49 protein-coding genes are annotated in these 53665 nt (G+C 65.8%); 33 read left to right on the top strand and 16 right to left on the bottom strand.

Features of this window, described 5'->3' with window-relative positions:
* The 3 genes from B1A78_RS23340 to B1A78_RS03325 all read right to left on the bottom strand — a co-directional run.
* Positions 1 to 158: hypothetical protein (locus B1A78_RS23340; protein WP_144037664.1), on the bottom strand; the 158-nt coding region annotated here is incomplete at its 3' end.
* A complete protein-coding gene (locus tag B1A78_RS23045; RefSeq protein WP_077145589.1) occupies positions 158 to 433 on the bottom strand; it encodes a hypothetical protein in 276 nt (91 codons plus the stop codon). The genes B1A78_RS23340 and B1A78_RS23045, both read right to left, overlap by 1 nt.
* Positions 430 to 840: a GFA family protein gene (locus B1A78_RS03325; protein ID WP_077145588.1), complete on the bottom strand. Its 411-nt coding sequence runs from the start codon at positions 838 to 840 to the stop codon at positions 430 to 432. Before B1A78_RS03325 ends, B1A78_RS23045 begins: the two co-directional genes overlap by 4 nt.
* 111 nt (positions 841 to 951) lie before the next feature.
* Between B1A78_RS03325 and B1A78_RS03320 the strand changes: the two genes are divergently transcribed.
* Positions 952 to 2364 carry an aldehyde dehydrogenase family protein gene (locus tag B1A78_RS03320; RefSeq protein WP_077145587.1) on the top strand — a complete coding sequence of 471 codons (1413 nt, stop codon included), beginning with the start codon at positions 952 to 954 and terminating at the stop codon, positions 2362 to 2364.
* 4 nt (positions 2365 to 2368) lie between these two features.
* Positions 2369 to 3574 (top strand): acyl-CoA dehydrogenase family protein, encoded by a 1206-nt coding sequence (locus tag B1A78_RS03315; protein WP_077145586.1) that lies wholly within the window; start codon positions 2369 to 2371, stop codon positions 3572 to 3574.
* Here B1A78_RS03315 and B1A78_RS03310 read toward each other — a convergent pair.
* Together B1A78_RS03310 and B1A78_RS03305 are read right to left on the bottom strand one after the other, a co-directional pair.
* A complete protein-coding gene (locus B1A78_RS03310; protein WP_077145585.1) occupies positions 3571 to 4575 on the bottom strand; it encodes an acyl-CoA dehydrogenase family protein in 1005 nt (334 codons plus the stop codon). The genes B1A78_RS03315 and B1A78_RS03310 overlap by 4 nt on opposite strands.
* A gap of 1 nt (position 4576) precedes the next feature.
* Positions 4577 to 6193, bottom strand: a complete 1617-nt coding sequence (locus tag B1A78_RS03305) for a GMC family oxidoreductase (protein WP_077145584.1) — start codon at positions 6191 to 6193, stop codon at positions 4577 to 4579.
* A gap of 120 nt (positions 6194 to 6313) precedes the next feature.
* On the opposite strand from B1A78_RS03305, the gene B1A78_RS03300 reads away from it, so the two are divergent.
* The 5 genes from B1A78_RS03300 to B1A78_RS03280 are packed head-to-tail and all read left to right on the top strand — an operon-like array spanning position 6314 to position 11827.
* Positions 6314 to 7492, top strand: a complete 1179-nt coding sequence (locus B1A78_RS03300; RefSeq protein ID WP_077145583.1) for an aromatic ring-hydroxylating dioxygenase subunit alpha — start codon at positions 6314 to 6316, stop codon at positions 7490 to 7492.
* A gap of 37 nt (positions 7493 to 7529) precedes the next feature.
* Complete coding sequence (locus B1A78_RS03295) at positions 7530 to 9029, top strand: class I adenylate-forming enzyme family protein (RefSeq protein ID WP_077145582.1); 1500 nt, start codon at positions 7530 to 7532, stop codon at positions 9027 to 9029.
* A gap of 10 nt (positions 9030 to 9039) precedes the next feature.
* Positions 9040 to 10260 carry a cytochrome P450 gene (locus tag B1A78_RS03290; RefSeq protein ID WP_077145581.1) on the top strand — a complete coding sequence of 407 codons (1221 nt, stop codon included), beginning with the start codon at positions 9040 to 9042 and terminating at the stop codon, positions 10258 to 10260.
* Positions 10261 to 10262: 2 nt separating this feature from the next.
* Positions 10263 to 10661 carry a Zn-ribbon domain-containing OB-fold protein gene (locus tag B1A78_RS03285; protein WP_179101966.1) on the top strand — a complete coding sequence of 133 codons (399 nt, stop codon included), beginning with the start codon at positions 10263 to 10265 and terminating at the stop codon, positions 10659 to 10661.
* On the top strand, positions 10661 to 11827 hold the full coding sequence (locus tag B1A78_RS03280; protein ID WP_077145579.1) for a transporter: 1167 nt from the start codon (positions 10661 to 10663) through the stop codon (positions 11825 to 11827). The genes B1A78_RS03285 and B1A78_RS03280 overlap by 1 nt, the downstream gene beginning before the upstream one ends.
* 6 nt (positions 11828 to 11833) lie before the next feature.
* On the opposite strand, the gene B1A78_RS03275 is transcribed toward B1A78_RS03280, so the two are convergent.
* A complete protein-coding gene (locus B1A78_RS03275; RefSeq protein ID WP_077145578.1) occupies positions 11834 to 12478 on the bottom strand; it encodes a TetR/AcrR family transcriptional regulator in 645 nt (214 codons plus the stop codon).
* A gap of 146 nt (positions 12479 to 12624) precedes the next feature.
* Between B1A78_RS03275 and B1A78_RS03270 the strand changes: the two genes are divergently transcribed.
* Both B1A78_RS03270 and B1A78_RS03265 read left to right on the top strand, forming a co-directional pair.
* On the top strand, positions 12625 to 13494 hold the full coding sequence (locus B1A78_RS03270) for an alpha/beta fold hydrolase (protein ID WP_077145577.1): 870 nt from the start codon (positions 12625 to 12627) through the stop codon (positions 13492 to 13494).
* A gap of 143 nt (positions 13495 to 13637) precedes the next feature.
* On the top strand, positions 13638 to 16115 hold the full coding sequence (locus tag B1A78_RS03265) for a TonB-dependent receptor (protein WP_077145576.1): 2478 nt from the start codon (positions 13638 to 13640) through the stop codon (positions 16113 to 16115).
* A gap of 105 nt (positions 16116 to 16220) precedes the next feature.
* On the opposite strand, the gene B1A78_RS03260 is transcribed toward B1A78_RS03265, so the two are convergent.
* Both B1A78_RS03260 and B1A78_RS03255 read right to left on the bottom strand, forming a co-directional pair.
* Positions 16221 to 17459: a serine hydrolase gene (locus B1A78_RS03260; protein ID WP_218667931.1), complete on the bottom strand. Its 1239-nt coding sequence runs from the start codon at positions 17457 to 17459 to the stop codon at positions 16221 to 16223.
* Between the two features lie 251 nt (positions 17460 to 17710).
* Entirely contained in the window at positions 17711 to 18832 is a 1122-nt protein-coding gene (locus tag B1A78_RS03255; protein WP_306171641.1) for a CaiB/BaiF CoA-transferase family protein, read from the bottom strand.
* A 91-nt stretch (positions 18833 to 18923) separates the two neighbouring features.
* Here B1A78_RS03255 and B1A78_RS03250 point away from each other — a divergent pair, with 91 nt between their 5' ends.
* From B1A78_RS03250 to B1A78_RS03235, 4 genes are read left to right on the top strand one after another with little or no spacing between them, the layout of a single operon-like run.
* Positions 18924 to 19883 (top strand): hydroxymethylglutaryl-CoA lyase, encoded by a 960-nt coding sequence (locus B1A78_RS03250; RefSeq protein ID WP_256837440.1) that lies wholly within the window; start codon positions 18924 to 18926, stop codon positions 19881 to 19883.
* On the top strand, positions 19883 to 20569 hold the full coding sequence (locus B1A78_RS03245) for an isochorismatase family protein (RefSeq protein WP_218667930.1): 687 nt from the start codon (positions 19883 to 19885) through the stop codon (positions 20567 to 20569). The genes B1A78_RS03250 and B1A78_RS03245 overlap by 1 nt, the downstream gene beginning before the upstream one ends.
* Positions 20569 to 21459: a polysaccharide deacetylase family protein gene (locus B1A78_RS03240; RefSeq protein ID WP_077145574.1), complete on the top strand. Its 891-nt coding sequence runs from the start codon at positions 20569 to 20571 to the stop codon at positions 21457 to 21459. The genes B1A78_RS03245 and B1A78_RS03240 overlap by 1 nt, the downstream gene beginning before the upstream one ends.
* Complete coding sequence (locus B1A78_RS03235; RefSeq protein WP_077145573.1) at positions 21456 to 22370, top strand: polysaccharide deacetylase family protein; 915 nt, start codon at positions 21456 to 21458, stop codon at positions 22368 to 22370. The genes B1A78_RS03240 and B1A78_RS03235 overlap by 4 nt, the downstream gene beginning before the upstream one ends.
* A gap of 3 nt (positions 22371 to 22373) precedes the next feature.
* On the opposite strand, the gene B1A78_RS03230 is transcribed toward B1A78_RS03235, so the two are convergent.
* Entirely contained in the window at positions 22374 to 23138 is a 765-nt protein-coding gene (locus B1A78_RS03230; protein WP_077145572.1) for a GntR family transcriptional regulator, read from the bottom strand.
* Positions 23139 to 23492: 354 nt separating this feature from the next.
* Between B1A78_RS03230 and B1A78_RS03225 the strand changes: the two genes are divergently transcribed.
* From B1A78_RS03225 to B1A78_RS03200, 6 genes are all read left to right on the top strand, one after another.
* Positions 23493 to 24902: a 3-isopropylmalate dehydratase large subunit gene (locus B1A78_RS03225; protein WP_077145571.1), complete on the top strand. Its 1410-nt coding sequence runs from the start codon at positions 23493 to 23495 to the stop codon at positions 24900 to 24902.
* Complete coding sequence (gene leuD, locus B1A78_RS03220) at positions 24902 to 25525, top strand: 3-isopropylmalate dehydratase small subunit (RefSeq protein WP_077145570.1); 624 nt, start codon at positions 24902 to 24904, stop codon at positions 25523 to 25525. The genes B1A78_RS03225 and leuD overlap by 1 nt, the downstream gene beginning before the upstream one ends.
* Before the next feature lie 91 nt (positions 25526 to 25616).
* On the top strand, positions 25617 to 27764 hold the full coding sequence (locus B1A78_RS03215) for a TonB-dependent receptor (RefSeq protein ID WP_083733786.1): 2148 nt from the start codon (positions 25617 to 25619) through the stop codon (positions 27762 to 27764).
* Entirely contained in the window at positions 27761 to 28624 is an 864-nt protein-coding gene (locus B1A78_RS03210) for a hypothetical protein (RefSeq protein WP_077145568.1), read from the top strand. Before B1A78_RS03215 ends, B1A78_RS03210 begins: the two co-directional genes overlap by 4 nt.
* A 13-nt stretch (positions 28625 to 28637) precedes the next feature.
* A complete protein-coding gene (locus B1A78_RS03205; protein ID WP_179101964.1) occupies positions 28638 to 29183 on the top strand; it encodes an ureidoglycolate lyase in 546 nt (181 codons plus the stop codon).
* Between the two features lie 90 nt (positions 29184 to 29273).
* Positions 29274 to 30596: an MFS transporter gene (locus tag B1A78_RS03200; RefSeq protein WP_077145566.1), complete on the top strand. Its 1323-nt coding sequence runs from the start codon at positions 29274 to 29276 to the stop codon at positions 30594 to 30596.
* Positions 30597 to 30641: 45 nt separating this feature from the next.
* Here the strand turns inward: B1A78_RS03200 and B1A78_RS03195 are convergent, their stop codons facing one another.
* Positions 30642 to 30941: a hypothetical protein gene (locus B1A78_RS03195; protein ID WP_077145565.1), complete on the bottom strand. Its 300-nt coding sequence runs from the start codon at positions 30939 to 30941 to the stop codon at positions 30642 to 30644.
* A complete protein-coding gene (locus B1A78_RS03190) occupies positions 30938 to 31969 on the bottom strand; it encodes a class I SAM-dependent methyltransferase (protein WP_218667929.1) in 1032 nt (343 codons plus the stop codon). Before B1A78_RS03190 ends, B1A78_RS03195 begins: the two co-directional genes overlap by 4 nt.
* A gap of 697 nt (positions 31970 to 32666) precedes the next feature.
* Here B1A78_RS03190 and B1A78_RS03185 point away from each other — a divergent pair.
* The 6 genes from B1A78_RS03185 to B1A78_RS03160 are packed head-to-tail and all read left to right on the top strand — an operon-like array spanning position 32667 to position 40319.
* A complete protein-coding gene (locus tag B1A78_RS03185) occupies positions 32667 to 34214 on the top strand; it encodes a hypothetical protein (RefSeq protein ID WP_077145563.1) in 1548 nt (515 codons plus the stop codon).
* Complete coding sequence (locus tag B1A78_RS03180; protein ID WP_077145562.1) at positions 34211 to 34711, top strand: biotin/lipoyl-containing protein; 501 nt, start codon at positions 34211 to 34213, stop codon at positions 34709 to 34711. Before B1A78_RS03185 ends, B1A78_RS03180 begins: the two co-directional genes overlap by 4 nt.
* Positions 34712 to 34713: 2 nt before the next feature.
* Positions 34714 to 36081, top strand: coding sequence for an acetyl/propionyl/methylcrotonyl-CoA carboxylase subunit alpha (locus B1A78_RS03175; RefSeq protein WP_077145561.1), 1368 nt, complete (start codon positions 34714 to 34716; stop codon positions 36079 to 36081).
* Positions 36082 to 36084: 3 nt separating this feature from the next.
* Complete coding sequence (locus B1A78_RS03170; RefSeq protein WP_077145560.1) at positions 36085 to 37539, top strand: pyruvate carboxylase; 1455 nt, start codon at positions 36085 to 36087, stop codon at positions 37537 to 37539.
* A 12-nt stretch (positions 37540 to 37551) separates the two neighbouring features.
* Positions 37552 to 39096 carry a class I adenylate-forming enzyme family protein gene (locus B1A78_RS03165; RefSeq protein WP_218667928.1) on the top strand — a complete coding sequence of 515 codons (1545 nt, stop codon included), beginning with the start codon at positions 37552 to 37554 and terminating at the stop codon, positions 39094 to 39096.
* The gene (locus B1A78_RS03160; protein ID WP_077145558.1) at positions 39096 to 40319 is read left to right on the top strand and encodes a thiolase family protein; all 1224 of its coding nucleotides are present in this window, start codon (positions 39096 to 39098) and stop codon (positions 40317 to 40319) included. The genes B1A78_RS03165 and B1A78_RS03160 overlap by 1 nt, the downstream gene beginning before the upstream one ends.
* A gap of 188 nt (positions 40320 to 40507) precedes the next feature.
* On the opposite strand, the gene surE is transcribed toward B1A78_RS03160, so the two are convergent.
* A complete protein-coding gene (surE, locus tag B1A78_RS03155) occupies positions 40508 to 41281 on the bottom strand; it encodes a 5'/3'-nucleotidase SurE (protein WP_077145557.1) in 774 nt (257 codons plus the stop codon).
* Positions 41282 to 41433: 152 nt separating this feature from the next.
* Here surE and B1A78_RS03150 point away from each other — a divergent pair, with 152 nt between their 5' ends.
* The 4 genes from B1A78_RS03150 to B1A78_RS03135 are packed head-to-tail and all read left to right on the top strand — an operon-like array spanning position 41434 to position 44880.
* Positions 41434 to 42180, top strand: coding sequence for a PEP-utilizing enzyme (locus tag B1A78_RS03150; protein WP_256837436.1), 747 nt, complete (start codon positions 41434 to 41436; stop codon positions 42178 to 42180).
* The gene (locus B1A78_RS03145; RefSeq protein WP_077145556.1) at positions 42177 to 42779 is read left to right on the top strand and encodes a hypothetical protein; all 603 of its coding nucleotides are present in this window, start codon (positions 42177 to 42179) and stop codon (positions 42777 to 42779) included. The genes B1A78_RS03150 and B1A78_RS03145 overlap by 4 nt, the downstream gene beginning before the upstream one ends.
* Complete coding sequence (locus B1A78_RS03140) at positions 42776 to 44494, top strand: pyruvate, phosphate dikinase (protein WP_077145555.1); 1719 nt, start codon at positions 42776 to 42778, stop codon at positions 44492 to 44494. Before B1A78_RS03145 ends, B1A78_RS03140 begins: the two co-directional genes overlap by 4 nt.
* On the top strand, positions 44491 to 44880 hold the full coding sequence (locus tag B1A78_RS03135) for an acetyl-CoA carboxylase biotin carboxyl carrier protein subunit (RefSeq protein ID WP_077145554.1): 390 nt from the start codon (positions 44491 to 44493) through the stop codon (positions 44878 to 44880). Before B1A78_RS03140 ends, B1A78_RS03135 begins: the two co-directional genes overlap by 4 nt.
* Before the next feature lie 100 nt (positions 44881 to 44980).
* On the opposite strand, the gene B1A78_RS03130 is transcribed toward B1A78_RS03135, so the two are convergent.
* From B1A78_RS03130 to B1A78_RS03115, 4 genes are all read right to left on the bottom strand, one after another.
* On the bottom strand, positions 44981 to 45964 hold the full coding sequence (locus tag B1A78_RS03130; protein WP_077145553.1) for a phosphotransferase family protein: 984 nt from the start codon (positions 45962 to 45964) through the stop codon (positions 44981 to 44983).
* Between the two features lie 4 nt (positions 45965 to 45968).
* Positions 45969 to 47171: a hypothetical protein gene (locus B1A78_RS03125; RefSeq protein ID WP_218667927.1), complete on the bottom strand. Its 1203-nt coding sequence runs from the start codon at positions 47169 to 47171 to the stop codon at positions 45969 to 45971.
* A 22-nt stretch (positions 47172 to 47193) separates the two neighbouring features.
* A complete protein-coding gene (locus B1A78_RS03120; RefSeq protein WP_077145591.1) occupies positions 47194 to 47508 on the bottom strand; it encodes an EthD family reductase in 315 nt (104 codons plus the stop codon).
* A 128-nt stretch (positions 47509 to 47636) separates the two neighbouring features.
* Positions 47637 to 48329: a GntR family transcriptional regulator gene (locus B1A78_RS03115; protein WP_179101963.1), complete on the bottom strand. Its 693-nt coding sequence runs from the start codon at positions 48327 to 48329 to the stop codon at positions 47637 to 47639.
* Positions 48330 to 48589: 260 nt separating this feature from the next.
* Between B1A78_RS03115 and B1A78_RS03110 the strand changes: the two genes are divergently transcribed.
* The 4 genes from B1A78_RS03110 to B1A78_RS03095 form a co-directional block, all read left to right on the top strand.
* Complete coding sequence (locus B1A78_RS03110; RefSeq protein WP_077145590.1) at positions 48590 to 51022, top strand: TonB-dependent receptor; 2433 nt, start codon at positions 48590 to 48592, stop codon at positions 51020 to 51022.
* Between the two features lie 130 nt (positions 51023 to 51152).
* On the top strand, positions 51153 to 53072 hold the full coding sequence (locus B1A78_RS22520; RefSeq protein WP_077145551.1) for a hypothetical protein: 1920 nt from the start codon (positions 51153 to 51155) through the stop codon (positions 53070 to 53072).
* A 3-nt stretch (positions 53073 to 53075) separates the two neighbouring features.
* Entirely contained in the window at positions 53076 to 53462 is a 387-nt protein-coding gene (locus tag B1A78_RS03100; RefSeq protein WP_077145550.1) for a hypothetical protein, read from the top strand.
* 9 nt (positions 53463 to 53471) lie between these two features.
* The coding region (locus B1A78_RS03095; protein ID WP_144037662.1) for an SDR family NAD(P)-dependent oxidoreductase at positions 53472 to 53665 on the top strand (194 nt) is incomplete at its 3' end.

Below are 53665 nucleotides of genomic sequence, written 5' to 3'. Positions count from 1 at the left end.
GCCGCGGCGCATTGCCAAGCGAGTTCGCCGGGCGGGAGCAGCGGGGCGCGGCCGCGAATGCCCGAGCGCGACAGGCTGCCCGACAGCGCCTGGAGCACGGCATCGCTCGCCTTCCAGTCGCTCAGGCTGTTGCCCGAGCCGAACGCGCTGGCCTCCATCAGCACGAGCGCGGGGTTCGCGGCGGCGAGCCGGTCATAGTCGAGCGTGGCGGGCGGCGCGACGATGATGTCGGCGGCGGCGAGCGTCGCGTCATCGACCGGCCCGGCGTGCAGGATCTTGCCGGCATTGGCGACGATATCGGCGGCCTCGCCCGCGTCGCGACATGGCGGTCGACCCGCGCACCCAGTTCGGCGAGATAGCGCGTGATCGGTGCGAGCGGCCCGTCGATCAGGTCGACGACGCGCAGCCCCGCCAGCGGGCGGTCAAGGGTCATCGCGGATTGCGCGGGAATTGCGGCAGGTTGGCAGGAATGTCGACCCAGGGCAGCGCGGTCGCGGTCCAGACATGGATCGCGGGCACGAAGCGCGCGGGATCGTCGGCGGTGCCCGCCTTGACGATTGCTACCTGAGGCGAGGAATTAGTGATCGACCGGATCGGCGAGCCGCACGCGGCGCAAAATTGCCGCAGCACGGGCTGGCCGCTTTCGGTGTCATGATCCTCATAGGTGGTGAGGTCGCCGGTCATCTGCATCGCATCGGCCGCGACGACGACATTGACCGAAAAGGCGCTGCCCGACTGGCGGCGGCAGTTGGCGCAATGGCACACCGCGACGGTGATCGGGTCGCCGCCCAGCCGGTAGCGTATGGCACCGCAATTACACCCGCCCTCGATCTCGCTCATCCCTCTCTCCCATGTCTTTTGTGTTGCGCTTTTATCTAATGTCATTAGTTTATGGAGTCGGCAACAGATAATCGACCCGATATTGACGGGTCGCTAGCGGTGGAGAGGCGAATGAGCGAGCAATTTGCGATGACGATCGACGGCCGTGCGGTCGATGCGGCGGCGATGATCGAGGTGCGCAATCCCGCGACGGGCGAGGTCTTCGCTGCGGCGCCCGACGCCTCGGCTGCCGATCTCGACGCCGCCGTCGCCGCCGCGACGCGCGCCTTTCCGGCCTGGCGCGACACGCCGATGGCGGAACGCAAGGCGGCGCTCGCCAAGGCTGCCGATGCGATCGAGGCGTATGCCGACGAACTCGCCGCGCTGTTCGTCAAGGAGCAGGGTCGCCCGCTCCCCGGCGCGAAGATGGAAATCCTCGGCGCCGCGATGTGGATGAAGGCGACGACGATGCTCGACATCCCCGTCGACGTCACCGAGGACAGCGACACGCGGCGGATCGAGGTGCATCATGTCCCGCTCGGCGTCGTGTGCGGCATCGTGCCGTGGAATTTCCCGGTGCTGCTCGCGTCGTGGAAGATCGGCCCCGCGCTGATGGCGGGCAACACGCTGGTGCTCAAACCCTCGCCCTTCACCCCGCTCTGCACTTTGCGCATCGGCGAACTGATCCGCGACGCCTTTCCGGCGGGCGTGGTCAACATCATCAGCGGCGGCGACGCACTCGGCCCGCTGATGACGTCGCACCCCGGCTTCGCCAAGATCAGCTTCACCGGATCGACCGCGACCGGACGCCGCGTGATGGAATCGGCGGCAAAGGATTTGAAGCGCATCACGCTCGAACTCGGCGGCAATGATGCGGCGATCGTGCTGCCCGACGTCGATGTCGACGCCGTCGCCGAGCAGTTGTTCGAGGGCGCCTTCCACAACACCGCGCAGGTCTGCGTCGCGACCAAGCGGCTCTACATCCACGCTGACATCTACGATGCCTTGCGCGACCGGCTGCACCAGCTTGCAAAGGAATTGCCCGTCGGCGACGGGGCCGAGCAGGGCAATCGTTACGGCCCCATCCAGAACGAACCCCAATATCGCCGCGTCCTTGCCCTCCTCGACGATGCGCGCGCCAACGGGCTGACCCTGCTCGAAGGCGGCGCGGTGCCCGAGCGTGGCTATTTCGTGCCGCTCACGCTCGTCGACAATCCGCCCGAGGACAGCCGCGTCGTAGTGGAGGAGGCGTTCGGCCCGGTGCTGCCGCTGCTGAAGTTCACCGACATCGACGATGTCGTCGCGCGCGCCAACGACAGCGACTATGGCCTCGCCGGCGCGGTCTGGTCGGGCGACGTCGCGGCGGCGACCGCGATCGCGCACCGGCTCGATACCGGCACCGTCTGGATCAACCAGAATCTCCAGTCGACGCCGTTCACGCCGCTTGCCGGCGCGAAGCAGTCGGGTTTCGGGCAGGAGAATGGCGTGCCGGGCCTGCTCGAATTCACGCGGCCCAAGGCGATCTTCATTCCGAAGGCCGCCTGACCCGATGCAGCTCAGCCCCGAGGATGAAGCCTTTCGCGACGAGGTTCGCGCCTTTTTCGCGGCCGAGCTGACACCCGAACTGCGCCGCGCCGGGAAATTGATGACCAGCGTCTATGCCGATCATGCGGCGCAGATGCAATGGCATCGCAAGCTCCATGCCCGGGGCTGGGTCGCACCGGCCTGGCCGGTAGAGCATGGCGGATGCGACTGGAGCATCGTCCGGCATCATATCTTCGCGAGCGAACGCGTGCGCGCGGGCGCGCCGCCGGTGTCGCCAATGGGAATCCAGATGGCGGGACCCGCAATCATCGCCTTCGGCACCGAGGCGCAAAAGGCGTGGTTCCTGCCGCGCATGCTGTCGGGCGAGCATTTCTGGTGCCAGGGCTATTCGGAGCCGGGGGCGGGGTCGGACCTTGCCGCGCTGCAGATGAAGGCGGTGCGCGACGGCGATGACCTCGTCTGCACCGGCAGCAAGATTTGGGTCACCCACGCGAATGTCGCGAACTGGGCCTTCTGCCTCGTCCGCACCTCGACCGGCGCGCGCAAGCAGCAGGGGATCAGCTTCCTGCTCGTCGACATGACCTCGCCGGGCATCGCGGTGCGCCCGATCGTCATGGCGTCGGGCGAGCATATCCAGAACCAGATTTTCTTCGACCAGGTCCGCGTGCCCGTCGCCAATGTGCTCGGGACGATCGACGACGGCTGGACGGTCGCCAAATATCTGCTCGAATTCGAACGCGGCGGCAGCGCCTATGCGCCCAAGATCGAGGTCGCGCTGGCCGAACTCGCCGCACAGGTCGCGGCGCAGCCGGCGGGCCCCGGCCGTGCGCCGCTCGAGGTGCGGATCGCCGAGGCGCGCATCCGCTGCGATATCCTCGCCCGGCTCGAAAGCGATATCCTCTCGCGTCTGTCGGCGGGGGCTTCGACCGGCACCGACGCGTCGATGATGAAGATCCTCGGCACCGAGCTGCAGCAGCGCGTGACCGAACTCGTGCTCGACGCGGCGGGGCCGCTGGCGCGCGCGTTCCAGCCGGGCGTCGCGGTGCCCGGCGGGCCGATCCCGGGACATGTACCCGACGATTATTGCAGCGGCGAGGTCTGGCAGGCGATTGCGCCGCTCCATTATCTCAACGAACGCGCGAGCAGCATCTATGCGGGCACGAACGAGATCCAGCACGGCATATTGGCGAAGGCTGAGCTGGCGATCTAGGCGAGCGCCCTGTAGCGCGCCAGATGCTCGTCCCGCGTGCCGAACTCGCTCTCGATCACCGTCAACCGCTTGAACAGTGCCGACACCGGCAGTTCCTCGGTCATCCCCATGCCGCCATGAAGCTGCACCGCATTCTGGCCGACGAAGCGACCGGCGTCGGCGATCGTGACCTTGGCGGCGCTGACCGCCTTCGACCGTGCGGCGGGATCGAGGTCGAGCGCATCGGCCGCGAGCGCGGCGGCCGCGGCGGCGCGGCGCGCCTCGATATGCATATCGACCAGCCGGTGCTGGACGACCTGAAAGCGTGCAATCGCCTGACCGAACTGTTCGCGCTGGACGCAATAATCGCGGGTATCGGCAACGAGCCGCGCCATGATCGCCGCGGCCTCGGCGGCGATGGCGGCGGCGCCGAGATCGAGGATGTCGGCGATATCCTCGGGCTCGATCGGCAGCCGCGCGTCGGTCGACACCGTGACATCGTCGAGCAACAGGTCGGCGGCGCGGCGGCCGTCGATCGTCGGATAGGCTTTCATCGCCAGCGCCTCGCGTTCGATCAGGAAGGCAGCAGGGCCGTCGCCCGCCTCGGCCGTCACGATCACCGCATCGGCCTCGGCGGCGCCGATCGCCAGCAGCTTGCCGCCCGACAGCCGCCAGCCGGCGGCATTGATTGCCGCGCGCGCGCGCTCGCGGTCGTCGATCGATGCAAGGGCGAGCTTCGCCTCGCCTGCTGCGACGCGCGGTAGCCAAAGCGCCGCGGCATCCCCGCCGGCGCGGTCGAGCAGGGTACCCGCGAGCAGCACGCATTCGAGATAGGGCAGGGCAATCGCGCGCGGGCCCAGCACTTCGAGCACCGTAAAACCCTCGCGCGGCGGCAACTCGAGTCCGCCACGCGCCTCGGCGAAGGGCAGGCCGAGTACACCGGCGTCGGCGAGCGCCTGCCAGCCATCGTCCCCCGACTTCAACCGGTCGAACCGCGCGGCGAGGGCGTCCTGTAATTCCATCTCAACCCGCCTTCGCTTGCGGCGCGTCGCGCAGGATGATGTCGGCGGCGCGCCACGCCATCGCCATCGTCGGGCCATTGGTATTGCCCGAGGGGATTACCGGCATGATCGAGGTGTCGATCACGCGAAGCCCCTCGACCCCGCGCACGCGCAGCGCCGGATCGACCACCGACGCCGCGTCCTTGCCCATCCGGCAGCTGCCCACGGCGTGATAGCCGCAGGTGCCGAAGCGGTCATAGGCGTCCATGATTTCGGCATCGCTGTCGAACGCAGGCCCCGGCATCGTCTCCTCGGCGATCATGTCCGCGAGCGGTGCCTGCTGCGCATAGTCGCGCATCACGCGCACCGCGCCGACCATCGCGGCGCGATCCTCTTCGGTCGCGCGGTAATTGGGCTTGAAGCTCGCCGCGACATCGGGATCGCGCGTAGCGATATGGATGCTGCCGCGCGACGTCGGGCGCAGCGGATAGAGGACCGCGTTCATGCCCGGATGCTTTTCGAGCTGCGTGCGCTGGGTCGCCATGTCGAAGCTGAAGGGCGCGATCAGCATCTGCGCGTCGGGGCGGTTGAGACCAGGGCGCGTCTTGAACCAGCCGCCGATCTCATAGGCCGCCGCCGACATCGGTCCGTCACCGGTCAGATAATAGCGCAGCGTCGCGAGCAGCAGGCGCCAGCCGCCGAAGACGCGGTTCTGCGACAGCGCCGCCTTGGTCAGCTTCCACTGCATGATGATGCCGCGATGTTCGATCAGCCCTTCGCCGACCTCGGGATTGTGGTGGACGAGCGGGATACCGAGCGCGGCGAGGCGGTCCTTGTCGCCGACGCCCGATCGCTCGAGGAGCGCCGGGCTCGCCATCGCACCGCCGCAGACGATGACTTCATGCGCGGCGCCGATCGTCTCGCGCTGACCATTATGAAGCACCTCGACGCCCACAGCACGGATGCCGTCGAAGATCACGCGGTCGACGGTGCGGTCGGTCAGAATCGTCAGGTTGGGCCGCTTTTCGGCGGGGCGCAGGAACGCCTGTGCCGCGCTCTGGCGCTTGCCCTTGAAGATGGTGCGCGGGGCATAGCCGATCGCCACCTGATCGTCGGGGGCATTGATGTCGGGCTTGTTGGCCCAGCCCATTGCTTCGCCCGCCGCGACCTGCGCGTCCGAAATCGGCAGGTGCTGCGTCGGCATCGAAATCTTCATCGGCCCCGCATCGCCGCGTGTTTCGGCACCGCCGAGCTCGTGATTCTCGAAGGCGCGATAGGCTGCACCGATATGCGCCCAGCTCCAGTCGTCGCTCGACTGCTCGGCGATCGCGTCGAAATCGGCGGGCTGGCCGCGCACATACATCATCCCGTTGACCGACGACGACCCGCCGAGCACGCGCCCGCGCACCCAGGCTTCGGACTGGCCCGCGGTCGATGCCTCGGGCTCGCTCATATGCACCCACAGATGCTTCGGGTCCTGCATCACCTTGGCGAGGCCTTTGGGCATCGCGATGAACGGATGGCGGTCGCGCGGCCCCGCTTCGATCAGCGCGACTCTGATCTGCGGATTCTCGGAAAGGCGATAGGCCAGCACACATCCCGCAGCGCCCGCCCCGCAGATGACATAGTCGAAGTCCATCCTCGTTTCCCTTCGATATCGGCCGCTTTTGCGGTGCTCTCAAATCTTCCATAAAAAACTATTGTCATTAGGTAAAGGGTGGAATAGGCTGTTACCAACGATAAGGAGAGGATTGGCGATATGCGCGATGTTGCAGAAGTTGCACGCCCCGAGCGTAAGCTGACCAAGCTCGCCGACCTGACGCCGAGCCAGATCGACGCGATCCGCAAGATCCCGGCCGAAAAGGACGCGGTCGTCGTGCCGTTCGGCGCGACGCGGCCCAATGCGATCTTCACCGGCCAGGACCGGTTCGACCTCGAACAGCAAAAGATATTCCGCCGCTATCCGGTGCCCGTCACCGTGTCGGCGCTGCTCGAACCCGGCAGCATCGTCGCCAACGACAGCTATGGCTTTCCGATGCTCGTCTCGCGCACCCGCGACGGCACGATCAAGGCCTTCGTCAACGCGTGCCAGCACAAGGGGTCGAAGCTGCTCGAGGATTGCGCGGTCCACAAGCAGGGCCGCGTGACCTGTCCCTATCACGCCTGGACCTATGGCATCGACGGCAAGCTGATCGGCGTGTCGCGCAGCGAGGCGTTTCAGGATTTCGACAAGAGCCGGCGCGGCCTCGCCGAACTCGAAGCGCGCGAGTGGGGCGGCATCGTCTATGTCCAGCTCAACCGCGACATTCCTGCCGACTGGTCGAACCTGTCGCAGCAGGTCGCCGACGATTTCACCGCGATCGGCATCGCTTCGGCGCATGTCTATGGCCGCAAGAGTTTCGACCTCAAAGCCAATTGGAAGGTCGTGCTCGAACCCTTCCTCGAGGGCTATCATGTCCAGCGGCTCCACGCCGCGTCGATCGGCGACAAGTTTCAGGATGCGCCGAACATCGTCGACATGTTCGGGCCGAACATCCGGCAAGTGTCGGGGCGCATCGGTTATGTCCCCGAGATGCTCGACGAGGACCCGGCGGCGAACGTCCACAAGCTGGTGACGCACGCCTATACCGCCTTCCCGAACTGCGTCGTGGTGACGAGCCAATATTATACCAGCGTCATGCTGCTGATGCCGCGCGGTCCCGACCGCACCACGGTCGAATATTTCATGCTCACGCCCGGGGCGGCATCGACGCCGAAGGCCGAGGAAGTGTTCGCACGCTCTTACGAACTGATCCTCAGCGTCTTCGGCGGCGAGGATTTCCGCGCCGCCGAGATCAGCCAGCAGGGGTTGAATGCAGGCGTGCCCGAGGAGACCGTCTATTGCGGGCTCGAGACCAATATCGTGCGCTATTATGAAGCGATCGAAGCGCTTCTGTGATTATTGAACCGGCAACAGACCGGACGGAGAGGGACTGATGGCGCAGACTTTGCCAAGCGCTATGGATTGGTGGGCGCGCATGCGGCCCGAACAGCCCGCCGTCGTGCTCGGCGGCGACCGGCTGACCTATGCCGATTATAAGGGCTGGTCCGACCGCGTCGCGGCGATGCTCGAGGCCGACGGCTTGCAACCCGGCGACCGCGTCGCGATCTGCTCGACCAACAGCCTGGCCTATTGCGCGCTGCTCATGGGCATCATCCGCGCAGGCGGCATCGTCAATCCGGTCAACTTCCGTTTCACCCCGCGCGAAATACGCGAATTGTGCGAGACGACCGAACCGCGCTTCACTTTTGCAGCACCCGAGTTCGAGGCCAATGTCGCGGCGGCGGGGCTGAGCCCGCGCCCGATGGCCGAGATCGAGGTGCTGCGGCACGGCGCCGACGCGGCGCCCGCCCATGATCCGCAGCCCGACGCGCCGGTCGTCATCATCGCGACAAGCGGCTCGACCGCAAAGCCCAAGGGCGTCGTCTTCACCAACCGTTCGATGACCGCTTATGCTGCCTGCTGGTCGCTCGAGGAGACCTCCTCGTCGCCCGGCGCGCGCGTGATCAGCCTGGCGCCGCTCAACACCTCGGCGGGCTTCGTCCAGCTGATGCATTACACGACACAGGGCTGCACCATCTTCATGGAGCCCGCCTTCGTTCCCGACGCGATCCTGCAACTGCTGCAGGACGAGAAGATCAATTGCTTCGGCGCGGTGCCGACTTTTTTTGAGGCGATCGCGCGCGCGCCCGGCTTCACCGATGCCGATCTGTCGTCGATCCGCCTCGCCACCGCAGGCGGCGCGCGGGTCAGCCGGCAATTGCTCGACATCTGGAAGACGAAGGGCATCACGATCCGCCAGATTTACGGCCAGACCGAGGTCGGCGGAAACGTCACCATGATGCCGGAGCATCTGGCGATCGACGAGCCCGAGAAATGCGGATGGGGCGGTATCTTCATGGAAGTGCGTGTGCTGCGTCCCGACGGCAGCCCCTGCGATCCCGGCGAACCGGGCGAGATCGTCATGCGCTCGCCGGGGATGATGCAGGGTTATTGGCGCAACCCGGAAGAGACGGCCAAGGCGATCCGCGACGGCTGGCTCTGGTCGGGCGATATCGGGACGCTCGACGAGCGCGGCCTGCTGACCTTCGTTGACCGGATGAAGGACCTGATCATCTCGGGCGGGCTCAACATCTCGGCCGCCGAGGTCGAACGCGTGGTCTGCGAATTCCCCGGCGTGGTCGAGGCGCTGGCGATCGCCGCGCCCGATGAGAAGTTCGGCGAGACTCCGTTCGTCGTCTATCATGGTACGGCCGAGGTCAATGTTGCGGCGCTTATCGCGCACTGCAACGTCAATCTCTCGAACTACAAGGTACCGCGTTACGTCGCCTTTTCGGCCGACCCGCTGCCGCGACTGGCCACCGGAAAATTGTCCAAACCCGCAGTGCGCGAGCTGTACGCCGGCGCGCACGAGACGATGGAGCGCGTGCGATGAGGAGCAACATATGACCGCCCTTGGGCTCGCCGCCGCGCCGGTGCCGCCGCATATTCCGGCGCATCTGGTTTTCGATTTCGACATCTATGCCGATCCGCGCATCGGCGAGGATGTGCAGGGAACCTATGCAGCGGCGCTGGCCGATGCGCCCGACATCTTCTGGACCCGGCTCAACGGCGGCCACTGGATCGTCAAGAGCTTCGATGCCATCAGCCAGGTCGTGCTCGATCCCGAGCATTTCTCGGTCCGCGAGATGCAGATCCCGCGCGTCGAGAACCCGCCTTTCTTCATTCCGCTCAGCCTCGATCCGCCCGAGAATCTGCCCTATCGCCGGGCGATGATGCCGATGTTCGGACCGGCGGCGATCAAGGCGCTCGAACCGCGTATCCGCGAATGGGCGGTCGAACTGGTCGACGCCGTCGCCGCGAAGGGCGCGTGCGATTTTCAGGCCGATCTGGCGAAGCTGTTCCCGGTCAGCGTCTTCATGGAACTGATGGGTATGGACCTGTCGCGGCTCCATGATTTCCGCGCGCTCGCCGAGGCCTTTTTCTCGGCGCAGAATGACGAGGCCGAAATGGGCCGGCTCAGCGCCGCGATCCTCGGCGAGATGAAGGCGCTGATCGAGGAAAAAAGGGCCGCGCCCGACGACAAGCTGATGTCGCACTTCATTACCGTCGATATCGACGGCCGGACGATGAGCGACGACGAGATCCTCGCGATGAGCTTCGTGCTCTTCCTCGGCGGGATGGATACGGTGACCAACGTCACCGGCTTCGCCTTTCAGCAGCTCGCGCAGATGCCCGATGTCCAGGCGCGGCTCGCCGCCGACCCGTCGCTGATCTCCGCCTTCGCCGACGAGGCGGTGCGCCTCTATGGCGTCGTCAACACCCCGCGATTGGTGGTGCAGGATCAGGCGATCGGCGAGGCGCAGTTTCGCGAGGGCGAGATGGTGCTCAATATCCTCTGCCTCGGCAGCCGCGACCCCGCGAAGTTCGAGGCGCCGAATGCGTTCGATCTCGACCGGAAGAAGACCGCGCACCTGACCTTCTCCTCGGGTCCGCATCTGTGTGTCGGCCATGTCCTTGGCCGCGCCGAGTTGCGCATCCTGACCGAGGAATGGGTGAAGCGCGTTCCGGCCTTTCGCGCGACGCCGGGCGAAAAACATGCGTTCCGCATCGGCACGGTGATGGCGCTCGAAACGCTGCCGCTCGAGTGGACGGTGGCGGGCTGATCATGGATGCGAATGACGGCGCCGATGCGCCCTATTGGAATGGCCTCGCCGAAGGCCGGCTGATGCTTCCGCGCTGCGGCGGTTGCGGCGACTGGCTGTGGCCGGCGGTGAGCCGCTGCGGTCCCTGCGGCAGTGAGACGATAGAATGGGTCGAGCGGTCGATGCGCGCGACGATCTTTTCGTGGACGCGGACCTGGCACCGCTTCGGTTTTACCGAGAGCCTCGATCTGCCTTTCGTCTCGATCGTCGCGACGGTCGACGATTGCGGGATCCGGCTGCTCGGCCGCCTCGACGATCCCGACCAGGTCGATCCGGCGATCGGCGAAGCCATCGCCGGGCGGATCGGCGCGACGCGCGTCGAGGGCCGCGACATTCCCACGATTATCTGGAGCCGCGGCTGATGCATCCGCTTTACGGAACCACCGCGGTCGCGGGCATCGGTCTGCGCCAGTATAAGCGCGGCGCCTCGCCGCTGCCTGAACAGGGCGTACTCGTCGAGGCGATCCTTGCGGCCTGCGCCGATGCGGGCTTCGATCCCGCCGAGGTCGACGGCTTCGTCTCTTATGGCGACGACAAGAACGAACCCGTGCGGCTGATGCCGGCGCTCGGCACGCGCGAGCTCAAATGGTCGAGCGTCGTCTGGGGCGGCGGCGGCGGCGGCGTCGCGGGCGCATTCGGCCTCGCGGCGGCGGCGATCTTGTCGGGGCAGGCGAGCGCGGTGATCGTCTTCCGCGCGCTGGTCGAGGGATCGAGCGGGCGGCTGTCGGCGGCGGTGATGGCGCATCATCTCAACGATCATATGCTCGCCGCCGGAATCGTCGCGCCGGCACAGGTGTGCGCGATCCGCGCCAATCGCATGTACGAACATCATGGCGTACCGGCATCGGTTGCCGAGGAGCTGGTACGCGCCTCCTATTATCACGGATCGCGCAATCCCGAGGCGGTCGCCTATGGCAGCGAATTCGACCTCGAAGAGATGCGCAATTCGCGCTGGATCGCCGAGCCCTTCCGGCTGTTCGACTGCAGCCGCGAGAATGACGGCGCCGCCGCCTTCCTGATGGTGTCGGCCGAGCGCGCGCGCGATCTGAAAAGGCCGCCCGCCTATCTGCTCGGCTGCGCGAACGGCGCCGAGAAGGGGTGGGGCGACCTGCTCGAAAACGATGACGAGGCGCTGTACGCGACCGCTGGTTTCCGTCCGATCGCGCGGCGACTCTACGCCGAAACTGGTCTATCGCCCGCCGACATCGACGTGGTGCAGCTTTATGAGAATTTCAGCGCGCAGGGCGTCGCGTCGCTGATCGACCATGGCTTCTGCACCTATGAGAATGTCGCCGAAGTGGTGCGCTTCGACAACCTCATCGCGCCGACGGGCAAGCTGCCGGTGAACACCGGCGGCGGCAATTTCGCGCAAGGCTTCATCCACGGCATCGGCACCGCCTATGAAGCGGTGAAGCAGCTGCGCGGCGAGTCGGCCAATCCGGTGCCGGGCGCGCGAACCTGCCTGCTCGCGGGCGGCCCCGGCGCGCCGACGGTCAGCTCGGCGATCTTCGCGAACGAAATTCCCTGACGGTCGTCAGGCCGCCGCAGGGTTGAGCGACCGGCCCATCGTGCCCTGCGCCAGCCGCGCGCGCACGCCGGTCAGGAAGATGCGCAGCGATTCGACGAACAACTCCTCGTCGTCGAAGGGGCTGTCGGCGATCGCCTTTGCCAGGTTGGGATATTTGTCGGGATCGACAAAGGGCATCGGGTCGACGCCGCGTGCGCGCGCTGCGGCCTCGAACAGCGCGGTGCCATAGGTCAGCCGCTCGATCGCCTCGATCACGACGAGCTGGATCTCGGTCGGGAATGGCTCGTCGCGCGCCGCCCGGTCATAGGCGGCGAGCAGCATATGCTTGGGGAAATAGCGCAGGATCAGCGGTGCGGCATTGGGGTGGCGGAGCAAGGCGCGACGCGTCGAAACGCAGATCGCAACGATGCGCTCCTCATAGGATTCATCGCCGCTGTCCATCAGCGTGATGCGCACCAGCATGATGCGCGCGACCTCCTGCAACAGCTCCGACTTGTCCTTGAAATGATGATAGAGCGATGGCGGGCGCACGCCGAGTTTTTTGGCCACGAGACCGAGGCTCAGCTCTTCGAGCCCATGTTCGTCGATCACTTCGAGCGCGGCTTCGGCGGCATTGCCGCGCGAGATCAATGGTTTCGAAGGTCGTGCCAAGAAATCTTCCCCTGTTTGCGTCGGTCATGGCAGTCGCGGCCAAAGTGCGCCAGCCTAAAAGGAATCGGTTTAACCGTCCCTCGATAAATCTATTGACGTTAGATAAGCCATGGCTCAGGCTTTGGGCAAGCAGGAGAGGACAGCGAGTGGCGGACATCTTGCAACGAACCGTCTTCACGGCGCGCGACGGCGTCCGGCTGGTCGCCGATCGCGGGGGAAGCCCCGACGCCCCCGCGGTCATCCTGCTCCACGGCGGCGGCCAGACGCGCCATAGCTGGAGCCGCGCGGTCGACCGGCTGCTCGCCGACGGCTTTCAGGTCATCAACTATGACGCGCGCGGGCATGGCGAAAGCGACTGGTCGCCCGAGGGCGCCTATCAGCTCGCCGACCGCGCCGACGACCTGGCAACGGTCGTCGCGCAGTTGCGCACGCCCTTCATTCTCGTTGGCGCCTCGCTCGGCGGCGCGACCTCGATCGTCGCGGTCGATCGCGGGCTGCGCCCCGCCGGCGTCGTCCTCGTCGACATCGTTCCCGAGCCCGACCCGCGCGGGATCGAACGCATCGTCTCGTTCATGCGGGGGAGCCCCGACGGGTTCGCGACGATCGACGAGGCGGTCGCGGCGGTCGCGGCCTATAATCCGCAACGCAGCGCGCCGCCCGACGGCGGCGGGCTGATGAAGAATTTGCGTGAGGGCGAGGACGGACGGCTGCGCTGGCACTGGGACCCGCGGATCATCGCCGACCCGGCGTCGCACCACCATGGCGTGGTCCAGCGCGCGGCGGCCGCGCTCGCGGCGCTTCCCGACCTGCCCGTGCTGCTCGTTCGCGGGCTGTCGAGCGATGTCGTCGGCGACGCGGGTGTCGCGGCGTTCCGCCGCATGTTGCCGCGCCTCGAATTGCTCGATGTGGCGGGCGCGGGGCATATGGTGGCGGGCGACCGGAACGATGCCTTCAACGACGGCGTGATCGCCTTTGCGCGGCGCACGCTTCGCGTCGGAACGGCCGGGAAGCCATAAAAAATCCAACCTATACAATATGATAATCCGCGCCCGCGAAAACCTCACGGCGTTAAATTTACCGATTGACATTAAATCTAATAGTAATAGGTTATTGGGCAAGGGCCGCGGCTGACGGCCTGCTTTTTTGGAGAGGACCCTTCATGGACCGCAGTGCTTCGCTTCGCGTTATCCGCCACGCCTGCCTGGCTTCGATCATCGTTGCCGCAGGGGCAGCCCTTCCGACCCATGCCCAGACAGCCGCAGCCGATCCTGCGCCCGCCGCTGCCGAGACCGCCGATGTGCCCGCCGATGGCGAAATCATCGTCACCGCGCGCCGCCGCGACGAACGCCTGATCGACGCGCCGGTCGCCATCACCGCGCTCGGCGGCGCTGCGCTCGACAATTATGCGGTCACCGAATTCAGCGACATGGCCTCGCTCGTCCCGACGATGGTCGCGGGCAAGGCGGCGTCGGGCTCGTCGGCCAGCATCTTCCTGCGCGGGGTCGGATCGACCGCGCTCAGCGCCGGGTTCGACCAGTCGGTGTCCTTCGTCGTTGACGGCATGCCGATGAGCCGCGGCCGCGAAATCAGTCTCAGCCAATATGACGTCCAGCGCGTCGAAGTGCTCAAGGGGCCGCAGGCGCTGTTCTTCGGCAAGAATGCGACCGGCGGCCTGATCGCGGTGTCGACCAACAACCCGCGCGACGTGTTCGAGGCGGGCTTCAAGGCGGGCTATGGTTTCGAGGCGCAGGAAAAATATGGCGAAGGCTATATCTCGGGTCCGCTCGCCGACGGGCTGCGCGCGCGCCTCGCGTTCCGCGTCTCCGACAGCGAAGGTGCCTTCACCAACACCGCGGCCGAAACCTATCTCGACCCGCTCGGCATGCAGCGCCACCGCAATGCCAAATATCGCGGCTTCGGCCGAACCTACAGCGGCCGCGCGACGATCGAATGGGACGCGACCGACAATCTGAGCTTTCAGGTCAAGACCGGCTACACCGACCAGAAGGACGGCGGCCCGACCGACATCGTCGAGCGTATCTGTGGCGGCGGCCGCACCACGCCCTTTTCGCCCAACCCCTTCGGCGGCCCCGCGGGCATCCCGCCCAGCCCCAACGCCGATTGCCGGATCGACGGCCGTTCGGACAGCGCGACGATCCCGGTCGCCGTGGCGCAGGCCAATTATCGCTATGCCGGCGACGGGCATATGTATTCGCGGCTGAAGTCGGGCTTCGGCATCCTCACCGCAACGCTCGAAAGCGACGTGTTCGACGTCACCTCGATCACCTCCTATTATCGTTTCCGGCAGACCGACCTCAACAATGTGTCGGGCGAGGCCTATCCGGCGACCTTCTCGCAGCTCGCCGATTATCGCCAGACGTCGGAAGAATTGCGCTTCCAGTCGAAATGGGACGGGCCGGTCAATGCGCTGTTCGGGCTGTTCGTGTCGAGCAACAAGTTCATCTTCAACACCGACGCCTATATCTTCCCGGTGCCGATCAGCCCGGTGACCAACACCTATACGACCTTCAAGCGCGACAACGGCTTTTCGGGAAGCTCGATGTCGGCGTTCGGCGAAGTCACCGCGAACCTGTCGGACTCGATCGAACTCGCGGGCGGCGCGCGCTGGAGCTATGAATCGCGCGACAGCTATCAGACGTCGCTGCCGGCGCATCTTGCCTTTGCCGCCGCCTTCCCGTCCGGGCTGCGCCTCGACGATCGCTATCGCGAGAGCGACGTGTCGCCGCAGGTGACGCTACGCTACAAACCCTCGCGCGACCTGACCTTCTATGCCGCGTACAAGGAAGGCTTCAAATCGGGCGGGTTCAATATCTCGCAGACGCTGACTCCCGCCGCGACGGTGGCGGCGGGCCAATATGGCGCCGAACGGGCCCGGGGCGGCGAGGTCGGCGCGCGCGCGATCCTGCTCGACGGTGCGCTCTCGCTGAACGCCACCGCTTATTATTACGACTATCTCGACCTGCAGGTGCAGAATTTCGATCCGGTAACGATCGGCCAGGTCGTCGCCAATGCGGGGACGCTGCGCGTCAAGGGCATTGAGGGCGACTTCAACTGGCGCCTCGGCAATTTCTCGCTGCGCGGCGCGGCGGCGTTCAACGATGCCAGCTACAAGGACTATGTCGGCCAATGCTATGGCGGCCAGACGATCGCGGCCGGCTGCAACCTGTTGGGGGCCAATCCGTTGACCCCGAATTCTCCGCCCTTCACCAGCCAGGATTATGACGGCCGCACGCCGCCAAAGGCGCCGCGCTTCGCGGGGCGCATCGGGGCGAGCTATGACATGCCGCTCACCGACACGGGCTGGACGCTGCAATTGTCGAGCGACGTCAGCTACACCGGCAAATATAATTTCACCGACACGCTGCGCCCCGACGCCGTCCAGAAAGCCTATGCGAAGCTCGATGCCGCGATCCGCGTCAACGGTCCCGACGATCGCTGGACGATCGGCCTGATCGGCCGCAACCTGACCAACGAGCTGGTCGTCACGGCGGCGAACGATATCCCGTTCGCCGGCGGGACGGGCACCGGGACCGCCGGGCCGGGCGTGCTCGCCGACATGTCGGCGTTCGTCGACAACCACCGCGAAGTCTATATCGAAGTGGGCTTCAAATTCTGATCGAGGGCGAGCCGTAAGGCGAACCGGCATCTGTCCCGGCTTCGCCGAACGGCTCGCCCAAGATTTCCGCCGGGGTGACCGACCGCTGATCAGGAGGCGCTTCGATCAGATCAGCGATTTCAGCCGATCGATCCCCGTTGCCTCCCGGACGATCCGGGCGGCGAGGGCATTGCCGTTCGCGGCGTTGGTGAAGACGATGATCGCCCGGCCATTGCGGGCATCGCCGACGCCCAGCGTCTTGAAGATCCCGTAATTGCTGCCGCTGTGCTGGAACAGCGGACCTCCCGGCGATTGTTCGAGCTCCCAGCCCAGCCCGCGCGCGATGTCGCGGCCGCGCACTTCGATCTGCGGGGTGAGCATCGCCTGCCGGCTCGCCTCGCCGATCTCCCAGTCCGCTCGCGCCGGCCGGTCCATCATCAGCAGCATGAACCGGGCATAGTCCGACGCGGTCATCAGCAGCCCGCCCGCCGAATTGACCAGCAGGTCGTGCGTCGACGGCGGCGTTTTCGGGTCGGTCTCGCGCATCGCCGCGATCGAATCCTCATAGGTCCAGGACGCGATCGGCTTGCGCCATTTCGACGCGACCCGCAGCAGCCGGTCGCCGAGTTCGCGCGTCGGCTGGGCCGGGAGCGCCTGCTCGCCCTCGGGCGGTTCGGAATGGCCGAACACCCCCGCTTCGGCGATCGCCTCGTCCCAACCGAAGCTGCTGTGGCGCATGCCGGCGGGGTCGAACAGCTTCGCCTTCATGACGCTGCCAAGGCCCATGCCCATGATCGTCTCGATCACCAGTTGCAGCCAGATGAAGGCTTCGCCCGAATAGCTGTAGCGCGACCCGGGCGCGCTGCGCGTGACGAGCGGTTCGGACGCCCAATTGGGCAGGCCGGTCGAATGTTCGAGCACATGCCGCGCCGTGATGCGCTCGAGATTCGGGTCGTCGCCCAAATGCGCCGGCCGGCAATAGGCGACGAGCGGCGTATCGAGGTCGAGGCGCTTTTCGTCAGCCAGTCGCATCGCGACATAGGCGAAGACGGGCTTGGTCATCGATGCGGCTTCGAACAGGGTCTCGTCGTCCACCGGATCGCCGGTCAGGATATTCTTCACGCCGAAGCTGCGGCTCCAGGCGAGGCGTCTGCCATCGACGACCGCCATCGCGATGCCGGGCACCCCGGCGATCCGCATGAGCCGGGGTATTTCGCGTATCAGCTCGTCGGACGGGATCCAGCCGGCCCGATCGTTCGGGCATGCGGTTCCGCTCTGCGCGCGGGCAGACACCGCTGCGCCTGCGACGAGCGCTGCCGATCCGGCGATCAACGTCCGCCGCCCGAGCATCGTCGCAGCACTCATCGGACCCGGCGCGGCAGGAGAGCCGTCCCCACGGGGTAGGATCGGAAGCGCGACGGCATGGCAGGGGGGCGGGCACGCCGCGCGGCAAACAGACAGGACAAGCGCCGCATGGCTTCCACTTCCGATCAGTCGTCTCGCCTCCGCATGGCGAGCCGGATTGGGGATGCTCTCGTTGCTAGCCAACCCAAGCGCCGCTGCAAAGACTGTTCCCAAAGGCGGCTGCCTGCCATCGCGATCTTGGTGGCTTCAGATCATGCCTCGCCGACCTCCGCCAGGACGGCGGCAAGGTCCCCGTTGATGGCTGGAATGTCACGGCGCAGCGCCATGCGTTCGCCGTCGATCTCGAGCGGGAGGCCGGGAAGGAAGGTCTTGCGATCGGCTGAAATCGACACTTCGACCAGGCCGCCCGACTGCACCAAATGGGGGTCGTCGAACAATTCGTCGGGCCGCGCGATCGGCGCGAACGGAAGGCCGAGCGCTTCGAGCTTCGCGACCAGGTCTTCGCGCGCCATCGATGCAAAAAGCGCGCGGACCTGCGGCAGGATCGCGTCGCGCGCCTCGACGCGCTGGTTGTTGAGGGCATAGTCGGGATTGCCGCCGAGTGCGGCGAGATCGAAGGCGGCGCAGAAAGCCTTCCACTGGCCGTCGCTGACGACCCCGACGAACAATTGCTCGCCTTCGCGCGCGGTTTCGAACACGTCGTAGATCGCCCAGGCCGATACGCGCACCGGCATCGGCTGCGCGGCCTTTCCGGTCACCGCCATCTGCGCCATATGCTGGCCGACAAGGAAGGCGGTCGTTTCATAGAGCGCGCATTTGACCTCGGCGCCCTTGCCGGTGCGGTGGCGCCGCTCGAGCGCCGCGAGGATGCCGATCACCCCGAACATGCCGCCGGTGATGTCGACCACCGACGATCCGGCGCGGAGCGGGCGTCCCGGCGGGCCGGTCATATAGGCGAGCCCGCCCATCATCTGCGTCACCTCGTCGAGCGCGGTGCGCTGTTCATAGGGTCCCTTGAGGAAGCCCTTGGCCGAACAATAGATGAGGCGCGGATTGTCTGCCGACAGCGCCGCATAACCAAGGCCGAGCTTGGCGAGCGTGCCGGGACGGAAATTCTCGATCAGGATGTCCGAGCGCGCCACGAGCTTGCGCGCGATCCTCAGTCCGCGCTCCGATTTCAGGTCGAGGCAGATGCTGCGCTTGTTGCGGTTGAACATCGGGAAATAGCCCGCGCCCGACCCGAGCAGCTTGCGCGTCTGGTCGCCGCCCTCGGGCTCCACCTTGATCACGTCGGCGCCCAGATCGGCCAGGATCACGCCGACCGACGGCCCCATCACCATGTGCGAGAACTCGACGACCCTGATCCCGGCCAACGGCAAATTTTCTTGATCCAACACCGATTCCCCTACTTGGCAGATGGTCATTTTGATATATAGTTATGACAAATTAGCAAGGGCCGGATTTGTGACAGACCGAACGAGCGCAATCGACATATTGGTGAGCGAGGTGGGGCCGCGCGACGGGTTGCAGAGCGTCGCGACGATCATGTCCACCGAGGCGAAAAAGGCGTGGATCGCGGCCGAAGCCGCCGCCGGGGTGCGCGAGATCGAGGTCGGCAGCTTCGTGCCCGCCAGGCTGTTGCCGCAGCTGGCCGACACCGCCGACATCGTCGCCTTTGCCAAGACGATCCCGGACCTGACCGTCGCGGTGCTGGTGCCAAATGCGCGCGGCGCGGCGGCGGCGATCGCGGCGGGGGCGGACAAGATCACGCTGCCGCTGTCGGTGTCCGAAACACACAGCCTCGCCAATCTGCGCCGCACCCACGAACAGGTGATCGACGAGGCGGTCGCGATCGGCAAGCTGGTGCGCGAGGCGCCCGAGGGTCGCCGCCCGCATTTCGAGGGCAGCCTGTCCACCGCCTTCGGCTGCACGCTCGAGGGGGCGATCCCCGACGCGCAGATCGCGCGGCTCGCGGCGGCGCTGATGGATGCGGGCTGCGACGAGGTCGGGCTGTCGGACACGACGGGCTATGCCGATCCGGCGGCCGTCAAGCGGCTGATCAAGCTCGTGCGCGGCGTCGTCGGCGATCCTGCGCTGACGGGCATTCATCTGCACAATACGCGCGGGCTGGGGCTCGCCAATGCGCTCGCGGCGCTCGATGCCGGGCTGACGACGCTCGACGCGTCGCTCGGCGGCATCGGCGGCTGTCCCTTTGCACCCGGCGCAAGCGGCAATATCGTCACCGAGGATCTGGTGTTCATGCTCGAGGCGATGGGGCTGCGCACCGGGATCGACATCGACCGGCTGCTGGAGGTGCGCGCGATCGTCACCGCCGCGCTGCCGCAGGAAGAAATGTTCGGATTCTTGCCCGACGCGAAACTGCCCTTGGGCTTCGCGCCGGCTACGCTGCTGGAGGCTGCATGATGAGCGATATCGTCGGGACGCGCATGGTTTCGGACGGCAAGACCGCCCGCCAGATCTTCGAAGAGGTGATGGCGAACCCCGCGCGGTCGAAATTCGGCTTCGGCGAAAAGCTGGCGATCGTGAACGTTGATTTCCAGAACGCCTATACGCGGATCGACCGGTACAAGACCGCCTATGAAACCGACCCGCGTCAGATCGACTATGTAAATACGATTTCGCGGCTGGCGCGCGCGAAGGGCATGCCGGTGGTCTGGACGCATGTCGCCTATGCCGATGACGCCAGCGACGCCGGCGTCTGGGGCACGCGCACCGATACGCCCGACAGCCTGCAGAACATCAAATATGACAGCGACCGCCACGCCTTCGACGATCGCTGCGAGATCGATGCCGCAAGCGACGCGATCTATACCAAGCGCATGCCGTCACCCTTTTTCGAGACGCCGCTGCAGAGCCTGCTCGTCTGGCACAAGGTCGACACGGTCGTGATCACCGGCGGCTCGACCTCGGGCTGCGTCCGCGCCGCCGCGGTCGACAGTTTGAGCCGGGGGTATCGCACGATCGTTCCGATCGAGACCTGCGCCGACAAGCATGAAAGCTACCATTTCGCCAACCTGACCGACCTCCAGCTCAAATATGCCGATGTCGAGCCGGTGCAGACGGTGATCGACTGGCTGGAGGCCCGCTGATGCGCGAAGGCGAAAAGGATCCGGGGCTATACGATTTCCGCCCCTATCGGGACCGGCCGCCGCTCGCATGGCCCGGCGGCAAGTCGGTCGCGGTATGGGTTTCGCCCAATATCGAATTTTACGAACTCGACCCGCCGGCGAACCCGCATCGCAAGAGCTGGCCGAAGCCGCATCCCGATGTCGTCGGCTATGGTCACCGCGATTACGGCAACCGCGTCGGCCATTGGCGCATGGCCGACGCGATGAGCAAGCATGGCTTTCCGGGATCGGTCAGCCTGTCGGTCGCGATGTGCCAGCATTTGCCCGAGGTGGTCGCCGACGCCAATGATCGCGGCTGGGAATTTTTCAGCCACGGCATCTACAACACCCGCTACAGCTACGGCATGGATGAGGCGCAGGAGCGCGCGCTGATCGAGGATTCGATCCGTACGGTGCGCGAGGCGACGGGGCAGGTGATCAAGGGCTGGCTCGCCCCCGCGCTGACGCACACGCCGCGCACACTCGACCTGATCGCCGAATATGGGCTGCGCTATACCTGCGACCTCTATCACGACGACCAGCCGGGCGAGGTGCATGTAAAGTCGGGACGGCTGATCTCGATGCCCTACAGCCTCGAGGTCAACGACCATTATGGCTTCTTCGTCTACAACATGTCCCCGCGCGAATATGCCGACACGCTGATCCGCCAATATCAGCGGCTCGCCGACGAAGGCGAGAGGAGCGGGGCGGGGACGGTGATGTGCATTCCCTTGCACGCCTATCTGATCGGCCAGCCGCACCGCATCGGGCCGTTCGAGGAGGTGCTGAAGCATATCGCCGCCGACGGACGCGCGTGGATCACGCGCTCGGGCGATATCGCCGACCATTATATGCAGCAGGTGCCGGCATGACCCTCGATCCCGCCTATCTCGACTATCCGCTGCGCAAGGCGGGGATGGATCACGACCATTATCGCTGGTCGAACCTGTTCGAACGGCCGCCGATCGCCTGGCCGTCGGGGCAGGGGGTCGCGGTCGCGGTCGTCATCAACCTCGAATGGTTTCCAATCATCCCCGAGGACAAGCCCTTCCGGGCGCCGGGGCATATGGTCACCCCCTATCCCGACTATCGCCACTATACGGCGCGCGAATATGGTTCGCGCGTCGGCTTCTACCGCATGCTCGACGCCTTGATGCGCGTCCGGGCGCGAGCATCGGTAGCGGTCAATGCGGCGATCGCCACCCGCTATCCGCAGGTCATCGCCGACATTGTCGCGGCGGGGCACGAGATCGTCGCCCATTCGACCGACATGAACGGTACGATCGCATCGGGCCTGCCCGAGGCCGACGAGCGCGCGCTGATCGCGGCGTCGATCGATACGCTCGAACGCGTGTCGGGCAGCCGCCCACGCGGCTGGATGTCGATCGCGCGCTCGCAGTCGTTCAACACGCCGCGCCTGCTCGCAGAGGCGGGGCTTTCCTATATGTGCGACTGGGTGAACGATGAACTGCCCTATCGTTTCGCGACCGGGGCGGGCGATCTGGTCAATGTGCCGATCAATCACGAGCTGTCGGACCGGCAGATCGTGACGGTGCAGCAGAATTCGGCCGATAGCTATGTGCAGCAGATGCAGGACGCACACGTATTGCTGGCGGGCGAGGCGAAGCGCTTTGGCGGGCGGATGCTGCCGCTCAATATCACGCCCTATGTGATGGGGCTGCCCTATCGCATCGACGCGTTCGAACGCCTGCTCGCCCATCTGGCGGAGCAGCCCGGCACCGCCTTTCACACCACCGGCGAGATTGCCGGCGCGCTCGGCTGAACGTCAGAGCGCGACGCCGTGCAGGTCGAGCCGGATCTGATAGCGGTCGGGGCGGAAATGCGCCTGGATATGCTGGATCGGCCGCTTGTCGGCGTCATAGACGGTGCGGCTGACGCGCAGCAGCGCCGAGGCGATATCGACCTGTAGCGCGGCGGCGAGCGCGGCGTCGGCCAGCGTCGCGCTGATGATCTGGTCGGCGGCGCCGATGCGGATTCCCGCTTCCTTGATCAATGCGAGCATCGGCGTCTTGCCGAGCGAAGCGGGGGTCAGATTGACCCCGAGCGACGCAGGCACATGCGTCACATAATGGCCGAGCGGAGCATCGTCCTGCCAGCGCACGCGCACCGCGCGCACCAGCGCGGTCCCGGCCTCGACCGCGAGCATTTCGGTCATTGGCGCGGCTGCCGGGACGGTTTCCAGATCGATCAGCTTGACCTGCGTGTTGCGGCCAAAGGCGAGCAGCGATTCCATCGCCTGGTCGATATCGCCCTCGATCGGCTTGGCGGCGGGCTGGAAGGTGACGATCGTGCCGACGCGCTGCTTGCGCGCGACGAGACCTGCCTGCGCCAGTTCGTCGAGCGCGCGGCGCGCGGTGATTCGCGACACGCCGAAACTGTCGGACAATTCCTGCTCGGTCGGCAGCCGCGAACCCACGGCACGCTCGCCGGTCGCGATCTCACCGCGCAGCTGGAGGAAAATCTGGTGGTACAGCGGCACGGGCTGGAACCGGTCGACTCCCGTCGCCGCATCCTCGATCCGTCTGGCCATCGAACCCCGTCTCCCCCTGTCGCCATGCGACGCATAGCATTGATATACAATCTATAACAATTGCGGAAACGCAGGGCGCCGCACGCGTCGGCCGGCAGCCCGGCTATCCGCCGTTCGCGCCATAGCCGCGCGCGCCCTCCGATCGACCGCCATAAAACTTGCCGCGTTGCAATTTTATGTATTGTCCTATCATTATATCAAATATATTGTCCTATACATATACCAAATCGGAGTCGGGCGCGAGGGGTGCCCGATCCGCAGCGGTAGGGGGACCATGACGGACCAGGGTCATCTTTTTGCGTATGCAGCCCAAGGCTTTGAAGGACGCTTCACCGCGTCCGGGCTGCGCGACTGATGGCCGGCGGCCGGACCCTGTTCGACAAGATCTGGTCGATGCACCGGGTCGCGACGATCGACGATGCGAGCGACTTGGTCCTGGTCGATCGGATCCTGCTCCATGAGCGGACCGGCGCCGTCGCTCTCAGGAGCCTCGCCGCTGCGGGGCGCTGCGTATTGGCTCCGCGCCAGTCGTTCGTCGTCATGGATCATGTGGTGGACACGCAACCGGGTCGCACCGACGCCACCATGATCCCGTCCGGTTCAGCCTTTATCACGGCGACGCGTGACGCCGCGAAGGCGGCCGGACTCACCCTGTTCGACCTTGGCGATGCCGAACAGGGCATCGGCCATGTCATCTCGCCCGAACTCGGCATCGTGCTGCCCGGCGCGACTTTGGTATGTCCCGACAGCCACACCTGTTCGCAAGGTGCGCTCGGTGCGCTCGCCTGGGGCATCGGATCGACTGCCGCCGAACATGCGCTCGCGACCTCGACGCTGCGCGTCAAGCGGCCGAAAACGATGCGGATCACGATCGACGGCGCGCTCGCGGCCGGCGTCACCGCCAAGGATCTGGCGCTTTATCTGCTCAGCCGCTTCGGTTCGGCGGGCGGGGCAGGGCATATCGTCGAATATGCCGGATCGGCGGTATCGGCGCTCGACGTCGAGGCACGGTTGACCCTGTGCAACATGGCGACCGAATTCGCCGCCTTTTCGGCGATCATCGCCCCGGACGACAAGGTGTTCGGCTATCTGAAGGGTCGTCGCTACGTGCCCGCGGGTGCCGAATGGGGCGCCGCGCTCGCGTCGTGGCGCGATCTGCGCAGCGACGATGACGCGGTGTTCGACACCGAATATCGCATCGATGCGCGCGACGTCGCGCCGATGGTCACATGGGGTGTCAGCCCGCAGCAGGCGATCGCGCTCGACGGCGAAGTGCCCGATTTCGAAAAGGTCGAAGACCGCGATCCGCGCGAACTGCACGACCGCGCGCTTGCCTATATGGACCTTCGCCCCGGCATTCGCATGACGGGGCTGCCGATCGACGCCGCCTTCATCGGATCGTGCACCAACAGCCGCCTGTCGGACCTGCGCCGCGCCGCCGCGCTGCTGCGCGGACGCAAGGTCGCCCCGGGCGTGAAAGCGATCTGCGTTCCGGGGTCGACCGACGTGCGCGCGCGCGCCGAGGCCGAAGGGATCGACCGCATCTTCATCGACGCGGGCTTCGAATGGCGCGAGGCGGGCTGTTCGATGTGCTTTTATGCCGGGGGCGAGAATTTCGGTCTGCGCCGCCGCGTGATCAGTTCGACCAACCGCAATTTCGAAAGCCGCCAGGGTCCCGAAACGCGCTCGCACCTCGCCTCGCCCGAAACGGTCGCGGCTTCGGCGATCGCCGGCGTCATCGCCGATCCGCGGGGGCCTTTCTGATGCAGCCCTTCACGGCCCTGACCGCGATCGCCGCGCCGCTGATCCGCGACAATGTCGATACCGATGCGATCATCCCGTCGCGCGAGATGCAGTCGGTGTCGAAGACCGGCCTCGCGGCGGGACTCTTTGCCGGCTGGCGGTACGATCCGGTCGGGTCGCGCGAGCCTGACCCCGGTTTCATTCTCAACGATCCGCGCTTTGCGCCCGCCAAGATTCTGCTGTCGGGCGCCAATTTCGGATGCGGGTCGAGCCGCGAGCATGCCGCCTGGGCGCTCGCCGAATATGGGTTTCGGGCGGTGATCGCCGCATCCTTCAACCCGATCTTCCGGTCGAACTGCGTCAACAACGGCATCGTCCCGGTCGAACTGGAAACGGGCGCTATCGCCGCGATCGCCGCTTCGCTCGGCGACCGACCGGGCGACCATCCGGTCACGGTCGATCTTGAGGCGTGCAGCGTCGCGACCGCCGGAGGCGCGCGCTGGTCCTTCGCCATCGATGCCGAGGCGCGGGCGATGCTGCTCGGCGGCATGGATGCCATCGAACTCACGCTCACGCGGCAGGACAGTATCGCCGCAAAGCGCGAGGCCGATCGCGCCGAGCGGCCATGGATCTATCTAGAGTGAAGATAAATAACTGAAAAATAAAATAATTTTCGGGTGGAACAACAATCTGGAATTTCCATGGCGACATGGGCACAGTGGAGGTGATTGGGTCATGCAATATCGTAAAACCGCATTATTTTTCACGGGCGTGATGCTTGCGGCCGTGCCGAGCCTCGCCATGGCGGCGCAGGCCGAAGCCGAGCCCGCCGCGTCGGAAGCCGCAGCCGATGGCTATGACGAGGGCGTCACCGAAATCACCGTGACCGCGCGCCGCGTATCCGAAGGGCTGCAATCGACCCCGGTCGCGATCACCGCGATCGGCGGCGAACGGCTCGAACAGCTCGGCGCCGTCGACACGCTCGACCTGTCGGGCCGCGCGCCGAACGTCCAGATCGTCCAGACCGGCGCGGGCGCCGGCGCGGCGTCGGTGTTCATTCGCGGCATCGGCAACAATGCGCTCGGCTTCAACCTTGCCAATCCGGTCGGCGTCTATGTCGACGACGTCTATATCCCGCGCCTGCAGGGTTCGCTCGTCGATCTGCTCGACCTCGAGCGCGTCGAGATCCTGCGCGGGCCGCAGGGCACGCTCTATGGCCGCGATTCGACCGTCGGCGCGGTGAAATATGTCAGCAAGGAACCCAGCCTTTATGACTCGGCGTTCAAGGGCCGCGTCGTGGTCGGCAATTTCGACCGCCGCGACCTGCTCGTCGGGGCGTCGATCCCGCTCGTCGAGGGCAAGCTGGCGGTCAAGCTCGATGCGTCGACGCGCAGCCAGGACGGCTATATCGTCGGCGTGAACGCCGCGGGACAGCCCGACGGCCAGCGCGGCAACGGCGTCGACCGCCAGAGCGCGCGCCTCGCGCTGCTGTGGGAGCCCGCCGACGACTGGCGCGTCAGCTATGTCGCCGACATCAACAACGACGATTCGGGCTCGACGATCCCGACCCGCATCGCCTCGCCGACCGGCGGTACCTGCCAGCCCGCGGTCGCGGCCTGCTCGCCGCTGTTCGGGTCGCCCTACAAGTCTGGCATCAACACGCTCGGCGCGGGCTATGCCAAGTCGTGGGGACAGAGCCTGCGCGTCGAATATGACGCCGGCCCGGTCGTCATCAAATCGATCTCGGCCTATCGCGAGCTCGAAGGGCTCGACATCGTCGACCAGACGCGCCTGCCGGGGCAGGGCAATCTGCTCAAGGACCTGAAGAAGCAGGACCAGATTTCGGAGGAACTGCAGTTCAGCTCGAACACCGAAGGTCCGCTGAGCTGGGTCGCCGGCCTCGTCTATTTCCGCGAAGCGATCGAGCATGACGCCAATCTCTACACCACGCATGTCGTCGACGATTATCTGGTGTCGAACAGCTATGCCGCCTTTGCCAACCTGAACCTCGAACCGGTCGAGGGCCTGCATTTCGAGGCCGGCGGTCGCGTCAGCAAGGAACGCCGGATCATCGACCGCGTCGTCACGCCGATCGGCGGCGGCGCGGCGCTGATCAGCGGCACCGAGGACTTCTCGGAATCGAAATTCACCTACAAGCTGGGCGTCGATTATGCCTTCACCCCGACGCTGATGGTCTATGCCTCGCACTCGACCGGCTATCGTCCGGGCAGCTTTGCCAGCACCTATGCCTCGCCGCGCGTGCCCGAAGTCGTGTTCGGCCATACGGGGTCCGAAACCGCGAAGAACAACGAGATCGGGATCAAGTCCGAATGGTTCGGTCGCCGTCTGCGCGCCAATATCGCGGCGTTCGACACGACCTATAACAATATGCAGACGCAATCGACCGCGATCCCGTACAATGTCACCGCGACCGATTTCAAGTTCAAGGGGATCGAGGCCGAGTTCGAGGCGCGCCCGGTGCGCGGCCTGTCGCTGTTCGCCAGCCTCGGCTATCTCGACGCCAAAACGCTGTCGGGCGCCAATGCCGGCAAGCGCCCGCGCCTGACGCCGGAGATCCAGTTCTCGGTCGGCGCCGAATATCGCACGATGGTCGGCAGCGACGCCGAACTGTTCGTCAACATCGACAATGTCCACACCTCGACCTACACCACCGATCCGTCGAACGTGTCGTCGGCAACGCAGGGCGCCTATTCGCTGCTGGGAGCCAGCATCGGCGTCGAATTCGAGGACGGGAAATATCGCGTCTCGGTCGGCGGCAAGAATCTGACCGACTCGGTCTATTTCAACGGCACGTCGCTCAACGTCTCGCAATATTATGGCGCGCCACGCACCGTTTATGCAGAATTTCAGGTGAAACTATGACCCAGGATTATGTCCTCATCGACACCGACACCACGCCGACCGAAGAGGATCCGCGCAACCCCGGGAAGCGCACGCTTCTCCTGCTGTCGCGCGAGGATGCCGGCGGCGGGGTGGTGCGGATCAGCCACTGGCCGTCGGGCTTCACCGAGAGCATCCGCAACATGGCGCATAATGGCCACCGCCATTATCACAACAGCGTCAACGAGCGGCACTATGTCCTCGGCGGCGACTGGACCGCGCTCTATTGGCCGGATCCCAAGGGCGGCCCGGTCGCGACCAAGCTGACGCGGCACCATTACCTGGAAAATCCGCCGAAGGCGCTGCACGGCATCAACCGCAGCATGGGCCCCGAAATCGGCACCAAATTCCTGGTGTGGACCAGCGGTCCCGGCACCGACGTCCACGAACCCGAAGCGGCGACCGAATCCTTCGACGTCGAGTTCGAGGGCGAGGTGCCGGCGGAGGTCGATGGCGTGCCGATCCTGTTCAACGCGCAGGACCGCCCATGGCAGGCACATCCCGAGCAGTCGGGCTGGCTGGTCAAGGAACTGTCGCCCGAACAGGAAGGGCTGCCCGCAGTGACGCTGGTGAACATTCCTGCCGGCGCGGCGGCGCCGGTCGCGGTTGCGTCGCCCGCAGGGGCGGTGGTGAAGCGCTGGCTGTATGTGATCTCGGGCGACCTGTCGCTCGCGGTCGACGGACGGGACGGGGTGACCCCGGCTCGCTTGCGCGAAAACGCCTTTCTGGCGTGGCGCGAGACGGCGGCGGTCAAGGCGGGCGAAGGCGCGCTGAGCGACGGCGGCTGCGTCGCGATCTGCATCGGCCATGTCCTCGGCCGCGATGCCGTGCTCGCGGCATGAGGGGCGGACGGTCATGACCTTTCGCACCCTGACGGTCGAACCCGCGACGCGCGAGAATTTCGCTCCCTATGGGGTGCTCGTCGGGGTCGATCCCGCCGCCAATTCGCGCACCGGCGAATTTTACGGCGACAAGGTCGAACTATGGGCGCCGGGCGGCTTCGTCAGCGACGAACAGACGCGGCTCAGCGTTGCGCGCATCCACGCGCGGCCGCCGCAGGTGATCTGGATGGAGCGGCATTTCAAGCACACCCAGACCTTCCTGCCGCTGGGCGGCAGTTCGTTCGTCGCGGTGCTCGGCGCGCCGACCGAAACGAACCAGCCCGACCCCGACACCGTCCGTGCCTTCTATTTCGACGGCACCGCGGGGGCGCAGCTCCATCTCGGTACCTGGCACGAATTTCCGTTCCCGGAAAAGGATCTGGCCGAGGTCGTGATCATCATCCGCGCCGAAACGCAGGCCAATCTCGAGGTGATCGAGAATGACGAGGCGATCGGCGACGATCTGGAGAAGCGCAACCTCCAGGCGCGGCTGGGCTTCGGCTTCGAATACGCCCTTTAAGAATGGCGCGCGCCTGCCGGGTGCGCGCCTTTTCTCTTTCAACCAGGCGGCGGCCCCGCATGTCGCGGCCGTGCGTGCGGGAGCAATATGATGTCGATCCGGGATAGCGCAGGATATCGTTGGTATGTCGTCTGGCTGCTGCTGCTGGTCTTCATCCTCTCCTATCTCGATCGCTACATCCTCACGTTGATCATCGAGCCGATCAAGGCGTCGATGGGGCTCAACGATTTCCAGGTCGGGTTGCTGCTCGGGCCGGCCTTTTCGCTCTTCCACGTCCTCGTCGGCATTCCGCTCGGCTGGTATGCCGACCGCGCGAACCGCAAATATCTGCTGATCGGCGGCATCATCATCTGGTGCGCGATGACGGTGGGCAGCGGACTCGTCACGACCTTTGCATTGCTGTTGCTGCTGCGCCTCGGCCTCGGCATCGGCGAGGCGGTGGTCAGCCCGGCGTCGGTGTCGATCATCAGCGACTATTTCGACCGCAAGGATCGCGCGCGCGCGATCAGCCTGTTCATGGCCGGACCCTATCTGGGCGCGGGCCTCGCCTTTCTGGGCGGCGGGCTCGTCGTCAAATGGCTCGAAACGCTGGGCCCGATCGACGTTCCGTTCGTCGGCCTGCTCGAACCCTGGCACATGGCGTTCCTTCTCGTCGGCGCGCCGGGCTTTCTCTTCGCCGCGCTGATGCTCACCGTGCGCGAGCCCGAACGGCGCGAAAAGCTCGCGCCCGCGCAGGGTTTCGGCAAGGCCTTCACCTATGTACTCGAACGCTGGCGCGGCTTCGGCGCGCTGTTCATCGGATCGTCGTGCAACGTTGCGATCAGCACGCTGGCGCTGTGGAACATCCCCTTGTTCCAGCGCGTCTATGGCTGGGACATTGCGGCGATCGGTGCGGTCACCGGCATCTTCTATTTCACCGCGGGGCCGATCGGCACCGCGATCGCGCTGTGGGCGCAAAAGAAATTCGCCGAGAATCATATCGACGGATCGATGCGCGTGCTGATCCTCGGCCTGTTCATCGGCGTTCCCGCGAGCGCGCTCTATCCGATCATGCCGACCGCCGAATTCTCGGTCGCGCTGATGTTCGTCGCCTTTATCGGCAAATCGATCGCCACGGCGGGCGGCCCCGCGTCGATGGCGCTGATCACGCCGGGCGAGATCCGCGGCCAGTCGCTCGCGATCTACAACACCTTCATCGCGCTCGTCGGCCCGCTCTTCGGGCCGCCGCTGGTGGGACTGGTCATCGACCGGACGGGCGATCCGGCATCGATCGGCATGGTGCTGTTCGGCTATGTCACGCTGGTCGGCGTGCCGTCGATCCTGTTCCTGCTGCTCGGCCTGCGCCACTATCGCGAGGAGGTTCGCCGGCTGGAAAGCTCGCTGGCGGGCGAGGGGACACCGCAGCCCGCATAAGAAAGGGCGGGATCGCTGCCGCGTCCCGCCCCCTGTTTCCGTTTCTCAGCGGCCGTGTTCGGCGCGCAATGGCCCGCGGGGGTCGCCCGTTTCGGTGACGATCCGCAGCAGGCGGCGCAGCGCGTCATCGAGCTCGGCGCGGCCGCGCTCGCGTACCTCGTTATCGGTCGCGGCCTGATCGACCGCCTCGATGTCGAGCAGCCCGGCGCGCGCGAGTTGCGTCTCGATCGCGATGCGGCGCTGGCGCTCGACGTGGAGCTGCGAGGCGAGCTCGAAAACCAGCGCGGCGATCTGGTCGGGCGCGACACCGTCGAGGTAGCGCCGATCGGCGGGGGACAGGCTCATGCCGCTTTCTCCGCTTCGAGGACCGCCCAGGGGAAATGCCATTCGGCACGCTCGGGCCAGGCGCACTCGGGCAAGCGGCCCGCGCCGCGTTCGTCGAAGGCGACCCAGCGTGCGTCCGTCAGTCCGGCCGCTTCGCACAGTGCCGGGACATCGGCGGCAAGCAGCCCGGGCATGAAGGGTTCGTTGTTGCGTTCGCCATGCTCGACCATCGCCAGGTCGCGGAACGCGTCGCCGGTCCGCGTGAAATCGAGGAAGCGCAATTTCCCGCCGGGCGCAAGGATGCGCGCGCATTCGGCGAGCGTCGCGGCGAGCGCAGGGCGCGGGATTTCGTGGATGAACATCGTCGAGGTGACGAGATCGACCGACGTGTCGGCGAGCCCGGTCGCCTGACCGTCGGCCTGACGGAATTCGATCGCAAGTTCGGCGGCATTGGCGCGGTCGAAGGCCAGGCGCAGGCACGGCGCGGCGAGGTCGACGCCGATCACCTCGGCATCGGGAAAGCGGCGCTTGAGCGGCCAGGTCGACTTGCCGAACCCGCAGCCCAGGTCGACGATGCGGCGATAAGGCAGATCGGGGATCGCGGTCGCAGTGAAGGAGCGGTGAAAGCCGTAATCGTCATTATCGCCGAGCATCACGAGCTTGGCGCCCTGTTCATAGACATCGGCCGAATCATCGTCGCGCCACACGCCGCCGGGCTGGAGGTGGATGTCCCAGCCGGTGTACCAGTCGGGCAGGGCCAGATCGGGATCGAGCGTCAGGCGTGCGGGGCCGCTGCTGTTGCCATGTTGCGACGGTTCGCGCGCCGCCACTGCGTCGGCGACCCCGCGCCACAGCATCTTTTGCGACGCGCGTTCGGTGAAGGCGAACCACGGATAGGCCGGCTGCCGATGCACCGCCGCGCGGATATTGGCCGGGTTCGCCTCGGCCTGAAATTGGGATTTCAGCGCGGGATAAAGCGTATCCGACCAGCGCCCCCGAAGCGCGAGGACGAAGTCGAGCCGGCTGCGTTCTTCGAGTGTGAAATCCATCGACAACATTCCTCCCGGTCCGGTGTTGGCTTCGGTCCGCAAACGGACGATGGGTCAATCGTATATTTGTTATATTGTTAATTCAATATAATATATGGATGCATGACAATGAGCCGTAGGGGATGCCAAACGTGCATGGGCCCTGCATCAACTGGTCGAGACAGTGCGCCTGGAGTTCGGCGCTGCCGACCCTGTCGAGCAGATACACATCGCCCACGTCGGGCGCGGCGGCGACAGGCCCGATTTCTGGAGTGCAAAAGCGATCTAGACCAGCGTCGGATGATCGCCGACGGCGAGGATATGCGGGGTAAGCACGCCGGCGGCGGCGCCGATCTCGAGGGCGCGGTCGGACCGCGGCGTGATCTCTCTCCGGTATTGGATCCTAACAGGGACCTCGCAGCTTGCGCGCGGTCATCGACGTCGGAGGTCGATTCGGTTGACGCGGCGGGCCATCCATTTGCCAAAAGTTGCCGATTTCCGGCCATGACGTGTTTCCGTCACTGTGCGGAAGTTGGCAATGTAAGCATATTAAATCAATCAGATACCTGAAAATCCGTCATTGCTCCGCGCCAAGAAAAGTTCGATTTCGTTCGACGATTTCGCCTAAACACTCTTCCACTTTGGCGCCAAGGGTGCTAGTCGAGCGGTGCGATCAGGGCTTTCGCTGTCGACGAAAGGCCCGGCCAAGGGGTGAGAGATGTTGAATTATACGCGACTGCTGGAGGCCAATAATGCGATCCAGACGCTCGGCGACGATACCTATTGGCTGTGCGTGACGCGAACGGTGCAGGAATCGAAGCTGTTTCCCGTGCCGTCGTACATGCTGCTGTCCTATCTCTGCTGTTTCTATCGCTACCCCGAACTGCTGCGGAAGGTCGAAGCGAAGATGTCGGCCGAGGAGGTCGGCGACCGCGCCCGCGCGATGGGCGGCAAGTTCGGCAATCTGCCGGGCTGGGGGCTGCCGACCTTCTATCTGCTGGGCCGCGAGATGCTGATCAATTTCGGCATGCTGGCGCCCGAGGATGGCGCCGAGGATGTCGCCTATGTCATGGATTTCTGGCGCCGTTTCAAACTGGCGCAGCAGCGCGAGGACGGGCATCTCAATGCGCGCGAATTCGGGCAGCGCGTGCAATTGCTGCCCGAGCGCCGCGTCCAGCGTTTCCACGCCGACCTCCACGCCTGCGTCGCCGGCGACCGGCTGCACAAGGCGGCGCAGGCCTTCCTCGCCACCGTGTCGCAATATGGCTTTCTGGTGTCGTGCGAGAGCCGCGTGTCGCTCAACAACAATGGCCCGTACAAGCTCGATGACGACCGCGAGCTGATCATCCGCGAATTCAGCGACCTCGCCGAGGGTGATTATCCCTGGCTCGACGGCATAGCGGGCGACATCCCGTACAACAATCTCACCGTCACGATGGAGGCGACGGGGTGCCAATTCTACCTGATGGACGATTGGGGCAGCTTTGAATCGCGCCCCGAATTTACTGCCGAGAAACTGACGGGGGTCGGCCTCTATACGTCGGATGCGCTGTCCGAGGGTTTTGTGCCGGTGGGCATGGGGTCTGCCGAGGAACTGGCGGACACCTTCGAGGATCTGACCGAAAAGGTCCGCGTCGCGACGGTCGCGCTGTGGAAGCGCGTCGCGGGATGGACGCGCGACCAGATGATGGACGCCGGTGCGCTCGTCTATTTCTCGATGGCCAAGGATTTCGCGCACATCGCCGGGGTCTATAACGTGAACGACTGGATGACGATCGACCCGCGCGCCGACCGCTTCCGTCCGCTGCTCAACGACGAGTTCGGGCGCGACTTCCTGGGCGAGATGGTCGGGCTGGTCGACCTGCCGACGCAGCGGATCAGCGATTACGCGATGATGCAGCACAACAACAATCCGGTGCGCTATATCTCGCAGGTGCCGTACAGCACGCTGAACCGCGAAGGCGCGGCGCCGAAGCTGGCGCCGATCGGCGAGGGGATCACGCACCTCGGCCCCAAGGCCGATCGCTACACGACGACCGCCGGGGTGCTGACGCTCGACGAATATAATGCACGCGCCGCTGCCTTCGTGCCGCGGCAGATGGCGGCGGACTATCGCTTCCTGTGCGACACGACGGTCAAATATCATGCGAGTGATGAAGCGGTGCAGGCGATGTACCGCGACGAACAGCAATATTCGCGACTGGCGGGCAAGGGCGCGGGGCTGAACCGTGCCGAAATCGAAGCATTGCGGGGGGCGGGCCAATGAGCGGCGTCGACCGGACCGCCGAACTCGAGCAGCTGATCGCCGAGTTCGAGAAATCGGGCCTGCGCGAATTGCACGTGGTACGCGACGGTGTCGAAATCTATCTTTCGAACGACGGCAACAGCATCGGGCTGAGCACCGGGGCGGCGCCGGTCGTCCCCGCGGTGTCGCCGACTCCACTCTCCCCTGCCGCCGCCGGTACGGCATCCCCGTTGCCGGCGGCGGCCCCTTTGGTGCCAGCGGAGACATGGCCCGAAGGCGCCGAGATCATCCGTGCGCCCTATCTGGGCACTTTCTACCGTGCGCCGAAGCCGGGATCGCCCGCCTATGTCGAGGTGGGCAGCGCAGTGACCGCCGAGTCCGAACTGTGCCTCGTCGAGGTGATGAAATTGTTCACCACCGTCCGCGCCGGCAGTGACGGCATCGTCCATGCGATCCTGTCGCCCGATGGCGCGCTGGTCGAGGCCGATCAGCCTCTGTTCGTGATCGTGAAGGGCTGAGCATGGCGATCGGCCGTCTGTTTATCGCCAACCGCGGCGAGATTGCGCTTCGCGTCGCGCGTGCGGCGCAGGCGCTGAATATCGAAACCGTGCTCGGCGTGTCGGAGGCCGACAAGGACAGCGCCGCGGCGCGGCTCGTCGACCGGGTCGTCGTGCTCGGTCCGGGGCCCGCGGCGAAGAGCTATCTCGATGCCAAGCTGGTCGTGCAGGCCGCGAAAGCGACCGGCTGCGATGCGCTACACCCCGGCTATGGCTTTCTGTCCGAACGCGCGATGTTCGCGCAGCTCTGCGAAGAGCATGGCATCCTCTTCGTCGGGCCGCAGCCGGGCATCATCGACGCGCTGGGCGACAAGCTCCGCGCGCGCGAAATGGCGTCGGCGGCAGGCGTGCCGCTGGTGCCGGGCAGCGGCGAGATCGGCAGCGCCGCCGACGCGCGGCGGATCGCCGACGCGATCGGCTATCCGGTGCTGCTCAAGGCCGCTGCGGGCGGCGGCGGGCGCGGCATGGTGATCGCGAACAATGGCGAAGAGGTCGAGGCTGGCTATGGCCGCGCGAGCGCCGAGGCGCTGGCGGCGTTCAACGACGGCACCTTGTTCATGGAGCGCTTCGTCCCCGAGGCGCGCCACGTCGAGGTCCAGCTGATCGGCGACGGGCAGGGCAAGGTCGTCCATTTCGGCGAGCGCGACTGTTCGGTGCAGCGCCGCTACCAGAAGCTGATCGAGGAAGCGCCGAGCGTCGCGATGCCCGACAAACTCCGCGCCGAACTGCACAAGGCGGCGGTCGATCTGGCCGCGAGCGTCGATTACCGCAACGCCGGCACGGTCGAGTTCCTTTACGACGTGATGCGGCAGGAGGTGTATTTCATCGAGGTCAACGCCCGCATCCAGGTCGAGCATCCGGTGAGCGAAATGGTGAGCGGCGTCGACCTGGTGCAGCAGCAATTGCGCGTCGCGGGCGGGCAGGGCCTGTCGATGGAGCAAGGCGATGTCGTTTTGTCAGGCCATGCGATCGAATGCCGGATCAACGCCGAGGACGCCTCGCGCGGCTTCACCCCCGTGCCCGGCACGATCACCCGCTGGGCGCCGCCCGAGGGCGAGGGCATAAGGCTCGACAGCCATATGAGCAGCGGTGCGGCGATCCCGCCCTTCTATGACTCGATGGTCGGCAAGCTGATCGTCCATGGCGCGGACCGGTCGCAAGCCGTGTCGCGGCTGACCGATGCGCTCGACGACTTCATCGTCGAGGGCGTGCCGACGACGATCGACCTGCACCGCCAGATCGTCCGCCACCCCGATTTCATCGCCAACACGTTCCACACGCGCTGGCTCGAACAAGTGATGCTCGCCGAACCGGCGATCGCAGCGGAGTAATCCATGGCGCACATCAAATTCCTCGACGAAACCTGCCGCGACGGCCAGCAGAGCCTGTGGGGCATGCGGATGCAGGCGGGGCAGGCCTATCCGGTGCTGCCGACGATCGACCAGACCGGCTATTCGACGATCAGCCTTGCGGGATCGTCGCTGTTCGAAGTGCTCGTCCGCCATTGTCACGAGGATCCCTGGGCGGGGTTCGACCTGATGATGAGCCAGATCAAGAACACGCCGGTGCGTGGCGGCATCCGCTCGAACGGGTCGGTGACCTTCGGCTTCACGCCGCAGGTGCTGATGGACCTCTGGATGGAGCGCCTCTGCGTCCATGGCGTGCGCAGCTGGTGGATCTACGATGTCCTGTTCAACATCGACAAGATGACGCGGCTCGCCAAGCTGTCGAAAAAATATGACTGCAAGGTCGCGGCGACGATGCTGTTCACGCTGTCGCCGGTCCACGACGACGCCTTTTGGGCGGACAAGGCCGACAAGCTCTCGGCAATCCCCGAGGTCGACAGCCTGCTGCTCTACGACACCGGCGGGGTGCTCGATCGCGACCGGATCAAGACGCTGGTGCCGGCGATCGTCGCCAATGCGCGCGGCAAGCCGGTCGAGATGCATTCGAACAACATGCTGGGGCAATCGGCGAAGGCCTATTGCGACGCGGTCGAGTTCGGCGTCACCGTGCTGCACACCGCCGCGCGATCGATGGCGAACGGCCCGTCGATCCCGTCGATCGACATCATGGTCAAGAATATGGAGACGCTGGGCCACACGCACGACATCGACGTGTCGAAGCTGCAGCCGGTGTCGGATCATTTCCGTAAAGTGGCGAAGACCGCGGGCTACCTGCACGACCAGCATTATGAATATGATGTCACCTCGCTGACATCGCAGATTCCGGGCGGGATGATGGGGACGCTGCGCAACCAGCTGATCCAGCAGAATATGCTCGATATGCTGCCGGTGGTGCTCGAGGAAGTGGGGAAGGTGCGCCGCGAACTCGGCTATCCGGGCATGGCGACGCCCTTTGCGCAGCTGATCGGAACGCTGGCGGTGCTCAATATCGTCACCGGCAAACGCTATGGCGCGATCCCCGACGAGGTGATCCAATATGCCGCGGGCTATTATGGCGAGCCGCCGGCGCCGATCGATCCGGACGTGATGGACCGCATCGCCGCGGCGCCGCGCGCGAAGGAGATTTTCGGCAACCCGCCGCCCGAGCCGACGCTGGAGGATCTGAAGCGCCAGCACGGCACCGACGACGAGGATGAGCTGATCCTGCGCGCGCTGGTGCCCGCGTCGGACATCGACCGGATGCGCGCCGCGGGGCCGCTGAAGCGCGACTATCCGACGATCTCGTCGCCCGAGATGGAGCAGGTGCGGCGACTGATGAAGGTCGCGAACACGCCCTATGTCCAGATCAAGTCGGCCGAACTCGATCTCGTCATGCGGAGATAGCCGCCCATGCGGATGATCGACTATTTCGATCGCGGCGCGCGGATGGCGCATGACAAGCCGTGCATGATCGCGGGCGATACCGCGCGGACCTACGCCGAGGTGTCGGGGCGCAGCCACCGGATCGCACGCGCGCTGATCGCCGACGGCTTTGCTGCGGGCGCGCATGCCGCGGTGCTGAGCGGCAATGCGATGGTCGCGTTCGAGGCGATCCTCGGTATATTGCGCGCCGACGGCGTGTGGGTGATGGCGAACAACCGCGCGGCGGTGGGCGAAAACGCCTATCTGCTCGATCTGCTCGACGTCGATACTTTGTTCGTCCACTCGGAAATCGCCGACCGCATCGCAACCTTTCGCGCCGAATGTCCGAATATCCGCCGCTATATCGCGCTAGACCGACCCTTTGCCGAGGCTGATATCTTCATCGAGGATATGCTCGACAGCTCGGACGAACCCGCGCCGCAGCGGCGCGCGGGGCATGAGGACGAGCTGGCCTTCCTGGGTAATACCGGAGGGACGACGGGGCGGCCGAAGGGTGTGATGCTCTCGAACCGCAACTGGCAGGCGCTCGTGTCGAGCCTCGTCGCGTCGATGCCGATGAAGGTGCCGCCGGTGAACCTCGTCGCCGCACCGATGACGCATGCCGCGGGGCCGCTGGCGCTCGCGAGCATGGCGCTCGGCGGGAGCGTCGTCGTGCTGCCCAAATTCGATCCACCCGCGGTCGTGCAAGCGATCGAGGCGCACCGCGTGACCTATATGTTCCTGCCGCCGACCGCGATCTACATGCTGCTCGCCGAACCCAGCGTGCGGACCGCCGACCTCTCGAGCCTCGAATATATCAGCTATGCCGGCGCGCCGATGTCGCTCGACCGGCTGAAGGAAGCGATCGACGTGCTGGGGCCGGTGATGAACGCCAGCTTCGGCCAGACCGAGGCGCCGATGTGCGTCACCGCCATGCCCCCGCACGAGCATCTGAACGCCGATGGCGAACTCGCGCATCCGGGCAGCTGCGGCCGGGCGAACCTGCTGTCGATCGTCGAGATCATGGACGAGGAGGGCAATATCCTCCCGCCGGGCGAGCGTGGCGAGATCGTCGTGCGCGGGCCGCTGGTGATGGCGGGCTATTACAAGAACCCCGAGGCGACGGCCGAAGTCTCGACCTTCGGCTGGCATCATACGGGCGACATCGGGGTACGCGACGCCGACGGCTGGTATTATGTCGTCGACCGCAAGAAGGACATGATCATTTCGGGCGGGTTCAACATCTATCCCGCCGAGGTCGAACAGGCGATCCTCGCGCATCCCGATGTCCAGGACTGCGCAGTGATCGGCGTGCCCGACGACAAATGGGGCGAAGCCGTGGTCGCAGTCGTCGAGCCGCGCGCGGGCGGCCATATCGACGCTGACGCGCTGCTGGCATCGGCGCGCGAGGCGCTGGGGCCGGTGAAGACGCCGAAAGCGATCGAGATCGTCGCGGCGCTGCCGCGCAGCAATGCGGGCAAGGTGCTGCGCGCCGAACTGCGCCGCGAACGCTGGACCGCGGCGGGGCGGGCGATCTGATGCGCGACGCGGTCATCCTCGGTATCGGCATGACGCCCTTCGGGCGCCACCTCGACAAGAGCCATGAGCAGCTGACGCAATGGGCGGTGCGCGATGCGCTCGCCGACAGCGGGGTGCCGTCCGAGGCGATTCAGATGGCGGTCTATGCCAATGTCATCCAGGGCTTTTTCGCGGGCGAGATGTCGATCCCCGGCGAATATGCGCTGCGCCCGCTCGGCATTTCGGGGGTGCGCGGTTTCCATGTCGAGGCGGCCTGCGCCAGCTCGACCGTCGGGCTGCATGTCGCGGTCGATTATGTCCGCGCGGGGCTGGCCGATTGCGTGCTCGTCGTCGGGGTCGAGAAGCTCTATTCGGACGACCGCGCCAAGAAATTCGCGGTGTTCCAGCAGCCGCGCGATCTGGTCGAGGCCGAGGCCTATCTGGCGAAGACGGCGGGGCTGCTCGCGCCGGTGCCGCCGGGCGGCGAGAGCGTCAGCCCCAATATATTGATGCAGGCCTATGCCGCGCAGGCGCGGCTGCACATCGCGACCTATGGCTCGACCCAGCGCCAGATCGCGGCGGTTGCGGCGAAGGATCATGGCCATTCGGTCCACAACCCGCTGAGCCAGTATCGCAAGGCGATGAGCATCGACGAGGTGCTGGCGGCGCCGACGGTCGCCTGGCCGCTGACCAACCCGATGTGCGCGCCGATCAGCGACGGTGCGTCGGCGGCGATCGTCTGCAGCGCCGATTGGGCAAAGCGTTTCCCCGACGCGCGGGCGGTGCGCGTGCTGGCCGCGGAATCGCAGACGGGCAGCGAGCGGGCGCCCGATGATTATGCGAAGCATGTGACGCGGATCGTCGGTGCGCGGGCCTATGAGAAGGCCGGCGTCGGTCCGGGCGACATCGATGTAGCCGAAGTGCATGACGCGAGCTCGATCGGCGAGATGATCCAGGCCGAGGCGCTCGGCCTGTGCGCGCCGGGCGAGGCGGGTATCGCGGCCGAGCGCGGCGAGACGGCGCTGGGCGGGCGCATTCCGGTGAATGTGTCGGGCGGGCTGGTGTCGAAGGGGCACCCGCTCGGCGCGACCGGGCTGGGGCAGATTTTCGAGCTGGTCACGCATCTGCGCGGAGACGCCGGGGCGCGGCAAGTCGAAGGCGCGCGGATCGCGGTCGCGGAGAATAGCGGCGGCTTTTACGGGGTTGAGGACGGGATGTCGGCGGTGACGATTTTGGGACTTTAGCTCAACCTTCTCCCCTTGCGGGAGAAGGATAGGGAGCCTTATCGCGAAGCGATTAGGCGGACTTGGATGAGGGGTCTGCGAGCCTCCGGCTCGCGCGGTCCTTTGGACCGCAACCCCTCACCCAGCTTCAACCAGGCGGCAAGCCGCCAAGTTTTCGCACCCCTCTCCCGCAAGGGGAGAGGGGTGTCTCATGCAAACAGCCGCGCAATCTGCGGCACCACCGCATGCGCGGTCATCTCGAGCTGCAACGGCGTCACCGACACCTTGTTGTCGAGCACCGCATGCAAATCATTCCCATCGTCGTCGCCGCCGTCGGGGAAACCGATCTTGATCCAATAATAGGGGACGTGGCGCTCGTCGACGCGGCGGACGGGGCGGAAACAGCCCGAGGGGCGCTGGCCCTGTGTCGTCGCGCGGATGCCCGTGACCTGATCGACCGGGCAATTTGGGAAGTTGACGTTGACGAACAGACCTGGCGTCCAGTCGAGCTCGAGCAATTGCCGGATCACGATCGGCGCATATTTGCGCGCGGTGCCCCAGTGGATTTCGCTCTGGTACCGGATGATCTGGCTGAGCGCGATCGCGGGGATGCCGAGCACCGCGCCCTCCATCGCCGCCGATGCGGTGCCCGAATAGGTGATGTCCTCGGCCAGATTGGGGCCGCGGTTGATCCCCGACAGGATCAGGTCGGGCTTCCTGTCGGTCATGAATTCATAGATGCCGAGCAACGCGCAGTCGGTCGGCGTGCCGCGCACCGCCCAATGGCGTTCGTCGCGCTGGACCACGCGCACGGGATGGCTGATCGACATCGAATGGCCCGCGCCCGAGCGTTCCTCGTCGGGCGCGACGACCCACACATCGTCGCTGAACTGGCGCGCGATTTCTTCGAGCAGGATGATGCCCGGCGCGTCGATGCCGTCGTCGTTGACCACCAGGATGCGCGGGTTGGCTTTCAGGCCCATCGTTTCGTCCTTCCCCAGATTTGCTTGTCGACCCGGCATAGTCTGGCAAAGGTCATTGGTCAATATCGTCAAACGATTTTGCCCAATGCTTGTTGACATCGGGCCGCGCTTCGGCCACCTAGCGGCAAAGAAATAAGCTTAGGGGAAGAGGGTTGGCCAAGCTGCCTATCGACGATGCGCTCTACGTAAAACCGCCGGCTTCGCCGCTGGTCGAGGCGACGCTGGGCCTTGTCCAGGAACTCGTCCGCAGCCGTCTGCGCGAATCGGGGCGCGACTGGGAAGCGTTCACCATGGCGGGCGCCGACGACCTTTTGACCACCGAAGATTTCGAGGCAATCGAGGCGCGGTTGCTCGCGAGCGGGCACCGCTTCGACTGGTCGGCGAGCATCTCGGTCGCCGAGCGGCCCGATGCCTATAAGGCGGCGGGCGACGACGCGGCGACCGACGCCGGTTTTGCGCATCCCGACGCGCCGGCGGGTGACGCCGACGAGCAGGGCAGGGCGCTGCGCGGCGTCGGCGACAATGTCGTCCAGCACGCGCAGGACAGGCGCGGCACCGCGCGCTACATTCGCTCGAACGAGCGGGTATTGTCCTATCTGACCGACGGCGTCCCGCCGGGAACGATCGCGGTGATCGACGACAGCGGGGGCACGCTGACCGCACCGATCATCGAGCAGTTCGCGGGCGTGATCTGCGCGGGCGGGACGGTGCGCTCGCACCTCGGCATCCTGACCCGCGAATATAATATTCCCTGCCTGATGAACGCGAAGATCAGCGGTATCCGCGAGGGCGACACGGTGGTGATCGAGGCGAGCGCGCCGGCAAAGACGACCGAGGATTATCAGGAAGGCGTCGAGCGCGTCGGCCGGGTCTGGCTGCTGGCGGGAGAAGGCGCATGAACGACCGCGATCTGGCGCTGCACGGCGCGGCGATCAAGCGCCATGCTCCGGCAAAGGCGATCGGCGAACTGGTCGGGCTGTCCGAAGAGCGCGCTACTGCGCTGCTCGCCGAAGCCGTCGCGACCGGTCGCGCGATCGAGGCGAAGGGCGCTTATGCGCTGACCCCGCTTGCGGGCGTTGCGCTGCAATCGCGCTACGGCCTGCATTTCCAGCATCTGCGCGACGACGCTGCGTTCCGCACCGCCTATGACGGGTTCGAGCGGATCAACCGGACGCTGAAGCAGATCATCACCGACTGGCAGACGCTCGATGTCGGCGGGCAGAAGGTCGCGAACGATCATCGCGACAAGGAGTATGACGCGAAGATCGTCGATCGGCTCGGCGGGCTGCACGAACAGGCCGAACCGATCCTCGCGGGCCTCGCGCGCGGACTGCCGCGGCTCAAAATCTATGGCGACAAATTGCTCGCGGCGCTCGAGGCGGCCGAGGATGGCGACGTCGAATGGGTCAGCGACATCCGCCGCGACTCCTATCACACCGTCTGGTTCGAGCTGCACGAGGAATTGCTGCGCATCATGGGCACGGAGCGCGACGAATGAGCGGCTGGACGATCAGGCTCGACGGCTCCGAACTGCCGACCAAGGAGGCCGCGGGCGGCAAGGCCTGGTCGATCGCGCGGATGCGCGGGCTGGGGTTGCCGGTGCCGCCGGCGTTCGTGATCGGGACCAAGGCGTGCCTCGCCTATCTCGACAGCGGCGATTTCCCGGCCGGGCTGGTCGAGGAGATCGACGCCGGACTGGCATGGCTCGAAGGCGAGACCGGGCGCGGGTTCGGCACTGGCGACAAGAGGTTGTTGCTCTCGGTCCGGTCGGGCGCGGCGATCTCGATGCCCGGGATGATGGACACGGTGCTCAACCTCGGCGTCGACGACGCCGGCGAGGCGGCGCTGGCGGCCGAGACCGGCCTGCCGGGATTTGCGCGCGATACGCACCGGCGCTTCCTCGAACTCTATGCGTCGATCGTGCTCAAGGCGCCGGTCGAACTCGAAGCCGATGGCGAGCCCACCGCCTGGCGCGGCGCGGTCGAAGCGGCGGGCGGCCCGGTGCCGGCCGGCGTGCGCGACCAGTTGCTCGCGACGGTGCGCGCCGTGTTCGAAAGCTGGAACACGCGGCGCGCGCGGCGCTACCGCGAGCATAACAACATCCCGCACGATCTTGGCACCGCGGTGACGGTGCAGGCGATGGTGTTCGGCAACCTCGACGAGCGCAGCGGCACCGGCGTGCTGTTCAGCCGCAATCCGCTGACCGGCGAGAATCTGCCCTATGGCGAATATCTGCCGCGCGCGCAGGGCGAAGATGTCGTGTCGGGGAAATTCACCCCGCTGCCGCTCGATGCGATGAAAGAGGCGGAGCCCGAAGCGCATGCCGCGCTGCTCGCGGCGAGCGACCGGCTCGAGCGCGAACATGGCGATGTGCAGGACATCGAATTTACCGTCCAGTCGGGTCAGCTCTACCTTCTGCAATCGCGCGCTGCGAAACGCGCGCCGGCGGCGGCGGTGCGCTTTGCGGTCGATATGGTCGCCGAAGGACGGATCGACCCCGCGACCGCGCTGTCGCGGGTCAGCGCCGAGCAGGTGCGCACGCTCCTGCTGCCGCGTCTGAAGGATGGCGCGACTGAAGGCGCGGCGGTGCTGGCGACGGGCGAGGGTGCTTGCCCGGGCGCCGCGACGGGGGTGCTCGTCGCCGACGCCGACGAGGCCGAACGGCGCGCCGCGGCGGGTGAGGATGTGATTTTGGTGCGCAAGACGACCAGTCCCGACGATGTCCACGGGATGATCGCGGCGCGCGCGGTGGTGACCGAACAGGGCGGGTCGACCTCGCATGCGGCCGTCGTCAGTCGCGCGCTCGGGCGGCCGTGCGTTGTCGGCGTCGGCGACGGCGCGGTAGCGAAATCGGGGACGGTCGTGACGGTCGATGGTGCGGGTGGGCTGGTCTATGCCGGCACGCTCGCGACCGAGGCGCCGAGCGAGCAGGACGACGTGGAACTCGCGCAGTTGATCGCCTGGGCGCGCGGGGCGAGCCCGGTCGCTGTGGTCGGGTTCGAGGACGGCCCCGACGGCTTCGATGTCGATCGCGCGCTCGCCGCAGGCGACGCCGACGGGCTGGCCGATGCGATCGGCGGCGCGGCGGTGGTGCGCGGCCATGCGCTGGCGCAGGATGATATTGCCCGCATCGCGCGCGGCGCGGGGGCGACGACGATCGTCACCGAACCTGTGCTGCCGGTGCTGCTGACGATGATCGGAGATGCGGCATGAGTTCGACGATCGAGGAAGTCCGCGCGCTGCTTGCGGGGTTCGTCCAGTCGCCGTGGCGCGACCTGCATTTCCGTTCGGGCGGCTGGTCGCTGTTCATGGCGAAGGCCGACGGCGGCGCCAATCCGATGCTGGCGCGCGCGGGCGCGGCGGTTGCCGCCGTGGCCGCGGCGCTGCGCGATGTGACCGCGCCGCACCTCGGTATTTTTTCGGCGCGCGTCGCACCGGGGACACAGGTCGAGCCGGGAACGGTGATTGGTCAGATCGACAAGCTGGGCGAGGCGACCGACGTGGTCAGCGAGGTCGCGGGGCGGATCGCGGCGGTCCTGCCTCGGGACGGCGACCTGGTCGAATATGGCGCGCCGCTGGTGCGCATGGAAAGCCGCTAAACTCCTATCGTCATTGCGAGCGCAGCGAAGCAATCCAAGGCGGTCTACGCCACTCTGGATTGCTTCGCTGCGCTCGCAATGACGAGGTTGGGGTTGCGCCTTACCCCGCCGCCATCGCGCGCTTTTCGAGCAGCGCGACATAGGCGGGGAGCACCCCCGCAAAGGCCTGAAAGCGCGGATCGGCGATGCGGCCGCTGTTGAACAGGAACGCGCCGACCGAGATGATCGCCGCCACCTTCGCCTGTCCGAGAACGGCGTAGCGCGCGACGTCGACCGCGGTGCGACCGGTGCCCTTTTCCCATTCGGCCACCATCCGTTCGGGCGACCACCAGCCGGGCAGGTCGAAACCGGCGTCGGCGAGCGAGGCTTCGCCCTGATCGTGGAACATCAGCACATAGCCGAGGTCGAGCAGGGGCTCCGAGATTTGCGCCATTTCCCAGTCGAGCAGCGCCGTCAGCCGCCCCTCGTGCCACAGGCAATTGCCATGCTTGGGGTCGCCATGCACCGGCGTCGCGGGGCCGCTGTTACGCGGCGGACGCTTCGCCAGGTCTTCGAGGATGTCGACCAGCACGGGCATCGATTCGGCGCCGCGCGCGACGTCGAGCCAATGCTGGGCTTCCTGCTGCACCGTGCGCTCGCCGGGCGGCATCGCGCCGACCGGCATGTTATGGAGCGCGATCAGTGCGTCGAACCATTGGCGGCACACACTCTCCGCGCCATCGACGGGGTCGGCGGCGAGCCACTCGGGCACCGCATATTCGAACGCGTCGCCCTTGACCTGGCCCATCAGGAAAAACTCGTCGCCGATCACCGACGGATCGGTGCAGAGTTCGAGGACGGGCGGCAGCGGGACGCCGGGCGCGGCGCCCGCGACCGCGCTCAGCACCGCATGCTGGCGCGCCATGTCATAGGGCGGCAGCAGGCCCTCCTCGGACGGGGGCATGCGCAGCACTTCGCCGATGCCGTCGACGAGATAGGTCTCGTTCGAATGGCCTGCCGATAGCGTGGTGACCCCGGTGATCCCGGCGCCACGCGGCAGATAGGTGCGGAGGCCGGCGGCGAGCCGATCGGTATCGCGCGCCATCGGATCAGACCAGCGAGTTCGCGGCGGTCAGGCCCATTTCGGGATGCTCGCCGTGGATGATCGTTTCCATGATGCCGTATCCGACCGCATCGCCCTCGGTGACCTTGATCGGGCAGTCGCGGAGCTGGCGGATGCGCTTCAGCGTCTCGACATCCATCGTATCGGCGAAATATTCGCCCTCGATCGTCAGCGGGCCGTGCCAGCTGCCATGCTTGCGTCCGTCGAAGCCAAGGTAGAGCCCCGGCCCGAGATGGACGCCCGAGGTGCCGACGACTTCGACCTCGACGCTGTGCGTGCCGCCCTGCAGCATGTCGAAATGGACGGTGCCGCCGAGCAGCCGCCGTGTCTTGTCGTCGAAGCGCATTTCGGGGCGCACGCGCGCGACCTTTTCCTGCGTGCCGTCGGGCAGGTTGCGATAGCCCGAAGAGTAGAAGATGTGCCCCTGCTTCGACATATAATAGAAATGATAGCTGGTCCGTTCGCCGCTCGGGCTTTCGAGCATGAAGGGGCTCCAGATCAGCACGAACTCGCCTTCGCCGAACTTGACGTCGCCGAAGTCGGACGAGGGGCGGACGTCGGCATTGTGCGCGCCCACGTCGAGCCGGGTGCCCCAGCTATGGTCGCGATATTCGGTCCATTCCTCGGGATTGACCTCGAAGCGCTCACCCTCGATCTCGACCCAGCCCGACGGCACGCCGATCTGGTGATAGCGCACGACGTCGGAGCCCACCCGAAAGCCGTCGCGTTCGCGCTGCTTGTGGCGATCCTCGAAGAAGGGCGGCATTTCCGCGGTGAAGGTGATGTCGTAGCTGATCGGCTGCGCGTCGTTCTTGGCGAGCGTGTAGCGGACCTTCCTGAGCGGCTCGATGATCTCGTAGGTGATCGGTCCGACGCTGGTGATCGACGGGTCGTCGCGCAATTCGCGATTGGCGCGCACCGTCCATTGCTCGCTGCCGCGCGACACCGCCGCCCAGCCGTCGAGCACGCCGCGGTTGTGATAGCGGCCGAGCCCGAAATCGATGCCCATCGTGCCGTCCTTGCGGACGATCGCGGTCCAGATCTTTTCGGTCCAGCTCTGTTCGGAGGTCGACACGGTCGAGAAGGTGTCGACGATCTGGTGGTTCAGCACCTCGTCGAGCGCGGTGATCATCCCGATGTCGCTCATCGCATTGCGGACATAGGGGGTGTTGGGATTGTAACGGGACATTCTCGCGCTCTCCTGGATGATATTAGGCTGCGGCCAGTTCGCTGACCTGCAGGATCGGGGTGACGTTGGTGTAATTGGGAATATCGGCGAACAGTGCGTCGCCGTTCGCCGCGATCGCCGCGTCGAAATCGGCGCGCGACGTGAAATGCATCTCGCTGACGGCCCAATAGGGCGGGGGCGATCCGTCGAGGGCCGCGGTGCCGATAGTGGTGCGTATTGCCGTCAGCCCGTGCGGCGACAACAGCGCGCGGGCAGTTTCGGCGTGCGACGTCAGATAATAGCCCGCGTCGAACCGGCTCTCCGGATCATTCGGATAAATCGCCGTGATGCACAGCATGCCCATCTCTCCCGCGGCTCGCGATTCGACCGAGCTCGTTGCGAGGGGAGTAAATGCGTAGGACGATTTCGTCCAGTGATTTTAATGGACAGATTTCGCCTGCTTGGTGCGGCGGTGCAATAAAAACCTCAGATTTCCAAGGATGGAAAGGCGTGCGGCGGCAATTCGTGGATCGTTTTTCGCGTGCCGTCGAAGTGTTTTTTCACCGCTTTGTCGGCCGAAACGGGGTCGTTTTCGACGATCGCCTTGGTGATCTTGGCATAGCCCGACGCGTGCAGCATGCGCTGCCGCTCGGTCTGGATCGTCTCGACCTGGGCGCGAAACAGGTCGGTGCGGCTGAGCGGCATCGCGCGCGCCAGTTCCATATTGCCCCCGATGTCGATCATCGCGTCGTAAAATTGCCGGCGGCGGTCGAGATAGAGGCCGCGATTGCGTTCCTTGGTCGCGGCATCGATGTTCGCGGCGGCGAGCTGCATGCGCTTGCGCTGCGCGTCGGTGCCGCAATTCTCGGCGGCGAGGCGGGCGCCGAGGCGCGCCAGCGGTTCGAGCGTGTCGAGCAGATCGAGCACCGACTTGCGGTCGAGCGTGCTGATATAAGCCCCGCGGAAGCGGTTGAGCGTGACGATGCCGGCGGCGGCGAGATGCTTGAGCGCCTCGCGGAGCGAGCCGCGGCTGATGCCGAGTCTGCGCGTCAGGTCGGGCTCGAGAAGATGCTGTCCGGGCACGAAGGCGCCGGCGCGGATGCCTTGCAGGATCGTTTCGGATACCCGGTCGGCGGCGCTTGCGACCGATCCGTCATTGACCGCCTTTGCGTCCATCATATCGTCCGCATCCGCGCTTTTTCGTGCCTTTTTCGTGCTTGTCGCCATCTCGGTTCCTGCCCCAAATTTCCCGTCATGTAACCCAAGTCATGCCGGTCGTCCATCATCTGTCGCAAAAGCGTCGAACACTGTCATCACACGAAATCGTCAGACGATATTGACGGATGGCGATTGGTATGAAATGAATGATGACGGATGGGGGCTTCCTGTCCGCCACGGACTCGCAAAAAAGCGGGCCGCTTTGGGAAGGATCACAGGTCATGAAATCTGCGCGTTTCGTCATATTGTCAGGCTGTTCGCTGGCCATGCTCGGCGCGGCCTCGGTGCCGGCTTTTGCCCAGGACGCGCCGGCACCGGCCGCCGAATCGACGGGATCGGGCGATTCCGACATCATCATCGTCACCGCGAACAAGCGCGACCAGAATATCCTCGACGTCGGCCTGTCGATCACCGCCGAAAGCGGCGAGGCGCTGGTCACGCGCGGGATCACCTCGCCGACCGACCTCGGCAAGATCGTCCCCGGCCTGACCGTCCAGCCGTCGCCGTTCAACACCCCGGTCTATACGCTGCGCGGGGTCGGCTTCTACGAGACCACCCTGTCGGCCGCCCCGACGGTCGCGGTCTATGTCGACGAAATCCAGCTGCCCTTCAGCGCGACGACCAAGGGCGCGGCCTTCGACATCGAGCGCGTCGAAGTGCTCAAGGGCCCGCAGGGCACGCTCTTCGGCCAGAACACCACCGGCGGCGCGATCAACTATGTCGCGGCGAAGCCGACCGATACATTTTCGGCCGGCGTTGACGCCAGCTTCGGGCGCTTCTCGACCTTCGACCTGCAGGGGTTCGTCAGCGGGCCGCTCAGCGACACGCTGAAGGCGCGCGTCGCGCTGCGCACCGTGCAGGGCGGCGCCTGGCAAAAGAGTTTCACCCGCGATGACAAGCTCGGCAAACAGGACCAGTTCCAGGGCCGCTTCCTGCTCGCATGGGAGCCGAGCGACAGCGTCCGCCTGCTGTTCAATGCCAATGGCTGGATGGACAATGGCGACACGCAGGCAGCGCAGATTCAGAGCGATACCTGCGCGGTGACCCCGGCGCCGACCTGCGGCAGCCCGGCCGGCATTGCCTTCGCCAATTATCCGCTCGCGCCGCAGAATGCGCGCGCCGCCGATTGGGGCTATGGCATCTATCGCAACGGCTTCAACGACTTCAACGCCTCGACCGATTACAGCCAGTTCGATTATTCGGAGCAGGGCCAGTTCGGCCGCCGGCCGAAGCGCGACGACCGCTTTTACCAACTCAGCCTGCGCGCCGACATCGACCTCAGCGATGTCCTGACGCTCACTTCGATCACCGCTTATTCGGATTACAAGACCGACTCGGTGCAGGATTTCGACGGCACCGTCCTGTCGTCGGTCGATACCAACACGAGCGGCTATATCCGCGATTTCTCACAGGAATTGCGGCTGTCGGCGACGCTCGACCGCGCCAACATCATCGTCGGCGGCAATTACAACAAGGCGTCGACCTTCGACCGGCTGTTCTACAATTTCAGCCAGGGTCCGTCGTCGGACCCGCTGTTTACGATCCCCAATTCGCCGCAGGGACAGCTCACCTTCAACTATTCGGATCAGGATATCGAGGGCTATGCCTTCTTCGGCAATGTCGAGTTCGAGATCACCGACAGCCTGACCCTGATCGGCGGGGCGCGCTATACGAAGACCAATCGTGACTTCCAGGGCTGCACCAACGATTATCAGGGCGGCACCGCGATCTGGTGGAACGCGCTTTTCGGCACCAATGTCCAGCCGAACGGCTGCATCACCCTCGATCCCACGCTGACGCCCTATAATCCGGCGCTGTTCGACAAGCTCAACGAGGATAATCTGTCGTGGAACGTCGGCGTCAATTACGAGACGGCGGGCGACACCCTGTTCTACGGCCGGGTGAGCCGCGGGTACAAGTCGGGCAGCTTCCCGACCGCGTCGGTGGCGAGCGGCCTTGGCTACACGCCGGTGACGCAGGAATCGGTGACGGCCTATGAAGTCGGCATCAAGGCGCCGCTCGCCGACCGCAAGCTCGAGCTGACCGCAGCCGCCTTCTACTACGACTATAAGGACAAGCAGCTTCGCGGCCGCCTGCCCGACCCGGTGTTCGGAACGCTCGACGGGCTGGTGCAGATTCCCAAGAGCCGCGTGCAAGGCGTTGAAATGTCGCTGCTGGCGCGGCCGGTCGACGGCCTGCGGATCAGCATCGGCGGTACCTATATCGACACGAAGATCCAGGAGTTCATCGGCTTCCAGCCCGACGCGACCACCGCCGACTTCAAGGGCCAGCGCTTTCCGTTCGCGCCGAAGCTGACCGCGATCGCCGACGCCGAGTATGAGTTTCCGGTCGGCGGCTCGGTCGATGCCTATCTGGGCGTGTCGATGACGCACAACAGCAAGACGTCGTCGACGCTGGCGAACCGCGATACCGCGACGATCGATCGTGACGCGCGCTTCGACATGCGCAGCTACACGCTGATCGACCTGCGCGCCGGGATCAACATCCCCGACAGCAAGCTCCGCGTCGGGGCGTTCGTCCGCAATGTCGGCAATGTCTATTACTGGACCAATGTGCAGGACACGCTGGCGTCGGTCTCGCGCTTCGCCGGCATGCCGCGCACCTATGGCGTGCAGGTCAGCTGGCGGTACTGACCACCTAAATCCCGGCCTTGTCCGTGTTACGGAATCGTTCTACGATTGAACGATAAAAGGCTGCCCGACTTCGTCCGCACGGCACCACCTCCCGCCGTGCGGGCGATGCATCGCCCGATTGGAGAGAGTGATGGCCACGCTGTTCGCGAACGACACCACAGACATGTCTGGCACCGCCGGAAATGCGCCGCCGATCGTCGAGCGCATCCCGCCGATCCCGCCGCGCCAGAAGGCGCATGGCCCGCTCACCGCCTATCGCCTGCGCCGCTTCTACGCGATGCTGGCGCTCGTCTTCGCCGCCGGGGTGGCGCCGATCCTGCTGGGGATGAGCGCGCAGTGGAAGGCGTTCGGGCTGGGGCTGCTGTTTCCGGGCGCGGGCTTTCTCTATGCCGGCAGCGCGCTGAGCATCGCCTTTGCGGCGCTCTCCTTCGCCGCCTTCGCGGTCATCATGTTCATCTGGTGGGCGCGGGGGGTCATTCTCGGACCGCCGGGCGTGCTGATCGGCACCGCGCTGCTGTCGGCGGCGTGGATCGAGGGCGGTAGCGGGGTGGCCTGGATGGAAGCCGCCATCCCGGGCGCCGTTGCCGTAATGCATCTCTATTTCGCGGTCCGGCGCCGCAGCACCTTTGCCGCGCAGCAGGCGCGGGGAGCATTGCTCAACGCCGAACTGGCAAAGGCCGAACCGATCTTGCGCGACCATCCGGTCGTCGCGGCGCCCGAAATGCCCGACAGCCAGATCAAGGAGTTTCGCCGCATGCTCGACCTGGCGTTGCAGCCGGTCGACAGCTGGACCGGCTTCGGCATGGACGACACCTGGCAGGATGGCGCGCTGCGTTATCAGATCTGCACCATGTCGTGGAACCTGGCGCTGGGTCAGTACACCCAGCTTCCCGCCTTCCACGGCTATCTCAACACCGCGCAGGAAAATCTGATCCGCAAGCATATCGACCGGAAAACATGGAATTACTGGTATTGGGAAAGCATGTGGGGCAACCTCAAGCCCGACAAGAACCCGGTGCATATCGACAATATCATGCTCACCGGTTTCCTCGGTGTCAGCCTTGGCCTGTTCGAGACCGCGAGCGGCACCTCGCCGTTCAAGGACCCGGGCGCGCTGACCTTCCGCTGGGACGAGAAAACCGCTTTCCCTTACAGCCATGCGACGATGCTCGAAGAGGTGGTGAAGAACTACAAACGCTATGACCTCGGCTGGTTCCCGTGCGAGCCCAAGTGGATCTATTCGATGTGCAACCTCGTCGGGCGGACGTCGCTGGCGCTGCACGACGCGCGTCACGGCACCGACTATGTCGGCGAGATCAGCGACCGGTTCGAGCATACGATGCACGAGGAAATGATGATGGCCGATGGCCGCATCAAGGTCTGCACCTCGACCCCCTTCGGTTTCCAGGTGCCCAGCCTGTCGGGGCTGTTCGGCGAAACCTGGGGCATCCGTTTCATGACCCCTTATGCGCCCGATCAGGCCGAGCGGCTGTGGCAGGTGCTGAAACAGGATTTCATCCGCGTCACCGACGATGGCATGCTCGATTTCAAATTGCTGCCGCTCGGCTGGGATACGCGCAAGCCCGCCGATTTTTCGAAATGGCCCGAACTCAATCCGCTGATCATGGTGCTGTGGTCGTCGCTCGAGATGGGCGACGAGGCGGTAATCGCGGCGACGCGCAAGACGATCGATAGCCGCTATGGCGAAGGCATTGCGGACTCGATGACGTGGAGCGGCCGCAACACGGTGCGCGACATGGTGACCAAGGGATTGCCCGAGGCGTGGGCGACCGGGCCGATCCTCGCCGATGCGACCTATCCCGAGGCGATCGTGACGCGCGCGGTCACCGACGGCACCGCGCTCAACCTGGTGATCCATCCGGGCGAGGGACCGTGCCGGACCGACCTGGGTTTCGCGCGGCTGGTGCCAGGACGCAGCTATCGGCTGACCCACACCGACACGCCGATCGTTGCCGGGACCGACGGCACCGCGCGCGCGACGGTGAGCCTGGACGGCCGCACCGCGTTCGACCTGGTGCCGGCGGGATAGGCGATGGCCTGCTGCATCATCGCGACCCTTTTGCTCGCCCAGTTCATCGCGATGCTGCGACGCTGGGGTGTCTTCTGGGGCGTGGTGCAGCCGCGCGACTATGAGGATGGCGAGACCATCTACCAGCGGATCAGGGGCTGGTTCGCGCGGCCCGCCGTTCGCCGCACCGCCTTTGCACTCGCGGCGATCGAACTCGCGATGGTCGGCGGCTGGACCTATGTCGAACATGGCGCGCATCTCTATCGCATCGCCGATCAGGCGGTCGGCAAGCTGCGCGGGCAGACGATCATCTATGCGGGACTCTGTTCGGAGGACAGCAAGGAAACCGGCGTGCGCATCGTCATCGCCTCGGTCGACGGCGACGCACACCACGCCTATCGCATGAATTGACGGCACCAGATGGCGAGCGACGAATTTGCCGGCAAGGTTGCCATCGTCACCGGCGGCACGCGCGGCATCGGCCGGGCTACGGCGCATATGCTGCTGAGCCGCGGTGCGCGGGTCGTCGTGGTGGGCCGCGACGGCGCCAATCTGGATGCGGCGATAGCCGAACTGGGTGCGGCGGGCGAGGCTATCGGATGTCGGGGTGATAT

This window comes from Sphingopyxis sp. KK2 (assembly GCF_001990265.1).
Taxonomy (GTDB): domain Bacteria; phylum Pseudomonadota; class Alphaproteobacteria; order Sphingomonadales; family Sphingomonadaceae; genus Sphingopyxis.
The sequence above is the reverse complement of the archived record's forward strand: the minus strand, read 5'-3'. Positions and strand labels throughout refer to the sequence as shown.

Excerpts from the sequence above, each read along its gene's own strand:
- B1A78_RS23045 (WP_077145589.1), bottom strand. The coding sequence starts at position 433 with ATGACCCTTGACCGCCCGCTGGCGGGGCTGCGCGTCGTCGACCTGATC.
- B1A78_RS03325 (WP_077145588.1), bottom strand. The coding sequence starts at position 840 with ATGAGCGAGATCGAGGGCGGGTGTAATTGCGGTGCCATACGCTACCGG.
- B1A78_RS03320 (WP_077145587.1), top strand. The coding sequence starts at position 952 with ATGAGCGAGCAATTTGCGATGACGATCGACGGCCGTGCGGTCGATGCG.
- B1A78_RS03315 (WP_077145586.1), top strand. The coding sequence starts at position 2,369 with ATGCAGCTCAGCCCCGAGGATGAAGCCTTTCGCGACGAGGTTCGCGCC.
- B1A78_RS03310 (WP_077145585.1), bottom strand. The coding sequence starts at position 4,575 with ATGGAATTACAGGACGCCCTCGCCGCGCGGTTCGACCGGTTGAAGTCG.
- B1A78_RS03305 (WP_077145584.1), bottom strand. The coding sequence starts at position 6,193 with ATGGACTTCGACTATGTCATCTGCGGGGCGGGCGCTGCGGGATGTGTG.
- B1A78_RS03300 (WP_077145583.1), top strand. The coding sequence starts at position 6,314 with ATGCGCGATGTTGCAGAAGTTGCACGCCCCGAGCGTAAGCTGACCAAG.
- B1A78_RS03295 (WP_077145582.1), top strand. The coding sequence starts at position 7,530 with ATGGCGCAGACTTTGCCAAGCGCTATGGATTGGTGGGCGCGCATGCGG.
- B1A78_RS03290 (WP_077145581.1), top strand. The coding sequence starts at position 9,040 with ATGACCGCCCTTGGGCTCGCCGCCGCGCCGGTGCCGCCGCATATTCCG.
- B1A78_RS03285 (WP_179101966.1), top strand. The coding sequence starts at position 10,263 with ATGGATGCGAATGACGGCGCCGATGCGCCCTATTGGAATGGCCTCGCC.
- B1A78_RS03280 (WP_077145579.1), top strand. The coding sequence starts at position 10,661 with ATGCATCCGCTTTACGGAACCACCGCGGTCGCGGGCATCGGTCTGCGC.
- B1A78_RS03265 (WP_077145576.1), top strand. The coding sequence starts at position 13,638 with ATGGACCGCAGTGCTTCGCTTCGCGTTATCCGCCACGCCTGCCTGGCT.
- B1A78_RS03260 (WP_218667931.1), bottom strand. The coding sequence starts at position 17,459 with ATGAGTGCTGCGACGATGCTCGGGCGGCGGACGTTGATCGCCGGATCG.
- B1A78_RS03245 (WP_218667930.1), top strand. The coding sequence starts at position 19,883 with ATGAGCGATATCGTCGGGACGCGCATGGTTTCGGACGGCAAGACCGCC.
- B1A78_RS03240 (WP_077145574.1), top strand. The coding sequence starts at position 20,569 with ATGCGCGAAGGCGAAAAGGATCCGGGGCTATACGATTTCCGCCCCTAT.
- B1A78_RS03235 (WP_077145573.1), top strand. The coding sequence starts at position 21,456 with ATGACCCTCGATCCCGCCTATCTCGACTATCCGCTGCGCAAGGCGGGG.
- B1A78_RS03230 (WP_077145572.1), bottom strand. The coding sequence starts at position 23,138 with ATGGCCAGACGGATCGAGGATGCGGCGACGGGAGTCGACCGGTTCCAG.
- B1A78_RS03225 (WP_077145571.1), top strand. The coding sequence starts at position 23,493 with ATGGCCGGCGGCCGGACCCTGTTCGACAAGATCTGGTCGATGCACCGG.
- leuD (WP_077145570.1), top strand. The coding sequence starts at position 24,902 with ATGCAGCCCTTCACGGCCCTGACCGCGATCGCCGCGCCGCTGATCCGC.
- B1A78_RS03215 (WP_083733786.1), top strand. The coding sequence starts at position 25,617 with ATGCAATATCGTAAAACCGCATTATTTTTCACGGGCGTGATGCTTGCG.
- B1A78_RS03210 (WP_077145568.1), top strand. The coding sequence starts at position 27,761 with ATGACCCAGGATTATGTCCTCATCGACACCGACACCACGCCGACCGAA.
- B1A78_RS03205 (WP_179101964.1), top strand. The coding sequence starts at position 28,638 with ATGACCTTTCGCACCCTGACGGTCGAACCCGCGACGCGCGAGAATTTC.
- B1A78_RS03200 (WP_077145566.1), top strand. The coding sequence starts at position 29,274 with ATGTCGATCCGGGATAGCGCAGGATATCGTTGGTATGTCGTCTGGCTG.
- B1A78_RS03195 (WP_077145565.1), bottom strand. The coding sequence starts at position 30,941 with ATGAGCCTGTCCCCCGCCGATCGGCGCTACCTCGACGGTGTCGCGCCC.
- B1A78_RS03190 (WP_218667929.1), bottom strand. The coding sequence starts at position 31,969 with ATGGATTTCACACTCGAAGAACGCAGCCGGCTCGACTTCGTCCTCGCG.
- B1A78_RS03185 (WP_077145563.1), top strand. The coding sequence starts at position 32,667 with ATGTTGAATTATACGCGACTGCTGGAGGCCAATAATGCGATCCAGACG.
- B1A78_RS03180 (WP_077145562.1), top strand. The coding sequence starts at position 34,211 with ATGAGCGGCGTCGACCGGACCGCCGAACTCGAGCAGCTGATCGCCGAG.
- B1A78_RS03175 (WP_077145561.1), top strand. The coding sequence starts at position 34,714 with ATGGCGATCGGCCGTCTGTTTATCGCCAACCGCGGCGAGATTGCGCTT.
- B1A78_RS03170 (WP_077145560.1), top strand. The coding sequence starts at position 36,085 with ATGGCGCACATCAAATTCCTCGACGAAACCTGCCGCGACGGCCAGCAG.
- B1A78_RS03165 (WP_218667928.1), top strand. The coding sequence starts at position 37,552 with ATGATCGACTATTTCGATCGCGGCGCGCGGATGGCGCATGACAAGCCG.
- B1A78_RS03160 (WP_077145558.1), top strand. The coding sequence starts at position 39,096 with ATGCGCGACGCGGTCATCCTCGGTATCGGCATGACGCCCTTCGGGCGC.
- surE (WP_077145557.1), bottom strand. The coding sequence starts at position 41,281 with ATGGGCCTGAAAGCCAACCCGCGCATCCTGGTGGTCAACGACGACGGC.
- B1A78_RS03145 (WP_077145556.1), top strand. The coding sequence starts at position 42,177 with ATGAACGACCGCGATCTGGCGCTGCACGGCGCGGCGATCAAGCGCCAT.
- B1A78_RS03140 (WP_077145555.1), top strand. The coding sequence starts at position 42,776 with ATGAGCGGCTGGACGATCAGGCTCGACGGCTCCGAACTGCCGACCAAG.
- B1A78_RS03135 (WP_077145554.1), top strand. The coding sequence starts at position 44,491 with ATGAGTTCGACGATCGAGGAAGTCCGCGCGCTGCTTGCGGGGTTCGTC.
- B1A78_RS03130 (WP_077145553.1), bottom strand. The coding sequence starts at position 45,964 with ATGGCGCGCGATACCGATCGGCTCGCCGCCGGCCTCCGCACCTATCTG.
- B1A78_RS03125 (WP_218667927.1), bottom strand. The coding sequence starts at position 47,171 with ATGTCCCGTTACAATCCCAACACCCCCTATGTCCGCAATGCGATGAGC.
- B1A78_RS03120 (WP_077145591.1), bottom strand. The coding sequence starts at position 47,508 with ATGCTGTGCATCACGGCGATTTATCCGAATGATCCGGAGAGCCGGTTC.
- B1A78_RS03115 (WP_179101963.1), bottom strand. The coding sequence starts at position 48,329 with ATGATGGACGCAAAGGCGGTCAATGACGGATCGGTCGCAAGCGCCGCC.
- B1A78_RS03110 (WP_077145590.1), top strand. The coding sequence starts at position 48,590 with ATGAAATCTGCGCGTTTCGTCATATTGTCAGGCTGTTCGCTGGCCATG.
- B1A78_RS22520 (WP_077145551.1), top strand. The coding sequence starts at position 51,153 with ATGGCCACGCTGTTCGCGAACGACACCACAGACATGTCTGGCACCGCC.
- B1A78_RS03100 (WP_077145550.1), top strand. The coding sequence starts at position 53,076 with ATGGCCTGCTGCATCATCGCGACCCTTTTGCTCGCCCAGTTCATCGCG.